47 protein-coding genes and 2 pseudogenes (1 of these 49 cut by a window edge) are annotated in these 56,656 nt (G+C 73.0%); 26 read left to right on the top strand and 23 right to left on the bottom strand.

Features of this window, described 5'->3' with window-relative positions; genetic code table 11:
- On the top strand, positions 1–728 hold the 3' portion of the coding sequence (locus AB0B40_RS22845; protein WP_345048979.1) for a GntR family transcriptional regulator. The gene continues 19 nt to the left of window position 1, outside the view; only the last 728 of its 747 coding nucleotides appear in the window; its start codon lies off the left edge, out of view; it ends in the stop codon at positions 726–728.
- Positions 729–1,015: 287 nt separating this feature from the next.
- Positions 1,016–2,170, top strand: coding sequence for a type ISP restriction/modification enzyme (locus AB0B40_RS22840; RefSeq protein WP_362265260.1), 1,155 nt, complete (start codon positions 1,016–1,018; stop codon positions 2,168–2,170).
- Here the strand turns inward: AB0B40_RS22840 and AB0B40_RS22835 are convergent.
- Both AB0B40_RS22835 and AB0B40_RS22830 read right to left on the bottom strand, forming a co-directional pair.
- The gene (locus tag AB0B40_RS22835) at positions 2,167–2,703 is read right to left on the bottom strand and encodes an aminoglycoside adenylyltransferase (RefSeq protein WP_345048973.1); all 537 of its coding nucleotides are present in this window, start codon (positions 2,701–2,703) and stop codon (positions 2,167–2,169) included. The two genes, AB0B40_RS22840 and AB0B40_RS22835, sit on opposite strands and share 4 nt — an antisense overlap.
- Before the next feature lie 63 nt (positions 2,704–2,766).
- Positions 2,767–3,477 carry a TetR/AcrR family transcriptional regulator gene (locus AB0B40_RS22830; RefSeq protein ID WP_345048971.1) on the bottom strand — a complete coding sequence of 237 codons (711 nt, stop codon included), beginning with the start codon at positions 3,475–3,477 and terminating at the stop codon, positions 2,767–2,769.
- A gap of 63 nt (positions 3,478–3,540) precedes the next feature.
- Between AB0B40_RS22830 and AB0B40_RS22825 the strand changes: the two genes are divergently transcribed.
- The 3 genes from AB0B40_RS22825 to AB0B40_RS22815 all read left to right on the top strand — a co-directional run bounded on the left by AB0B40_RS22825 (position 3,541) and on the right by AB0B40_RS22815 (position 6,602).
- Positions 3,541–4,500 carry an ATP-binding cassette domain-containing protein gene (locus AB0B40_RS22825; RefSeq protein WP_345048968.1) on the top strand — a complete coding sequence of 320 codons (960 nt, stop codon included), beginning with the start codon at positions 3,541–3,543 and terminating at the stop codon, positions 4,498–4,500.
- Positions 4,497–5,276 (top strand): ABC transporter permease, encoded by a 780-nt coding sequence (locus tag AB0B40_RS22820; RefSeq protein WP_345048964.1) that lies wholly within the window; start codon positions 4,497–4,499, stop codon positions 5,274–5,276. The genes AB0B40_RS22825 and AB0B40_RS22820 overlap by 4 nt, the downstream gene beginning before the upstream one ends.
- A gap of 90 nt (positions 5,277–5,366) precedes the next feature.
- Positions 5,367–6,602, top strand: coding sequence for a CaiB/BaiF CoA-transferase family protein (locus tag AB0B40_RS22815; RefSeq protein WP_362265257.1), 1,236 nt, complete (start codon positions 5,367–5,369; stop codon positions 6,600–6,602).
- 66 nt (positions 6,603–6,668) lie between these two features.
- Here AB0B40_RS22815 and AB0B40_RS22810 read toward each other — a convergent pair whose 3' ends face one another.
- From AB0B40_RS22810 to AB0B40_RS22800, 3 genes are all read right to left on the bottom strand, one after another.
- Positions 6,669–6,938 (bottom strand): hypothetical protein, encoded by a 270-nt coding sequence (locus tag AB0B40_RS22810; protein ID WP_345048959.1) that lies wholly within the window; start codon positions 6,936–6,938, stop codon positions 6,669–6,671.
- 125 nt (positions 6,939–7,063) lie between these two features.
- Positions 7,064–7,912 carry an anti-sigma factor gene (locus AB0B40_RS22805; protein WP_362265255.1) on the bottom strand — a complete coding sequence of 283 codons (849 nt, stop codon included), beginning with the start codon at positions 7,910–7,912 and terminating at the stop codon, positions 7,064–7,066.
- Entirely contained in the window at positions 7,909–8,502 is a 594-nt protein-coding gene (locus tag AB0B40_RS22800) for a sigma-70 family RNA polymerase sigma factor (protein WP_345048952.1), read from the bottom strand. Before AB0B40_RS22800 ends, AB0B40_RS22805 begins: the two co-directional genes overlap by 4 nt.
- A 158-nt stretch (positions 8,503–8,660) precedes the next feature.
- Between AB0B40_RS22800 and AB0B40_RS22795 the strand changes: the two genes are divergently transcribed.
- The 3 genes from AB0B40_RS22795 to AB0B40_RS22785 all read left to right on the top strand — a co-directional run bounded on the left by AB0B40_RS22795 (position 8,661) and on the right by AB0B40_RS22785 (position 13,577).
- Entirely contained in the window at positions 8,661–10,202 is a 1,542-nt protein-coding gene (locus AB0B40_RS22795) for a DUF4331 domain-containing protein (RefSeq protein WP_345048948.1), read from the top strand.
- A gap of 88 nt (positions 10,203–10,290) precedes the next feature.
- The gene (locus AB0B40_RS22790) at positions 10,291–11,970 is read left to right on the top strand and encodes a hypothetical protein (RefSeq protein ID WP_362265253.1); all 1,680 of its coding nucleotides are present in this window, start codon (positions 10,291–10,293) and stop codon (positions 11,968–11,970) included.
- Complete coding sequence (locus AB0B40_RS22785) at positions 11,967–13,577, top strand: nickel transporter (RefSeq protein WP_362265251.1); 1,611 nt, start codon at positions 11,967–11,969, stop codon at positions 13,575–13,577. The genes AB0B40_RS22790 and AB0B40_RS22785 overlap by 4 nt, the downstream gene beginning before the upstream one ends.
- Positions 13,578–13,731: 154 nt before the next feature.
- Here the strand turns inward: AB0B40_RS22785 and AB0B40_RS22780 are convergent, their stop codons facing one another.
- Positions 13,732–14,538, bottom strand: coding sequence for an SGNH/GDSL hydrolase family protein (locus tag AB0B40_RS22780; RefSeq protein ID WP_345048937.1), 807 nt, complete (start codon positions 14,536–14,538; stop codon positions 13,732–13,734).
- Positions 14,539–14,834: 296 nt separating this feature from the next.
- Here AB0B40_RS22780 and AB0B40_RS22775 point away from each other — a divergent pair, with 296 nt between their 5' ends.
- The 5 genes from AB0B40_RS22775 to AB0B40_RS22755 all read left to right on the top strand — a co-directional run bounded on the left by AB0B40_RS22775 (position 14,835) and on the right by AB0B40_RS22755 (position 22,188).
- Positions 14,835–15,266, top strand: coding sequence for a hypothetical protein (locus AB0B40_RS22775; protein WP_362265249.1), 432 nt, complete (start codon positions 14,835–14,837; stop codon positions 15,264–15,266).
- Positions 15,267–15,679: 413 nt separating this feature from the next.
- Positions 15,680–16,501, top strand: coding sequence for a glycosyltransferase family 2 protein (locus tag AB0B40_RS22770; RefSeq protein WP_362265247.1), 822 nt, complete (start codon positions 15,680–15,682; stop codon positions 16,499–16,501).
- Positions 16,498–17,526, top strand: a complete 1,029-nt coding sequence (locus AB0B40_RS22765; RefSeq protein WP_362265245.1) for a glycosyltransferase family 2 protein — start codon at positions 16,498–16,500, stop codon at positions 17,524–17,526. Before AB0B40_RS22770 ends, AB0B40_RS22765 begins: the two co-directional genes overlap by 4 nt.
- Positions 17,523–18,323, top strand: coding sequence for a polysaccharide deacetylase family protein (locus AB0B40_RS22760; RefSeq protein ID WP_362265243.1), 801 nt, complete (start codon positions 17,523–17,525; stop codon positions 18,321–18,323). The genes AB0B40_RS22765 and AB0B40_RS22760 overlap by 4 nt, the downstream gene beginning before the upstream one ends.
- Complete coding sequence (locus AB0B40_RS22755) at positions 18,316–22,188, top strand: lipopolysaccharide biosynthesis protein (protein WP_362265242.1); 3,873 nt, start codon at positions 18,316–18,318, stop codon at positions 22,186–22,188. The genes AB0B40_RS22760 and AB0B40_RS22755 overlap by 8 nt, the downstream gene beginning before the upstream one ends.
- 10 nt (positions 22,189–22,198) lie before the next feature.
- On the opposite strand, the gene AB0B40_RS22750 is transcribed toward AB0B40_RS22755, so the two are convergent.
- Positions 22,199–23,617, bottom strand: a complete 1,419-nt coding sequence (locus AB0B40_RS22750; RefSeq protein WP_362265240.1) for a xylan 1,4-beta-xylosidase — start codon at positions 23,615–23,617, stop codon at positions 22,199–22,201.
- A 193-nt stretch (positions 23,618–23,810) separates the two neighbouring features.
- Here AB0B40_RS22750 and AB0B40_RS22745 point away from each other — a divergent pair, with 193 nt between their 5' ends.
- Positions 23,811–24,905 (top strand): DUF5925 domain-containing protein, encoded by a 1,095-nt coding sequence (locus tag AB0B40_RS22745; protein ID WP_345048916.1) that lies wholly within the window; start codon positions 23,811–23,813, stop codon positions 24,903–24,905.
- 15 nt (positions 24,906–24,920) lie between these two features.
- Positions 24,921–25,745: a DUF72 domain-containing protein gene (locus AB0B40_RS22740; RefSeq protein WP_345048911.1), complete on the top strand. Its 825-nt coding sequence runs from the start codon at positions 24,921–24,923 to the stop codon at positions 25,743–25,745.
- Positions 25,746–25,987: 242 nt separating this feature from the next.
- On the opposite strand, the gene AB0B40_RS22735 is transcribed toward AB0B40_RS22740, so the two are convergent.
- Complete coding sequence (locus tag AB0B40_RS22735) at positions 25,988–26,356, bottom strand: GntR family transcriptional regulator (protein WP_345048908.1); 369 nt, start codon at positions 26,354–26,356, stop codon at positions 25,988–25,990.
- Positions 26,357–26,428: 72 nt separating this feature from the next.
- On the opposite strand from AB0B40_RS22735, the gene AB0B40_RS22730 reads away from it, so the two are divergent.
- Both AB0B40_RS22730 and AB0B40_RS22725 read left to right on the top strand, forming a co-directional pair.
- A complete protein-coding gene (locus tag AB0B40_RS22730) occupies positions 26,429–27,358 on the top strand; it encodes a GNAT family N-acetyltransferase (RefSeq protein WP_345048905.1) in 930 nt (309 codons plus the stop codon).
- Positions 27,339–27,842, top strand: a complete 504-nt coding sequence (locus tag AB0B40_RS22725) for a DUF402 domain-containing protein (RefSeq protein ID WP_345048903.1) — start codon at positions 27,339–27,341, stop codon at positions 27,840–27,842. Before AB0B40_RS22730 ends, AB0B40_RS22725 begins: the two co-directional genes overlap by 20 nt.
- Before the next feature lie 21 nt (positions 27,843–27,863).
- Here AB0B40_RS22725 and AB0B40_RS22720 read toward each other — a convergent pair whose 3' ends face one another.
- Positions 27,864–28,484 (bottom strand): class I SAM-dependent methyltransferase, encoded by a 621-nt coding sequence (locus AB0B40_RS22720; RefSeq protein ID WP_362265237.1) that lies wholly within the window; start codon positions 28,482–28,484, stop codon positions 27,864–27,866.
- A 138-nt stretch (positions 28,485–28,622) separates the two neighbouring features.
- Here AB0B40_RS22720 and AB0B40_RS22715 point away from each other — a divergent pair, with 138 nt between their 5' ends.
- Positions 28,623–28,760, top strand: coding sequence for a hypothetical protein (locus AB0B40_RS22715; protein WP_345048895.1), 138 nt, complete (start codon positions 28,623–28,625; stop codon positions 28,758–28,760).
- Between the two features lie 268 nt (positions 28,761–29,028).
- Positions 29,029–29,997 (top strand): lytic polysaccharide monooxygenase, encoded by a 969-nt coding sequence (locus AB0B40_RS22710; RefSeq protein ID WP_362265235.1) that lies wholly within the window; start codon positions 29,029–29,031, stop codon positions 29,995–29,997.
- Between the two features lie 51 nt (positions 29,998–30,048).
- Here the strand turns inward: AB0B40_RS22710 and AB0B40_RS22705 are convergent, their stop codons facing one another.
- The 10 genes and pseudogenes from AB0B40_RS22705 to AB0B40_RS22660 form a co-directional block, all read right to left on the bottom strand.
- Positions 30,049–30,942 carry an alpha/beta fold hydrolase gene (locus AB0B40_RS22705; RefSeq protein ID WP_345048888.1) on the bottom strand — a complete coding sequence of 298 codons (894 nt, stop codon included), beginning with the start codon at positions 30,940–30,942 and terminating at the stop codon, positions 30,049–30,051.
- A gap of 190 nt (positions 30,943–31,132) precedes the next feature.
- Positions 31,133–31,273, bottom strand: a pseudogene (locus AB0B40_RS22700) (MarR family transcriptional regulator); the annotation flags it as partial.
- Complete coding sequence (locus tag AB0B40_RS22695; protein ID WP_362265233.1) at positions 31,274–32,248, bottom strand: hypothetical protein; 975 nt, start codon at positions 32,246–32,248, stop codon at positions 31,274–31,276.
- The gene (locus tag AB0B40_RS22690; protein WP_362265231.1) at positions 32,245–35,760 is read right to left on the bottom strand and encodes a DNA polymerase III subunit alpha; all 3,516 of its coding nucleotides are present in this window, start codon (positions 35,758–35,760) and stop codon (positions 32,245–32,247) included. The genes AB0B40_RS22695 and AB0B40_RS22690 overlap by 4 nt, the downstream gene beginning before the upstream one ends.
- Positions 35,761–36,045: 285 nt before the next feature.
- The gene (locus AB0B40_RS22685; RefSeq protein ID WP_345048883.1) at positions 36,046–36,945 is read right to left on the bottom strand and encodes a S1 family peptidase; all 900 of its coding nucleotides are present in this window, start codon (positions 36,943–36,945) and stop codon (positions 36,046–36,048) included.
- A 253-nt stretch (positions 36,946–37,198) separates the two neighbouring features.
- Positions 37,199–38,014 carry a DUF1684 domain-containing protein gene (locus tag AB0B40_RS22680; protein ID WP_362265295.1) on the bottom strand — a complete coding sequence of 272 codons (816 nt, stop codon included), beginning with the start codon at positions 38,012–38,014 and terminating at the stop codon, positions 37,199–37,201.
- Between the two features lie 66 nt (positions 38,015–38,080).
- Positions 38,081–39,178 (bottom strand): annotated as a pseudogene (locus tag AB0B40_RS22675) (LLM class flavin-dependent oxidoreductase); the annotation flags it as partial.
- Between the two features lie 85 nt (positions 39,179–39,263).
- Complete coding sequence (locus AB0B40_RS22670) at positions 39,264–40,025, bottom strand: amino acid ABC transporter ATP-binding protein (RefSeq protein ID WP_345048881.1); 762 nt, start codon at positions 40,023–40,025, stop codon at positions 39,264–39,266.
- Entirely contained in the window at positions 40,022–41,782 is a 1,761-nt protein-coding gene (locus AB0B40_RS22665; protein WP_345048879.1) for an FAD/NAD(P)-binding protein, read from the bottom strand. Before AB0B40_RS22665 ends, AB0B40_RS22670 begins: the two co-directional genes overlap by 4 nt.
- The gene (locus AB0B40_RS22660) at positions 41,779–42,636 is read right to left on the bottom strand and encodes an amino acid ABC transporter permease (RefSeq protein ID WP_345048877.1); all 858 of its coding nucleotides are present in this window, start codon (positions 42,634–42,636) and stop codon (positions 41,779–41,781) included. Before AB0B40_RS22660 ends, AB0B40_RS22665 begins: the two co-directional genes overlap by 4 nt.
- A gap of 433 nt (positions 42,637–43,069) precedes the next feature.
- On the opposite strand from AB0B40_RS22660, the gene AB0B40_RS22655 reads away from it, so the two are divergent.
- Both AB0B40_RS22655 and AB0B40_RS22650 read left to right on the top strand, forming a co-directional pair.
- Positions 43,070–43,987 (top strand): ABC transporter substrate-binding protein, encoded by a 918-nt coding sequence (locus tag AB0B40_RS22655; RefSeq protein WP_345048876.1) that lies wholly within the window; start codon positions 43,070–43,072, stop codon positions 43,985–43,987.
- Positions 43,988–45,429: 1,442 nt separating this feature from the next.
- A complete protein-coding gene (locus tag AB0B40_RS22650; RefSeq protein ID WP_161291769.1) occupies positions 45,430–45,867 on the top strand; it encodes a cell division protein SepF in 438 nt (145 codons plus the stop codon).
- 36 nt (positions 45,868–45,903) lie between these two features.
- On the opposite strand, the gene AB0B40_RS22645 is transcribed toward AB0B40_RS22650, so the two are convergent.
- Both AB0B40_RS22645 and AB0B40_RS22640 read right to left on the bottom strand, forming a co-directional pair.
- On the bottom strand, positions 45,904–47,094 hold the full coding sequence (locus AB0B40_RS22645) for an acyl-CoA dehydrogenase family protein (RefSeq protein ID WP_345048872.1): 1,191 nt from the start codon (positions 47,092–47,094) through the stop codon (positions 45,904–45,906).
- A 100-nt stretch (positions 47,095–47,194) separates the two neighbouring features.
- Positions 47,195–48,832, bottom strand: coding sequence for an MFS transporter (locus AB0B40_RS22640; protein ID WP_362265226.1), 1,638 nt, complete (start codon positions 48,830–48,832; stop codon positions 47,195–47,197).
- A 260-nt stretch (positions 48,833–49,092) separates the two neighbouring features.
- Between AB0B40_RS22640 and AB0B40_RS22635 the strand changes: the two genes are divergently transcribed.
- Together AB0B40_RS22635 and AB0B40_RS22630 are read left to right on the top strand one after the other, a co-directional pair.
- Complete coding sequence (locus AB0B40_RS22635) at positions 49,093–50,277, top strand: glycosyltransferase family 39 protein (protein WP_345048868.1); 1,185 nt, start codon at positions 49,093–49,095, stop codon at positions 50,275–50,277.
- A gap of 237 nt (positions 50,278–50,514) precedes the next feature.
- Positions 50,515–51,537: a phosphatase PAP2 family protein gene (locus AB0B40_RS22630; RefSeq protein WP_345048866.1), complete on the top strand. Its 1,023-nt coding sequence runs from the start codon at positions 50,515–50,517 to the stop codon at positions 51,535–51,537.
- Between the two features lie 109 nt (positions 51,538–51,646).
- Here AB0B40_RS22630 and AB0B40_RS22625 read toward each other — a convergent pair whose 3' ends face one another.
- Positions 51,647–51,862, bottom strand: a complete 216-nt coding sequence (locus AB0B40_RS22625; protein ID WP_345048864.1) for an I78 family peptidase inhibitor — start codon at positions 51,860–51,862, stop codon at positions 51,647–51,649.
- 429 nt (positions 51,863–52,291) lie between these two features.
- Between AB0B40_RS22625 and ctaD the strand changes: the two genes are divergently transcribed.
- Complete coding sequence (gene ctaD, locus AB0B40_RS22620) at positions 52,292–53,977, top strand: cytochrome c oxidase subunit I (protein WP_345048863.1); 1,686 nt, start codon at positions 52,292–52,294, stop codon at positions 53,975–53,977.
- A 74-nt stretch (positions 53,978–54,051) separates the two neighbouring features.
- On the opposite strand, the gene AB0B40_RS22615 is transcribed toward ctaD, so the two are convergent.
- Positions 54,052–54,777, bottom strand: coding sequence for a transglycosylase family protein (locus tag AB0B40_RS22615; RefSeq protein ID WP_362265224.1), 726 nt, complete (start codon positions 54,775–54,777; stop codon positions 54,052–54,054).
- A gap of 550 nt (positions 54,778–55,327) precedes the next feature.
- On the opposite strand from AB0B40_RS22615, the gene AB0B40_RS22610 reads away from it, so the two are divergent.
- The gene (locus AB0B40_RS22610) at positions 55,328–56,119 is read left to right on the top strand and encodes a hypothetical protein (RefSeq protein ID WP_345048860.1); all 792 of its coding nucleotides are present in this window, start codon (positions 55,328–55,330) and stop codon (positions 56,117–56,119) included.
- A 55-nt stretch (positions 56,120–56,174) separates the two neighbouring features.
- A complete protein-coding gene (locus AB0B40_RS22605) occupies positions 56,175–56,573 on the top strand; it encodes a hypothetical protein (RefSeq protein ID WP_345048859.1) in 399 nt (132 codons plus the stop codon).
- Positions 56,574–56,656: the final 83 nt, after the last annotated feature.

Here is a 56,656-nt window from a genome sequence, read left to right as displayed (position 1 = left end):
ATTCGATCGTCCTGAACCGCAAGCTGCCGCTGTGGTACCAGGTGTCGCAGTCGCTGCGCGCCTCGATACTGGGCCGCTCCGCCGAGGACCCGCTGCGGCTGCCGACCGAGGAGCGGCTGGCGGAGCACTACGGCGTGAGCGTGCTGACCATGCGGCAGGCACTGAAGGAGCTGGAGGACGAGGGGCTGATCAGCCGGCACCGGCGGCGCGGCACCTTCATCGAGCCGGGGGCCCGGCGCGGGGCACCGGTGCGGCTGCTGGGCTCGGTGGACGCGATCGTGGCCCAGCAGTCCGGGATGACGACCGAGCTGCTGGACCACGGCCGGGTGCCGGTGCCGGCCGGACTCGCCGAGTACTTCCCCGGCCTCGCGGAGGTGACGGCGTACCACCGCCTGCGCAGCGACGAGAAGACCGGCGAGCCGACCAACCACGCCGTCAACCACGTCCGTTCCGACCTGGCCGAGCGCATCGATCCGGACGAGCTGGTCCGCTGGCCGATGACGAAGGTGCTGCGGGACGTGGTGAAAGCGGACATCAGCCGGATCACGGACACCGTGCAGGCGCGGCTCGCCGATCCGGAGACGGCCCGGCTGCTGGAGGTCCCGTTGCTCAGCCCGATCCTGCACTACACGGGCGTGACGTACGACAGTGAGGGGCGGGTGCTGGACGTGGCGGTCATTCAGTACCGGGGGGACCGGTTCTCGTTCACGGTGACACTGGACGCGTGAGCGCTCCGCTGGGTTTGGCCGTGATGCCCGGGCTCCGTTCCCGGCTGCGGCGCCGTCGTGGCTTGTCGCGCAGTTCCCCGCGCCCCTCCCGGGGCGCACCACCAGGCCGAACAATCCGCCGGCCTCGCCGTGATGCCCGGGCTCCGTTCTCGGCTGCCGCGCCGTCGTGGCCTGTCGCGCAGTTCCCCGCGCCCCTTCCGGGGCGCACCACCAGGCCGAACGCTCTGGCCTTCGGGGGCGTTGAGGGGTGGGCTCAGGGCCGCGGGGGGTTGGGGCGCTGCCGTACCATGCCCTGCGTGACGCACGATGACGCTCCGCTGCTGGCGGACCTCATGCCGTGGGCCGTCGCACCTCTGCGGCTGGGCCGCGCCTGGCCGGCGGCGCCCGATCCCGCCTCGCCGAAGGCTCGCTGGGACGCCCTGCTGAAAGCCGAAGGGCCGGAGCGGGAGGCCCTGTTCGAGCCGACCCGCGGCCGTACGCTCCAGTCGGCGGTGGGCCAGCTGCCCGGCCAGTCCACCGGCACGCGGCGGCTCGCACGTGCCGAGGGTCCCTGTGCGGAGCCGGTCCGGGTCCTGGCCGCCCCGTTCGACGAGCAGTGGCTGATCCCGGACCACCGGCTCATCGACACGGCCCGCCCGGAGCTGTGGCGGGTGGCGGACGCCCGTCAGGTCTTCACGGTGGAGACGGGGGACGCCGGCCTGCCGCTGCTGGCCACCGCGCTCCTGCCCACCCTGCGCACCGGCCGGGTCCGCCCGCTGTACCGCCGCCCCGGCGGCCGGGAACCGAACCTGGCCCCGGGCCTGCTGGACCATCTGTCGGTCCGCCTGGGCACCCGCCCCACGGCGCCGGACACGCTGGCCTGGATCCTGGCGACGGCCCGCCCGGACCTCACCGTCCCGCTCACCCACGACCCCGGACTGTGGGCTTCCGGCGTGCGGCTGGGCCGCCGGGCACTGTGGCTGATGCTTCGCGACGGAGAACGCCCCAAGCTGCCGGGCGGTCGACGGCCTTACGTCCGCGCGCCCCTGCCGAACCGTCCGCTCGCCCTGCACTACGACCGCGACGAGGAGGCCCTGCACCTGGAAGAGGGCCGCGTCTCCCCCGTCCCGCCCGAGGCGTGGGACTACGAGGTGGCCGGTGCCCGGGTGCTGGAGACCTGGTTCACGGCCCGCACCGCGCCGGCCGAACCGGGCTCGCTCGCCGCGATCCGCCCGGCATCCTGGCCGCAGACCTGGACGTCGGAACTGCTGGAACTCATCACGGTCCTGACCCTGCTGGCCGAAGTACGCTCGGCGCGGGCGGACTTGACGGTGACGTCGTCGGTCACGGCGGCCGAGCTGCGGCAGGCGGGCGTGCTGCCCGCGCCGGAGTCGGCCCGCCGTCCCGCCTCGGTCCTGGACCACCACGAGGAGGGCCCGGACGGGCAGTTCGCCCTGCTCTAGCCCGCCGTCCGCCGACGCAGGGCGGCCTCCAGGCGGACGATGTCCTCGGCGTCCTTGGCCCGGCGCGGCCGGGAGGGGTCCCAGACGGGCATCATGCGCTTGATCTCGATCTGGACGCGTGGATCCACGATCGGCGCCTCCAGCCCCCCGATCCGGCCGGGCTCGGTCCCGAGCACTCCGTCCGGCCAGGGGGTACCGGCCCACGGCCCGCCCGCGACCGTCACCCGTCCCGCCGCGTCCCTGTCGACCAGGGTGAAGCTGCTCTCCAGACCGTCCTTCACGAAGTCGAGCTGGAGACCGGCGGGCGGCCCGGGTACCGGCGTGTGGCCGAGGGGGGCGAGGACGTCCGTGAGGACCGGGGCGTCCTTCGCCCAGGCGAACCAGTCGATGTCCCCGTGCTCCCGGGTGACCTCGCCGAGGAAGAAGTCCATGGCCCAGCCACCGCGCAGCCAGAGCGGCACGCCGCTGCCGCGGAACGCCTCCAGGACGTCCGCGATCAGGCCGAGTTGACGACCGGTACGTTCCTGGTCCACTGCCTCTCCCCTGGTATGCCGATACGGGTCCCCCGGTCGGCGGGGCCCCGCCGGCCTGCTCGGCTAGCGCGGCGCGAACGCGTCGAGGACCCGTTCCACCGCTCGCTCGAACACCGCCTCCAGATCGATCGGCCCGGCGTCCTCCTGAAAGGCCGCCGCCATGCGCGGGTACGCGCCGGAGGCGAGCCGGCCGCCCAGGTAGGCGATGCGCACCGCGTGCTCGTCCGCCTCCGACCAGGGCAGGGAACGGGCGCGCTCGGCGGTGTCGAGTTCGTTGCGGACGTACGTCGTCACGACACCGTTCAGCATGGCGATGAGCTCGAACTTCGTGCCGTACGGTCCGCCGAGCGGGTCCAGGCAGGCCAGGCAGTGCTCCAGGAAGCGCAGGGCGTGCGGGCTGAAGCCGTAGACCGGGGACATCAGGCGCGGCACCCACGGGTGGCGGCCCATCAGCGCGCGGGTCTGGTACGCGACCCGGCGCAGATCGGCCCGCCAGTCGCCGCTCGGCTCCCACAGCTCGTGTTCCGCGCTGACCGCGTCCACCATCAGCTCGTACAGGTCCTCCTTGCGGGGGACGTAGTTGTACAGCGACATGGTGCCGCAGCCCAGCTCCGCCGCGACATGCCGCATCGACACCGCGTCGAGCCCCTGCGCGTCGGCGATCCGGACGGCGGCGGCGGCGATGTCGTCGCGCGTGTACGCCGGCCTGGGCCCCCGGCCGGCGCGCTCGGGGCGCGCCCAGATCACCTCGGGGACGGCCCCTCGGACTGCCATCGGTCATCACCTCGCCCACCATCCTAGTTACGTACGCCGTACGTAGTGCGGTATGGTCCCGGCATGACTACTACGTACGCCGTACTTAGTGAAGGTCTCGAGAAGCGCTTCGGCGCTGTGCACGCCCTGCGCGGGCTGGACCTGGCCGTCGCCGAGGGCACGGTCTGCGGGCTGATGGGGCCCAACGGGGCGGGAAAGACGACGGCGGTGCGGCTGCTGACCACGCTGCTGCGCCCGGACGGGGGGTCGGCCCGGGTCGCCGGGCACGATCTCGTCCGGGAGGCGGCGGCCGTGCGGCGCCGCATCGGGGTCACCGGGCAGTACGCCTCGGTCGACGGGGACCTCACCGGCCGGGAGAACCTGCGGCTGTTCGCCCGGCTGCACCGGGTGCGCGGGCCGGCCGCCCGCGCCGAGGAGCTGCTGGAGCGCTTCGGCCTGACCGAGGCCGCGGACCGGAGGGCGTCGACGTACTCGGGCGGTATGCGGCGCCGGCTGGACCTCGCCGCGAGCCTGATCCGCCGCCCCGACGTGCTCTTCCTGGACGAGCCGACCACCGGACTGGACCCGGCCAGCCGCGCCCGCATCTGGCAGGCGGTGAGCGAGCTGAAGGCGGACGGCACGACCGTGCTGCTGACCACCCAGTATCTGGAGGAGGCCGACCGACTGGCCGACGACATCGTCCTGGTGGACCGGGGCCGGGTCGCCCGCACCGGTTCACCCGCCGAACTCAAGGCGCTCGTCGGCTCGCACGTGGAGGCGGTGGTCGCGGACGCCGGCGCGCTGCCCAGGGCGGCCGCCGTGCTCGACCGTCTGACGGGCAGGGAGCCCGTGTTCGACCGCGAGCGCAACGCCGTCGGCGCGGTCACCACCGACGCCACGCTGACCCTGCCCCGCCTGGTGCGCGAACTCGACGCGTCCGGCGTGCCCCTGCTGGACGCGGGCATCCGGCCGCCCACCCTCGACGACGTCTTCCTGCGGCTCACCGGGGAGACCACCGACTGCAGCAAGGAGCCCGTGACATGAGCGCGTTGGCGTACGACGGACTGGCGATGACCGGCCGGCAGCTGCGGCGGGTCCGCAACAATCCCGGGCTGGCGGTCCTCACCCAGATGATGCCGGTCAACATGCTGCTGTTCTTCGGCTATGTGTTCGGCAGCGCCCTGGCGATGCCCGGCCGCGAGTACCGGTCCTTCCTGGTGCCCGGGCTGCTCGTCGCGACCGCGGCCGGCGGGCTGATGACCGGCATGTTCCAGGCCGCCCAGGACACCCACCGGGGGGTGACGGACCGGTTCCGCGCCATGCCGGTGAGCCGGGCCGCCGTACCGCTCGGGCAGGCCGTCGCGGACCTCGTCGTGACGACCGTGGGGACCGTGCCGCTGCTGCTGGTCGGGCTCGCGGTGGGCTGGCGGATCGAGGGGTCCGCGGCCGGGGCGGCCGGTGCCGTGGGACTGCTGCTGCTCTTCCGGTTCGCCTGCACCTGCGCCGGTGTCTTCCTGGGCCTGCTGACCCGCAGTGAGGACGCCGCCGGACAGCTCGGCGCCTCCTCCTTCGTGCTGCCGCTGCTGTCGAACGCGTACATCCCGACGGACAACCTGCCGGGCTGGCTGCGCACACTCGCCGAGTGGAACCCGATCAGCGCGGTGACCACCGCCCTGCGGGACCTGTTCGGCAACGCGCCCGTCCCGGAGGGCGCCGCCTGGCCGGTGGCCCATCCGGTCGCCGGGTCGCTCGGCTGGTGCCTCGTCCTGACCGCGGTGTTCCTGCCGCTGGCGGTGGGCCGGTACACCCGGACCGAGTGAGCTCGCGCCCGCCGCCGACCGCCCGTGCGCCGACCGCCCGCCACCGGCGCACCGCTGACAAACCCGCCGCCGAAGGGTCATGATCCGGTCATGGATCAGCCGATGGATCAGCCCGTGCGCCGGGAGCCCGTGCCTCTCCAGCCCCTGCCCCTGGAGGGCATCACCGTCGTCGCCGTCGAACAGGCCGTGTCCGCGCCCTTCGCGACCCGGCAGCTCGCCGACCTGGGCGCCCGGGTCATCAAGGTGGAGCGGGTCGACGGCGGCGACTTCGCGCGCGGGTACGACACCGCGGCCCGCGGTCTCGCCTCGCACTTCGTGTGGTGCAACCGCGGCAAGGAGTCCCTGGCGCTGGACCTGAAGGACCCGCGCGGGCTGGACGTCGTACGGCGGCTGGTGGCGGACGCGGACGTGTTCGTGCAGAACCTCGCGCACGGCGCGGCGGCCCGGCTGGGCCTGGACGCGGCCACGCTGTGCGCCGCGCACCCGCGGCTGATCGCCGTGGACATCTCGGGCTACGGCGGCTCGGGGCCGTACACGGACAAGCGGGCCTACGACATGCTCGTGCAGTGCGAGGCGGGGCTGGTGTCCGTGACCGGGACGCCGGAGCAGCCGGTGAAGGCGGGCATCCCGGCGGCGGACATCGCGGCGGCCATGTACGCGTTCTCCGGTGTGCTGGCCGCGCTCGTACGGCGCGGGACGACCGGGCGGGGCGGCCCGGTGGAGGTGTCCATGCTGGAGGCGCTCGCCGAGTGGCTGGGCCATCCGCTGCACCACGCGATGCACGGGGGCGAGCCGCCGGCCCGGACCGGGCTCGCGCACGCCGTGATCGCGCCGTACGACGCCTATCCGACGGCGGACGGCGGGCGGGTGCTGCTGTCCGTGCAGAACGACCGGGAGTGGCGGCGGCTGGCCGAACAGGTCATAGGCCGCCCCGCGTTGGCCACGGACCCGGCGTACGCGACCAATGCCGCGCGGGTGGCGCACCGGGAGCGGACCGACGCCCTGGTGGCGGGGGCGCTGCGGGCGCTGGGCACCGAGGAGGCGCTGGCCCGGCTGGAGCGGGCGGGCATCGCCTGTGCCCGGCTGCGGGATCTGCACGAGCTGGCGGAGCATCCGCAGCTGGCGGCCCGGGGGCGGTGGCGTGAGGTGGGATCGCCGGCCGGGCCGCTGAAGGCGCTGCTGCCCCCCATCACGCTGCCGGGCGGGGGCGAGGCACGGATGGGTGACGTGCCCGCGCTCGGGCAGCACACCGAAGCGCTGCTGCGTGCCGTGGGAATGACAGACGACGAGATCGCAGCGCTACGCCGGGACGGTGTGGCAGCCTGAGCGCGGGCATCCCCGCGCTGTGGCCGTGCGGTGGCCGGTCGGTGACCCTGTACGGCGGAGAGCCGGTCAGTGACCGCCGAAGAGCGAGCGGCGCAGCCGGCGCAGTGGCGCGAACAGGGAGACGCGGCTGACCCGCCTGCCCCGGTCGCTGCGCTCGTGCACGGAGTCACGTGCCGTCAGCTCACGCATCAGCGATGTCGCCTCGATCGTCTCCCGCTGCGGTATGGCGGGACCCGCCAGCACCGACAGGTGGCGGTCGAGGCGCGAACTGGTCGCACTGCTCCCGCAGGTGATCGCAGGGACCCTGGCCCTGCTGCGCACTGTTATCTGTTCCATGTCACTCCCCACCCGTACGAGTCACCCGGCCCGGGCAGGGTAACCCTATCGCCCCATGGGGGCACGCGTGTATCTCGGCCACAGGATTCACCTTCCCCGTAAGGGTGTTGACCATCCTCGTTCGACTACTCTCCGAATCCAACCGATTTCAGGGTGAGTTGGACAATCGGCTGGCTGGTGGGCTGCGCCGAGCCGCCGCCGGGCTCGACGGTTACGGCGAGTGACGTCGAGGAGGTGTCGAGGCCCTTCGCGACGAAGGGCGTGTCGCCCGCGAGGAGGCCCAGGGAGCGCGGTTGCGCACGGGAGCGCATGAGCCAGAGCTGGTGGACGCGCCCGCCGGGCGGGGTGCCGTATCCGCTCAGGGTGACGACGGCCTCCCGGGCAGAGGCGGAAGCGATCACTCCGATACTTCGGCCGCGTCCGTCCTCGCCGTTCGCCGCCCGGGCGTCGGGGGCGGCCAGAACGTGGGCGATCTCACGTGCCCGGGCCTGCTCGGCGGTGAGCCGGTCCTCGGTGCGGTGTGCCTGGACCGCGAAGAGGGAGGCGACGACGAGGGCCGCGGCGGCGGTGGCCGTGGCGAAGGGAGCGAACAGGGGGCGCGTCCGAGGCGAACGGGCGCGTCCCGGCGGGGGCTGGGTGCCCCAGACGTGCGGCGGCAGCCGGCGCGCGCCCTCCCGGGCCGGCGCCGGATCCCCCGGGGCGGCGCGGTTGCCGGCGGGCGTCCGCTCCTGCGGGGTGGCGCGTACGGCGGCCAGTACCCGGTCGCGCAGGGCCGCGGGCGCGGGAGCCGCGGCGGACCAGGCGAGGCGGACCGCGTCCTCGGCCAGGTCGCGCACCTCGGCGGCACAGCGGTCACAGCGTGCGAGGTGCTTCTCGAAGCGGCGCCGCTCATCCGGTTCGAGGGCGTCGAGCGCGTAGGGCGCGGCGAGGGAGTGCGGCCCCTCCCGGCGCGACAGTCCGCCGAGGATGCTCATGCGGCGCCTCCCAGGCACTGGCGCAGCCGGGTGAGTCCGTCGCGCATCCGCGTCTTGACCGTACCGAGCGGCAGCGAGAGCCGTTCGGCCACCTCACGGTAGGTGTAGCCGTCGTAGTAGGCCAGGGTCACCGACTGGCGCTGGAGGGTGGTGAGCCGGTTCAGGCAGCGGCGCACCCACTCCCGTTCCAGACCGGCCTCGACCTCCTCGGCGACCTGGTCGAACGCGGGTTCCCCGGCGCGCAGGGCCTCCCGCTGCTCGCGTTCCCCGGCAGCGCGGGCGCTGCGCACCCGGTCGACGGCGCGGCGGTGGGCGAGGGTGAGGATCCAGGACAGGGCGCTGCCCCGGCCGGGGTCGAACCGGGCGGCGCAGCGCCACAGTTCGAGCAGCACCTCCTGGGTGACCTCCTCGGACTGGGCGGGGTCGCGCACCACGCGGCGCACCAGCCCGTACACCGGCCCGGACACCAGTCCGTACAGTTCCTCGAACGCCCTCTGGTCGCCGTCCGCCACGAGTACCAGCAGTTCGTCCGCCTGTCTGCCGGTCCCCCCTCCGTGGCCGCAGCCGGCTCTTCCCCGCGTACCGCGCATCCGCACCGCACACACCTCCCCGAGGGGTTACGGATCAGCGGGCCGAAAACGCGGGTCCGGGAGGAGGGAAAAATTTCTTTCCGTCCGACCAAACCGATCGGCCCGGTCGCTCCGTATACCCGTCCGTCAAAGGCAAGTCGGCACTGAGGACGGACGGCATGACACCTGTTTTCTCCAGGAGCGGCACGAGGCGCGCGGGCCTGGTCACGCTCATCTGCGGCGCGCTGGCCGCCGGCGGGCTCACGGCCGCCGGCGTCGCCACGCTGGCACCCGGGGCGGCCTCCGCCTCCTCCCACCGCGAGGCTCCGCTGATCTCGGGCACCCCGCAGTACGACAACACCGACCTGTACGCGTTCGTCAGTCCGGACAAGCCCGACACGACGACGATCGTGGCGAACTGGATCCCCTTCGAGGAGCCGGCCGGCGGACCGAACTTCTACACGTTCGCCGACGACGCCCAGTACGACCTGCACATCGACAACAACGGTGACGCGCAAGGCGAACTGGTCTTCCGGTACACCTTCAAGACCCACACGAAGAAAGGGGACACGTTTCTCTACAACACCGGCCCCGTCACCAACCTCGCCGACCCCGACCTCAACATCACACAGACCTACGACCTCGACCTGATCCGCCTGCGGAACGGGCACGAGATGTCGAGGACGAAACTCGCCGACGACGTGCCGGCGGCGCCGTCGAACGTGGGCAAGGCGTCCATGCCGGACTACGGCAAGCTCCGCTCGCAGGCCGTCTACAAGACGGCGGGCGGCACGACGACCTTCGCCGGGCAGGCGGACGACCCGTTCTTCCTGGACCTTCGGGTGTTCGACCTGCTGTACGGCGGAAACCTCAGCGAGGTCGGCCGGGACACCCTCAAGGGCTACAACGTCAACACCATCGCCCTGCAGGTGCCGAACGACCTGATCCGCGAGTCGGCCCACCAGCCGGTCGTCGGCATCTGGTCGACCACCCAGCGCCGCAATGCGCAGGGCTACTACAGCCAGGTCTCTCGCCTGGGCAATCCGCTGGTCAACGAGGTCGTCAACCCGCAGCAGGACAAGGACCGGTTCAACGCCTCGCAGCCCGCGTACGACGCGCAGTTCCTGAAGAACGTGACCAACCCCGAGCTGCCGAAGCTCATCGAGTCCATCTACAAGATCAAGGCACCCGCCGAGCCGCGCAACGACCTGGTCGACGTCTTCCTCAAGGGCGTCAAGGGCCTCAACCAGCCGCCGAACGTGAAGGCTGCGGAGGAGCTGCGGCTGAACACCTCGGTCAAGCCGAGCATGCACCCCAAGCGGCTGGGTGTGCTGGACGGCGACAACGCGGGCTTCCCGAACGGCCGTCGGCTCACCGACGACGTGGTCGACGAGGCGCTCCAGGTCGTCGAGGGCGAACTGGTCGGCTCCAAGAACGACTTGGGTGACGCGGTCGACAAGAACGACAAGAAGTTCGAGACGTACTTCCCCTACGTCGCCGAGCCCACGGCCGGCTCGCGCGGCCGGCTCGCCAAGGGTACGACGGCGGGCGCGGACGTGCGCAGCCAGCTCGGGGACGCCCTCCAGCCGGCCGGCTCGTCGTCCGGCGGCTCCGGCGACACCGTGCTGATCGCCGCCTCCGCGGCCTCCGGCGCGGCCGGGATCCTGCTCATCGGCAGCGCCTTCGCATGGTGGCGCCGGCGCATGCAGCGTGCGTACTGACCCCCGCACCCACCGAGACCGGCGCGGCCCGCTTCCCCTCTCCCCCACGACGGGCCGCGCCTCCCACACGACCGACGGAGGAGCTGGCATGGGCCCGCGCGGGCAGGACGACGAGCAGGACGGACGGACGGCGCGCACGACCGGGGACGCTCCCCCGGCACCGCCCCCGACCCGGAGCACCCGCGAACACCCGGGCGGTGACCAGGGCAGGGACGGCCGGGAGCACACGACGGACGGCGGGACCAAGGGCGACCGGGAGCGTGCGACGGCCGACGAGGGCGAGTGCGCTGCCGGTGACAGTCCATCTGCCGTCGGTGAAGGCGAGCGTGCCGTCGATGACAGTCCATCTGCCGTCGGTCAAGGCGAGCCTGCGGTCGTCGAAGGTGGCGGGGCCGGGGGCGAGGAGCGCGTCGCCGCGGTCCGCCGGGCCGGTGCCGTCGCGCGCCGCCGACAGGGAACGCGGCAACTGTTCGCCGCCGCACTGCTGTTGGCGGTCGCCATGACCGGTGGCGCCCTCGCGCTCGGCGCCGACCGGGTACCGGCGACGACCCAGCCGGTGGCCGCCGGCGCGGTCGACCCCGGTGTGCTGGGCGGCGCGAACCTGGACGCGAGCATCACCGCGCTCCAGGCCCATCTGCGCGCCCAGCCGAAGGACTCCGGCGGCTGGGCCACCCTCGGTCTGGCCTACGTCGAGCAGGCACGCACCAAGGGCGATCCGGCCCGCTACCCGCAGGCGGAGCAGGCGCTGCGGCGTTCCCTGTCGCTGACTGCGGACAACGACCAGGCGCTGGCCGGCCGCGCCGCCCTCGCCGCCGCCCGGCACGATTTCAGGAACGCCCTGACCTTCGCGGACGCGGCCCTGCGGCGGAACCCGTACAGCGAACGCGCGCTGTCCTCCCGGATCGACGCCCTGGTCGAACTCGGCCGGTACGCCGACGCGTCGAGGGCCGCGAAGACCGCCGACGCGCGCAGGCCGGGCGTGCCGGTGTTCACCCGGTACGCCTATGTGCACGAGCTGGCCGGGGACGTGACCACGGCACGCCGCGTCCTCGGGCAGGCGCTGGCCGCCGCCACCTCGCCGGGCGACACCGCGTACGTGGCCGCCCAGCTCGGCCAACTCGCCTGGAACCAGGGCGAGCGCACGACGGCACTCGCCTACTACGCCCGCGCCCTGGCCGCCGACGACGGTTACCTCCCGGCGCTGGAGGGCCGGGCCCGCGCCCGGGCGGCCGGCGGCGACCGGGCAGCGGCGATCAGGGACATGGAGGCGGTGGTGGCCCGCTCGCCGCTGCCCGGTCCGCTGGTCGAGCTGGGCGAGCTGTACGAGGCGCGGGGCGCGGCCGGCGACGGGGCCCGGGCCCGACGGCAGTACGCCCTGGTCGACGCCTGGATCGCGCTGGCCCGCGCCAACGGCGTCGACGCCGATCTGGACACCGCGCTGGCCGCCGCCGACCACGGCGACAGGCGGGCCGCCCTGCGCGCGGCCCGCGCCGAGTGGGCCCGCCGGCACACCGTGCACACCGCGGACGCCCTCGCCTGGGCCCTGCACGTGGGCGGCCAGGACCAGGAAGCCCTCTCCTACGCGCGCCGGGCCACGGCCACCGGTTACCGCAACGCCGCGTTCCGCTACCACCTGGGGATGATCGAGCTGGCCACGGGCCACCGGGCGGCCGGCCGGGCCTCGCTCGCCGCCGCGCTGAAGCTGAACCCCGGTTTCTCCACCCTGGGCGCCGCGCGGGCCCGTGAGGCACTGGAGGGGTCCGCGTGAAGCCACGTTCGCTGTGCGTCCTCCTCGCCGTGTGCGCCCTGGTCTCGCTGCCCGCAGGCACTGCGAGCGCACACCCCCTGGGCAACTTCACCGTCAACCGCTACGACGGCCTGGTCGCCGCTCCCGGACAGCTCCGCGTGGACCACGTGGAGGACCTCGCCGAGATCCCGGCGACGCAGGCCGGACCCGAGGTGGAGCGCCTGGGGCTGGGGGCGTGGGCCCGGCAGCGGTGCGCACGGGCCGCGACCGGCAGCAGGCTCAGCGTGGACGGGCGTACGGCCCCCCTGACAGCGGCCCGCAGCAGTGCGCGCCTGCGCCCCGGCCAGGCCGGTCTCCACACCCTGCGCGTGGAGTGCCGGCTGACGGCGCCGCTCCCTCGCGGTGCCACCGTCACCCTCGGCTTCCACAGCGCGGGCGCCACCGGCGGGCCGGGTTGGCGGGAGGTCACGGCGCGGGGCGATCGTATGACGCTCACCGCGACGGATGTGCCGAGGGCGTCGGTCTCCCGTGAACTCACCGTCTATCCGAAGGACTTGCTTTCCTCCCCCGCCGACACCGGCACTGCCTCGCTGCGGGTGCGGCCCGGCGGACCGGCGCTCGCGGCGGACTCGGAGCGGCAGGCGGCCCCGGGCGCCGGCGTGCTCCCGCGGGGTGCCGACCGCTGGACCCGCGCCCTGGACGACCTGGTGGCCCGGCAGGACCTCACCGTCGGCTTCGCCGCGCTGGCCCTGCTCATCGCGGTCGCCCTGGGCGCGCTGCACGCCCTCGCGCCGGGCCACGGCAAGACGCTGATGGCCGCCACGGCGGCGGCGCGCGGAGGCCGGGCCCGGCCGCGGGACGTGCTGCCGCTGGCCGCTTCGGTGACCGTGACCCACACCCTGGGCGTGGTGGCCCTGGGCCTCCTCGTCACGGCCGGCTCCGCCGCGACGCCCACGGTGATCTCCTGGCTGGGCATCGCCGGCGGCGCCCTGGTGCTGGCGGCGGGCGTGACGCTCGTACGCCGCGCTTGGCGCGACCGCGCGCTCGCCCCGGCCACGCCCCGGGCCACGGCCGCGCGGAGGGAGCCGGCGACGGTGGGCGCCGGCCACGGCACCACGCACCACCGGCACCGCCACGACGGGGAGCACAGCCACGATGAGGAACACACCCACGTGCACGACACCCACGTGCACGACACCCATGGGGAGCACACCCACGTGCCGCACACCCATGGGGAGCACACCCACACCCACGGCGGTCACACCCACACGCACCCCACCGCCCCGACCGTGCGCGGCACGATCCTGCTCGGGTTCGCCGGCGGCCTGGTGCCCAGCCCCTCCGCCGTCGTCGTGCTGGTCGGCGCCGCGGCTCTGGGCAAGGCATGGTTCGGGCTGCTGCTCGTCGTGGCGTACGGGGCTGGTCTCGCGCTGACCCTCACCGCCGCCGGTTTCGCCGTCGTCCGGCTGGGCGCGGGGGCCGCCCGGATGCTGGAGCGGCGCCCGCGCCGGACCGGCCGTCCGCTGACCGCCCTGGTGCGCCGGACCCTGCCGCTCGGGTCGGCGCTGGTCGTGCTGGCGCTGGGTACGGGATTGGTACTCAAGGGGGCCGTATCCGCGCTCGGCTGAGCTACGGCCGGAAGACGCTGTCGTTCCCGGCGGAGGCGGAGGCCCCGACGAACGGGGCCTCCGCCTCACCGTCGGGCTCGCCCTGAGGGATCACCGGGGCCGGACCGGAGGAAACGGTCCGGAAGGTTCACCCGGAGGAGCGAGCACGTACGGGTCATGCCGCGTTCGTGAGCACCGGCAGGTAGCCACCGGACTGACCGGACGCGGTCGGGTGGTACGACTCGCCGATGTTGAGCCAGTTGACGCTGTGCAGCCAGGAGTCACTGGAGCAGATCTCGTGGCCGGAGAAGGTGGTGCGGACGTCACCGAAGACGAAGTTGTGGGCGCTGACGCGGGCCTTGATGGTGGTGTCGATGTAGTCGGCGGCGCCGTTGATCGCGGACCGCTTGGTCTCCGAGAGGCCGAGGCACGACTGGCCGAGCAGGTAGAAGCGGGGGTAGCCGATGACGACGACCCGGGCGGACGGGGCTTTGGCGCTGATCGCGTTGTAGACGGTGTCCAGCTTGCCGGGGAGCGTGTTGGCGACGTACGCCCTGGCAGTGTCGATCTTGGACAGGCAGGCGCTGTCGGACTGGAGCACACAGGTCGTCATGACGTCCGAGAAACCGGCGTCGTTGCCGCCGATGCTGATGGACACCAGTGAGGTGGAGGAGTTCAGCGAGCCGAGCTGGCCGGACAGCACGTCGTCCGTCGTCGCGCCGGAGCAGGCGTTGAAGGCGAACGAGGAGGGGTTGTGGGCGGCGTTCCACAGGTAGGGGTACGCCTTCGTGCTCCGGTTGCAGCTGCCGCTTGAGCTGATGTAGCTGCCGGACCCCACTCCGGAGGAGTAGGAGTCGCCGAGTGCCACGTAGCCGCCGGTCACGGCGGTCGGGGACGCCTGCGCCGAAGCGGCCCCGGTGAGACCGAGGCCGGCGGCGAGGAGGAGCGAGGTAACGAATCCGGTAAGTCGGGAACGTCTCATGGAACCTCCCTTTAGCAGGATCTCTGCCGAGACTTTCTTAGCGCCTACGCGTGTTGACGGGAAGTGTCCATGTCAAAACTATTACTGTCTCAACAGGACCGACCCAAGACGTTCACGGCTCATCTATTGCCCGTGCATGCCATGTCGGCAGACCACCGGTCAACTCCCGTGCCATGCACGGCAGTCGGCGGACCGCCGGGGAACATCTGTCCCCGCACGGACGTCGTCTTGACGGCCGCCGACGGCTGCGCCACATTGAAGCCCGGCATCCGGCGCGTCGGGGGGCAAAGTCGCCCATGCAGTCCATACGTATCGAGACACCTTCACCAGACGGCGCCGAGGCGGACGCCGACGGCACGCGGCCAGGGCCGGGGAGGGGCCTGCCACCGCTGCTCGCCGGAGCCGCCACCGCCGTCTCGGCGGCCGGTGCGCTGCTCGCGTCCACCGACTCCGGTTCACCGCTGCGCGCCCCGTGCGCGCTGCTGTTCCTGCTCGTGGCGCCGGCCGTGGCGATCGCGGTGGCGCTGCGCGGGCTGGATCCCCTGGGCCGGGCGGTCACCGCTCTCGCCGGAGCGGTCGTCGCCGACATGCTGATCGCCCAGGGCATGCTGGCCGTGCACCGCTGGTCGCCCCGGGGCGGGGTGGTCGCGGTGACCGTACTGAGCCTGCTGATCCTGTTGCCGGCTCTGTTCCGGACACGAAAATCCGGAAATCGCACACAGGACTGAACAAGACGGGCCAACATCGGGCAATGACCAAATTATCGGGAAAGTGAGGCAGTCCTCCCGCCCTTGCGCTTAAGGTGCAATCGTCAATAACGTCTACATCTCACCCGCACGGGTGCGTCGCATCAGGCTCCGGGGAGGGGCTCAGGGGCCGTGGCGTTTCCGGGGCGGGGCGCGGTAGGGGGGTGCCGTGCTCGGTGACCACACCGGTGTCCGAGCCGTGCCGCGCGACCGGCTGCCTTCTTTTCCCGGCGGTCCGGCCAGCTTTGTCAGCTCGTCAGCGGAAACGGAGATCTCCGCGGGCTCCGGTCCGGGGGCCGGTCTGCCGCGCCCAGGACGAGTACCCCCCTTTCGAACCGGACACAGACCCGGGCCGCCCGGGCGGGCGGCCCACCGGACGAGAGGGAAAAAGACGCATGAGTTCCGTTCTGCATCCGCCTGGTTCGGGTCGGGATCCTCTGATCGCCACCCGTTACCAGCCCATCTCCTCTCACCTGGCGATCACTCCGCCGGTGAGCGTGGTGATTCCCGCGATGAACGAGGCGGAGAATCTGCCCTACGTCTTCAAGAGCCTGCCGGGCTGGGTACACGAAGTGGTCCTGGTGGACGGCAACTCCACGGACGACACCGTCGAAGTGGCGCGTTCCCTGTGGCCGGACGTCAAGGTCGTCGGACAGCGGGGCAAGGGCAAGGGGGATGCCCTCATCACCGGCTTCGAGTCATGCACCGGTGACATCATCGTGATGGTCGACGCGGACGGCTCGGCCGACGGCGGCGAGATCGTCTCCTACGTCTCCGCCCTGGTCTCCGGGGCCGACTTCGCCAAGGGCTCGCGGTTCGCCAACGGCGGCGGCACGGACGACATGACCCTCATCCGCAAACTCGGCAACTGGGCGCTGTGCACCGTCGTCAACCGCAAGTTCGGCGCCCGCTACACCGACCTGTGCTACGGGTACAACGCCTTCTGGCGGCACTGCCTGGACAAGATCGACCTGGACTGCACCGGCTTCGAGGTCGAGACGCTGATGAACATCAGAGTGGTCAAGGCGGGGCTGAAGGTGCAGGAGATCCCGAGCCACGAGTACCTCCGCATCCACGGCACCAGCAACCTGCGGGCCGTCCGGGACGGGCTGAGAGTGCTGAAGGTGATCCTGCAGGAGCGGTCCAACCGGCGTGACCTGCGCCGCCGCACCCACCGCTCCCCGCTGCTGCGCACCGGGCAGGGAGAGCTCTCTTGACGGATCCCGGCATCTCCGTCGTGATCTGCGTGTACACCGAGGACCGCTGGGAGGACATCCTCGCGGCGGTCTCCTCGGTGGGCGCGCAGTCGTATCCGGCGCTGGAGACACTCCTCGTCGTCGACCACAACCCGGCCCTGCTCGACCGGCTGGCCCGCGCGTACCAGGAGGGCGACCGCGTCCGGGTGCTGCCCAACGCCGGGCCGCGCGGCCTGTCCTCCGGGCGCAACACCGGCATCGCCGCCTCCCGCGGCGAGGTGATCGCCTTCCTGGACGACGACGCCGTGGCCGAGCGGGACTGGCTGCGCCACTTCGCCGCGGGGTACGCCGACCCGCGCGTGCTGGCGGTCGGCGGCCGTACGGTCCCCAACTGGGCGTCGGGCCGGCGGCCGGCCTGGTTCCCCGAGGAGTTCGACTGGGTCGTGGGCTGCACCTACCGGGGGCTCCCGCCCGGCCGGGTCCCGGTACGCAACGTCCTCGGCGGCAACGCCTCCTTCCGGCGCGCGGCGTTCGAGGCGGCGGGCGGCTTCGCCACCGGCATCGGCCGCGACGGCGACCGGCGCCCGCTGGGCTGTGAGGAGACGGAGCTGTGCATCCGCCTCACCCGCGCCCGCCCCGACGCCGTCCTGCTCATCGACGACCGGGCGGTGATCCACCACCGGGTGCCCCCGCTCCGGGAGCGCTTCGCCTACTTCCGCACCCGCACCTACGCCGAGGGCCTGTCCAAGGCCCTGGTGGCACGCAGCGTCGGCGCGGCCAAGGGCCTGGAGTCCGAACGCCGTTACGCCACGCGCGTGCTGCCCGCAGGAGTCGCCCGGGGCCTCAGGGACGCCCTGCTCGGCCGGCCGGGCGGCGCGGGGCGCGCGGGCGCCATCGTCGCCGGGGTGCTGAGCGCCGCCGGCGGCTACGCGGCGGGCAGCCTGCGGGCGCGGCGCGGCGGTACGGCGTTCTCCCCGGCCCCGCTCCGGACGCCGCTCACGGCACCCGGTCAGGGCCCGACGCCGGGACCGGGGGGACGCCCATGACTGACACGCCCGTACCCGTCCTCATGTACCACTCCGTCACGGCCTGCCCCAGCGACGCCACCCGCGCCCTGTCGGTCACGCCGGAGGCCTTCGCCGAACAGATGGCGCTCATCGGCCGCCTGGGCCTGACCCCGCTCACCACCGCGGACCTCGCGGCCCGCTGGCGGTCCGCCCGCCCGCTGCCCGCCCGGCCGGTGCTGATCACCTTCGACGACGGTTACGAAGGTGTGCACCGGCACGCCCTGCCCGTGCTCGCCCGGCACGGCTTCCCGGCCACGCTGTTCGTCTGCACCGGCTGGCTCAGGGGCCACCACGACACCGGGGGCGGCCTGGACACCATGCTCGACTGGCGGCAGGTGCGCGAACTGGCCGCGGCCGGGGTCGAGATCGGCGGCCACAGCCACACCCACCCGCAGCTCGACCAGCTGGACGACGCCGGACTGCGCGCGGAGCTGGACGGCTGCACACGGATCGTCAGCGCCGAACTCGGCGCGAGACCGGCGTCGTTCGCCTACCCGTACGGCTACTCGAGCCGCCGGGTCCGCCAGGCCGTGCGCGCGGCCGGGTACGCCCAGGCACTCGCCGTCGGCAACGCCCTCGCCCGCCGCCGCCAGGGCCCGTACGCCCTGAAGCGGGTCACGGTCCGCCGGAGCACCGGCGCCGAGGAGTTCGAGCGACTGCTCCTCGGCCGCGCCGTAGCCCGCGCCTTCGCCCGGGACCGTGCCCTCACCAAGGGGCACGCCCTCGTCCGCAGAGCCCGCCAGGTCCGCCGGAAGGCCATCCGATCCCGTGTCTGACACGACCACCACGACCGAGACCGAGACGCCCGGCGCCGGGCCGGCGGCGAGCACCGGGCGCCGGCTGCGGCTGCCCGGCAGGGGCCGGTCCGACGGCAGCCCACTGTTCCGCAACGCCTATGCGCTGATGCTCAACACCGGCATCTCCGCCGTCCTCGGGCTCGGCTTCTGGCTGGCCGCGGCACGCTACTACTCCGACTCGGCGGTCGGTCAGGGGTCGGCCGCCATCGCCGCGATGAAGTTCCTCGCCGGGCTGACCGCGGTGACCCTGACCGGCGCCCTGGCCCGCTTCATCCCGGTGGCCGGACACCGCACCGGCCGGCTCATCTTCCGTACGTACGCGGGCAGTTCACTGATCGTGGCGCTGGCCGCCGGTGTCTTCCTGATGACCCTGGACTCATGGGGGCCGTCGTACCGCTTCCTGCACGGGACGCTCAAAGGGCTCGGTTTCCTGGCGGCCGTCGCCGCCTGGAACCTGCTCACGCTGCAGGACGGTGTGCTGACCGGGCTGCGCAGAGCGCCCTGGGTGCCGGTCGGCAACACCGCTTTCTCGGCGGTGAAGCTGGCGCTGCTGGCCGCGTTCGCCGTGGCCCTGCCGACCAGCGGTGTCTTCGTGTCCTGGGTGGCCGCCATCGCCGCCTCGGTGGTGCCGCTGGGCTGGCTGGTCTTCCGGCGGCTGGTGCCCCGGCACGTCAAGGCGACCGAGGACCGGGCCAGGCCGCCGACGCTCAAGGAGATGGGCCGGTTCCTGGCCGGGGACTACACCGGGTCGCTGTTCTCGCTCGCCGTGGTCTACCTCGTGCCGGTGATCATCGCGGCGCAGGTCAGCTCCGCGGAGAACGCCTACTTCTACATCGCCACCACCATCGGCGGTACGACCGACCTGCTGGCCGTCAACATGGGCGCCTCGCTCACGGTCGAGGGGGCGCACGACCCGGCGCGGCTGGCCGTCAACACCCGTGCCGCGCTGGGGCGGATGGCCCGGATCATGCTGCCGGTCGCGGCTGTGCTCTTCGTCGGCGCGCCCTGGATCCTCGGCGTCTTCGGTGTGGGCTACGCCCAGGCCGCGACCCCGCTGCTGCGCTGGTTCGCGGTCGGCTCGGTGCTGCGGGTCGTGATCGAGACGTACTTCGCGGTGCTGCGCGCACAGAGCCGCACCGCGGGACTCGCCTGGCTCCAGGGCCTGTTGTGCGTCCTGGTGCTCGGCCTGACCGTGCTGCTCCTGCCCCGCACGGGGCTGACCGGGGCGGGTGTCGCCGAGGCGGCCAGTATCGCCGTGGTCGCGGCGATCGCCGCGCCGAGACTGTGGCGGACGGTCCGGGCCGCACCGGCCAAGGTGCCCGAGACGGCGGCGCCGGACGGGGACCTGGCCGACCTCGGGACGCTCCCCCGCTCCCGGCTCCTCTCCCGCTCCCGGCTCCGCCCGGGCGGGGGGAGCCCCGTCAGTGAGGCGGCCCCCGTCGTCGCGGCCTCCTCCCCCGCGCACCGGCAGGTTCCCGGCTGGGCCCTGGACGCCGACACCCTGGCCCTCGGCCTCCCGGCGGACTTCGACCACGCCGAACGCCGGCCGCCTGTCCTCCCGGCGGACTTCGACCACGCCGAACGCCGGCCGCCTGTCCTCCCGGGTACGGGCACACCGCTCGCGGGCCGCGCCGTACCGCGGCCGACGGTATGGCCGGACCCGGCGGCCGAGCCCGAGGACGCCGTACCCGAGGACGCCGTACCCGCGGACACCCTGCCGGAGGACGCCGTACCCGCGGACACCCTGCCGGAGGACGCGCTGCCGGAGGACGCCGTACCTGGGGATTGCGTCCAGGACTCCGTGCCGGAGGGGGCGCCGCCAGGCCGGCCTCGCCGATGGCTGCCCACCCGTGCGGGAACCGGCCTCGGCTGTCTGCTGGTCGCCGCGCTGCTGCTGTACTGGGTGCCGGCGCTGCGGCTCGGCGAGACCGGTCTCGACCGGATGGGCGGGCTCGGGCTGGTCTCCGTGCTGCCGCCGGCGACGGCGGCCGGAGCGGCCCTGCTGATCGCCGTCTTCGCCGCGCTGCTCCGGCTGCGCCACGAGCACCGGGCACTGTTGCTGGTCACGCTGCTGGCGACCGTGGTGTCCCTGCACGCGCTGCCCGCGCTGATCGAGCCCGAGCCGCGGTTCCCGACAGCCTGGCAGCACCTGGGGTTCCTCGACTACATCGACCGCACCGGCTCCGCCGTCCCGGACCTGGACGCCCGCTGGAGCTGGCCGGGCTTCTTCGCGGTGGCCGCGTTCGCCGGCCGGGTCTGCGGCATCACCGACTTCACCGAGGTCATCCGCTGGTGGCCGACGGTCATCCAACTGGCCTATCTCGCGCCGGTGTTGCTGCTCACCCGCGCGCTGCGGGCGGGCTGGCGGGCGAAGTGGACGGGTGTCTGGCTCTTCGTGCTGAGCGGCTGGGTCGGCCAGGACTACTTCTCCCCGCAGGGCTTCACCTACCTGCTCTACCTGGTGTTCGTGGCGGTCCTGCTGGTCTGGTTCCGCCCGCCACGGGTGATCTGGACGCGGCTGCGTCCCGGCGAGGCCGAGGTGGAGCCGGTCGACCGGCGCCAACGGGCCGTGCTGCTCCTGCTGTTGATCGGTCTGTACGCGGCGACCGTGCCCGCGCACCAGCTCACTCCGTTCATGATGCTGGGGGTGCTCACGGCCCTGGTCCTGCTCCGCCGGTGCGAAGCGCGCGGCCTGCCATTGCTGTTCGCGGTGCTGGTCGCGGTCTGGGTCGGCTTCATGGCGGAGCCGTACTGGTCCGGGCACTTCGACGAGCTGTTCGGCGGGGTCGGCGGGGTCGGCGGCAATGTGTCCACCTCGGTCTCCGGCCGTATCCAGGGCGGGAGTTCGGTGCACAAGCTGGTGCTGTACGCCCGGGTGCTGCTGGCCGGGTCGGTGCTGGCCCTGGCCTGCTGGGGCTGGTGGCGGCGCCGCTCGCACCGGTACCGCGAACGGTCCCTGCTGGTCCTGACCTTCGTACCGTTCCTGGGCTTCGGCATGCAGTCGTACGGCGGTGAGATGGCGTTGCGCGTCTTCATGTTCGCCGTCCCCGGCGCGGCCCTGCTCGGCGGGCTCGCGATCTTCCCGCGTGCCGGTGGCCCCGCGACAGCGCGCCGGCCGCTGCTCGCGCCGGTGGCCGCGCTGCTCGTCGGGCTGCTGCTGATGGGCGGCTTCCTGGTGGCCCGCTGGGGCAACGAGCCGTTCGAGCGGACCCGGCCCGGTGAGGTCGCGGCCATGGACTGGGTGTACGCCCACGACAGGCCGACGGTCCGGCTGCTGTGGCTGACCCAGGACCCGGTCAACGACGTCACCCCGGCGCTGCCGTGGGGTGCGCGGGACATGGAGCGGGTGAACTACGTGCCGACGCAGGCGCCGACGGACCCGGTGCTGGTGTCCGGGCTGGTCAAGGCGCTCAAGGACGCCGGCCCGAACTCGTACCTGATGATCAACCGGAGTCAGGTGACGTACCTGGAGCTGGACGCGGGCTACCCGGCGACCTGGGAGCCCCGGCTGACCGGGCACCTGGACGGCCGGCCGGAGCTGACGAAGGTCCTGGTCAACGCGGACGTGACGGTGTACGCGCTGCGCACGGCGCCGACGGGGCCGGTACCGCGGCCGCATCCCGGGCCGATCGGGCCGCAGGTGACCTGGACGCCGTGGTCGGTGGTCGGCGCGCTGGCCGCCGTGGTCCTGGTCCTGCTGCTGTCCGCCCGTGAGCTGGTGCGGGCGGCGGCCCGGCCGAGCGTACGCCGGCTACGGCTGCTCCAGGGCAGTTTCTGGTTCTCGCTGCCGCTGCTGGCGGTGGTGCTGGCCTCACTGGTGCAGCGGTTCTCGACCATGAAGTGACCGTGGTGGCTCAGCGGTCGAGCCACTTCACCTCGTACGCGGCCATCGGGAACCGCTTGCCGTCGACCTGGGCGCTGATCGCCCGGTCGAGGGTGTTGACGACGAGGACGGTCTTCGCGGTGGCCAGTACGCGGACGTTGGGCACGTCGTCGGGGGCGACGGACACGGTCTCGTACCGTGTGCCCGGCGGGAACGCCCGGCCGAAGCGGGACAGCAGGCCGTACATGGGCAGTGTCCTGCCGCCCTGGGCGCTGTCGGTCGGGGACCACAGGCAGCCGGGGCAGCGGCCGGTCTTCTCCTCGGGGTTCCAGTAGAAGCCGGAGTCGGCGCCGCCCCTGGCCATGGCGATCAGTCCGGCCGCGTGGACGGCCAGGCGGCGGGCCTCGGACCAGCCCTTGCGGTCGTCTCTGGCGTCGGCGGGCTCGACGTAGTACTCGGCCCACCACAGGGGCAGGCCGTGCGTGCGCCGGCGTACCCACTGGCCGACGGCGGTGAGCTTGTCGGTGGCGCCGAACTCGTCGGGCAGCAGCTCGTCGGTGTCGGTGTAGCTGGAGCCGTCGACGACGACGAAGTCGGCGCCGGCCTTGTGGCGGTTCCAGTAGTCGAAGGCGTCCAGCACCCGCTGGTCCATGGCGCCCCAGGGGCCGCGGAACGTGGCCGAGGCGTTCTCCTTCTGCCGCGGGTCGACGCTGTCCATCCCGAGGTAGGGGCCGCCGACCATGATGTCCTTGCCGACCTTCTTCAACGCCTTGTAGACGAGGTTGTACATCGCCGTGTAGCCCTCGTAGTCCCAGCGGCCCTCGGCGTTGTTCCAGAAGCCCTTGAACTCGTTCCACACGATGAAGTGCCGTACGTCGGGGTAGCGCCTGGCGACGGTGGCGGCGAGGTCGGCGAAGTCCTGGTAGTGGTCGGGATTGGGCGCGGTCTCCAGCGCGGTCCGGCTCCAGTCGGTGTTGCCCGCACCGGGCCGGCCGCCCTTCATCCAGTCCGGGGAGCAGCACAGCGTGACCACGGGGGTGCCGCCCGAGCCGCGGACGAAGTCGATCCGGCGGTCCATCGCACCGAAGTCGTAACGGCCCTTCACCGGTTCGGGGTTGTCGGCGCCCCAGCCCATCAGGGCCTGGACCTGGGGCAGGCCGCCGTCCCGCGCCAGCGACCGCTCGACCCGCTGGGTGGCGGTGCCGCTGCCCACGTCGGCGCTGTACTGCGTGTGGGTGAAGCCCCAGCCCAGGGACGGCTCCGGGCGTCCGGACGGGACGCTGGGCGTGCCGTGCACCTTGTCACCGTCGCGCGAGGTGCCGGCGGTGCTCGCCCCGTCGCCGGACAGGTGGGTCAGGGCCACGACCAGGGCCAGAGCGGTCGCGGCCACCCCGAGCAGGGCGGTGAGCCGCCATCGCCCTGCCCCCGTATACCACCCATGACGTCGCATCATGGACACAGTAGTGGCGGAGACCGCCCGGGGGGCGGGACTTGAGGACACCCGTGCGCGGCGGGGAATCCCGGGGAAGCGGCCGACCGGGCGGGGCCGCCGTCGGGCCGCCGGTGAAGAACCGCTCCTCCGGCGGAGCGTCCGGCGTCGGAAATACCGTGCGCGGAGGGCATCGGTGCCGGATCATGGCGGCATGTCTGCCAACCCGCACGACGCTCTGCCGATCCGGCTCCACGTCGACGACTCCGACTCGCCGTCCGACGTCGTCGACGCGCTGTTCCTCGGCCGCTTCGCGACGGGCGAGCAGCCGTACTCGCACGCGGCGAACATCGACCGCGTGCGCTCCGGCGTGACCCTGCTGCCGGACGGTGCCCGCGTGCTGCGGGTCGCCCGCGACGACGACCGCAGCGCCACCCTCGCCGAGGGCGACGGCTGGACCCTGCTGGTCTCCCGCTGGAACCGGGGCGCGGACGTCACGGTCACCGCCACCAGTGCCGAACTGGCCAAGCGGATCCTCGACCAGGCCACGGACGGCGCGTCCGACGAGCCGGAACCGCAGCCGGAGAACGTGACGATGGGGTTCTGGTACGTCTCCCCCCGGCGCGGCCCGCACCGCACCACCCGGCAGATCTCCGCGGGCACCTGGGACGAGATCCGCGCCAACTACACGGCACCGGTGGCCGGCGCGATGGACCGTCTGATGGGGACGACCCCCGACGACATCGCGGGCCGGCTGCTCCTGCTGCACGGCCCGCCGGGCACCGGCAAGACCTCCGCCCTGCGCACGCTGGCCCGTTCCTGGCGGGACTGGTGCCAGGTGGACTGCGTCCTGGACCCCGAGCGGCTCTTCTCCGACGTCGGCTATCTGATGGACATCGCCATCGGCGAGGACGACGGCGCGGGCAAGGGCCGCTGGCGCCTGCTGCTGCTGGAGGACTGCGACGAGCTGATCCGCGGCGAGGCCCGGCACACGGCGGGCCAGGCCCTGTCCCGGCTGCTGAACCTCACCGACGGCCTGCTCGGCCAGGGCCGCAACGTCCTGGTCGGTGTCACCACCAACGAGGACCTGGAGCGTCTGCACCCGGCCGTGGTCCGGCCCGGCCGCTGCCTCGCCCGCATCGAGGTGGGCCCGCTGACCCGCGCCGAGTCGGTGGACTGGCTCGGCACCGAAGAGGGCGTCGGCCGGGAGGGAGCGACCCTGGCCGAGCTGTACGCGCTGCGCCGGGGCACCACGCCGACGTCGGTGCCGGGGGCCCGGGAGGGCGCGGACGCGGGGCTGTACCTGTAGTGCTTTCATGAGGGTATGACCCTGTATGTCGGCACGTCGGGGTGGCAGTACAAGGACTGGCGGGAGCACGTCTACCCGGCCGGGGTGCCGACGCGGCTGTGGCTGGAGGAGTACACCCGGCTGTTCGAGACCGTGGAGATCAACAACGCGTTCTACCGGCTGCCGTCGTACGACACCTTCGCCGCCTGGCGCGACCGCGTCCCGCCGGACTTCGTCGTCGCGGTCAAGGCCAGCCGGTACCTCACCCACATCAAGCGCCTCAAGGACCCCGAGGAGCCGGTGCACCGCCTGATGACGCACGCGGCGGGCCTCGGCGGCCGTCTGGGGCCGGTGCTCCTGCAACTCCCGCCCACGCTGCGGGCCGACCCGCCCCTGCTGGACGCCTGCCTGGCCTGTTTCCCGGCCGGTACGAGAGTCGCCGTGGAACCCCGGCACGACTCCTGGTGGACTCCGGAACTACGGCGGGTCCTGGAATCCCGGGGCGCGGCCCTGTGCTGGGCTGACGTCCTGGCCCGCCCGGCCGCCCCGCTGTGGCGCACCGCCGGCTGGGGCTACGTCCGCTTCCACCAGGGCCGGGCCCGGCCCTGGCCGCGCTACGGCAGGCGTTCGCTGGAGACCTGGGTGGACCGCGTCGCCACGACGTGGTCCGGCGGCGAGGACGTGTACGCCTACTTCAACAACGACCCCGGGGGCGCGGCGGTGCGGGACGCGGCGGTGTTCGGGCGGGCGGCGAGGAGAGCGGGCCTGACGGTGACCCGGACACCGGAGCCGGCGCGTGACCACGCCGGGTCCCCGCCCGGGAAACCGCTCGCCGGAGCGGGGCCCGCGAGCCGGGACTGAGGGCTCGTCCCCGTGGAAGGCCCGGAGCGGGCGAGCGGCGGCACGCGATCCTCCCTGGGACGGGGACGGGGACGGGGAGGCCCGGCCCGGTCCGCGTCCTGGCGCGCGAGGGTGTCGTCCTTCCGCAGGCCGCAGGCCGCAGGCCGGCCCGCTCCGGGTAACCCGTTACGCGGACGGCCCGGCGGGCGTCGCCGGGCCGACGACGCCCGCCGGCGGGCCGGACCGGCGTCGGCGCGGGGTGCTCAGCCTTCGTAGGCCGCCCGCAGGGCGTCGCGGACAGCGGCGAGCGCCGCGTCCTCGTCCAGGCCGAGCCGCCGGACACGCTCGGCGTAGGCCTGGGCGGCGGACGCTGCTTCGCGTGCCGCCGCCGAGCCGGCGGCAGCCACGAACGTGCCGTTGCGCCCGCGCGTCTCGATCACCCCGTCGCCCTCCAGCGCTTTGTACGCCTTGGCCACCGTGTTGACCGCGAGCCCCAGGGATTCGGCCAGTCCCCGCACGGTCGGCAGCCGGTACCCCACCGGGAGGGCGCCGGACCGTGCCTGCTCGGAGATCTGCGCCCGTACCTGCTCGTACGGGGGCGCGCTGTCATCGATGCGGATCTTCAGGCTCACAGGCCCGATTGTCGCGCACCGGGCGGAAAATGGGAGGCAGCCCGGCCTCCCCGCCCCGTACGGTGCCTCCCCATGACAGTCCTCGTGCGCGCCCTGCGCCCCGATGTCCCCGCGGACGCCGAGGGTTTCGCCCGTGTCCGCCGCCTCGCGCTGCCGTACATCCTGTTCACCCCGGAGTCGGTCCGGCACACGGCCGCCCACACGCAGCCCGAGGCCCGCTTCCGGCCGCTCGTCGCGGTGGAGGACGGCGAGGTGATCGGCACGGCACAGGTCCATCTGGTCCCGGACAGCCGCGAGCCGGGTCAGGCCTGCCTGAACGTCTACGTCCGGCCGGACCGGACCCGCCGCGGCGCCGGCCGGCTGCTGGTGGCGGCCGCCGAGGAGTACCTGGCCTCCCTGGGCGCGACCAAGCTGTTCGCCTGGGCCCTGGACGAGCCGGCCAACCGGGCGTTCGCCGAGCGACGCGGGTACCGCGTCGGCCGCTCCGCCCACTTCCTCCGGCTCGGCCTGGCGAACGGCACCCTCCCGCCGCTGACGCCGGTCCCGGCCGGCGTCGAACTGCGTACGGCCGCCGACTTCGCGGACGATCCCCGGCCCCTGTTCGAGCTGGACGCGGAGACGCTGTGCGACGAACCGGGCGACGTGGGGTACGAGTTCACCGACTACGACGCGTGGACCGAGGAGACCTGGAAGCACCCGCTGCTGAACCGGGAGCTGACGACGGCCGCCTGCGTCGACGGCCGGCCGGTCGCCTTCACCGTGGCCCGCACCGACGGCGACGGCCGCTACTCCACCGCGATGACCGGCACCGCCCGCGCGTACCGCGGCCGCGGTCTGGCCAAGCTCGCCAAGGTCCACTCGCTGCACCGGGCCAGGGCCGCCGGCCTGACCGAGGCCTTCACGGGCAACGACGTCGGCAACGATCCCATGATCGCCATCAACAGGTGGCTCGGGTACGAGGTCTGCGCGACGGAGGTGCGCTATGTCCGTGAACTCGGCTGAGCCGGCGGGCCGGCTGGAGGTGGTCCTGGTCAAGGCGGGCCGTACGAAGATCCGCTATCCGGCGGAGCTGCTCCGGGACGACGGCAGCCGGATCACCGTGCGGGCCCCGTGGGCGGGCTCCGGGGTGCGTGACTTCGGCTTCGTGCGCTTCGAGCCGGGTGATGTGTTCACCGAGTACTACTGGCGGGACCGGTGGTACTCGGTGAAGGAGGTCCGGGCCGCGGACGGCTCCCTCAAGGGCTGGTACTGCGACATCACGCGACCGGCCGTCCGCACCGGCGCGGAGCTGGTCGTGGAGGACCTGGACCTCGACCTGTGGCGCTCCGCCGACGGGCGGGACGTACGGCGGCTGGACGAGGACGAGTTCGCCGAGAGCGGGCTGACGGAGACGGACCCGCAGGCCGCGTCCGCCGCGGTCGCCGCACTCGACGCGCTGGAGGCGCTGGCGGTCGGCGAGCGCGGCTTCGGCGAACTGCTGGTCTGACCCGGCCGGGGCGGCGCGGTGTCACACGGTCGCGACCACCGCGTACCGCTCGTCGTCCACCTCCTTCCCCCACAGCCGGGAGTGGCCGGACAGCTGCTCCACGCGCACCTGCCGGACAAGCGGTTCCAGGAGGGCGACGAGCCGCCCGGAGGGTATGCCGACCGGGGAGACGGTCCCCCAGACGCCCTCGACCAGCACGAACCGGCCTCCCGGCCGCAGCAGGGTCCGCCAGTGCCGCAGCGCCGCGGCCGGGTCCGGCAGGGCCCACAGCACATGCCGTACCAGGACCGCGTCGAAGCGTTCCTCCCCCACCGGCGGGGCCGCGGCGTCCCCGCACAGGATCGTCGCGGTATGCCCGGCGAGTTTCGTCCGGGCCCGCTCGGCCATCGCCGGGGACCGGTCGACGCCCGTCACGCGGTGCCCCTGTCCGACGGCGAGCAGTGACAGGCTGCCGGTCCCGCAGCCGAGGTCGAGGACGTCGGCCGGACGTTCGGGGAGCCAGGCGCGGAGCCGGTCCGCCCAGGCCGCGCGGACCTCGGGGTCGCGCAGGCCGTGGTCGGGTTCGTCGTCGAAGGCGGCGGCCCGCGCATCCCAGTCCTCCTGCGCGGTGGCCGCAACCGTGTGCGTGTTCTCCCTCGTCATGCCCGGAGAGTGCCACACGCCACTGACAGTGCGGGCGTGACGGCCGCCACTGACATCCCGGCGCCGATGAGGAACTCTCCCCGAAAGCGTCTACCTCCGTGACAACACGGAACTCGGCAGGCACTGAAGGAGGCAGCCGTGCGCCGCATGACCGTGCAGAAGCCGCTGAAGAGGACGGACAGCCGCCGGATCCGCGAGGAGGCGGGGGACCACCGCCCGGCGGGACGTCCCGAGGTGCGCAAGGACATCGCGCGCACCTGGTGGCCCGACGGCTGACACCGGGACGCCTCAGCCCAGCCGCTTGCGGTAGTGGACGCGGTCGTAGAGGCTCCAGGATCCCGGACGGCGGGCCGAACCCGTTCCGTGTCGCTGTCGGTCATGCGCGCACGCCCGTACCTGAGCGCAGTCTGAGCACCCCCTTAAGCGCACCATAAGGATCTCCTCCGCCCACTGCCGGCGGGCGGTTTCACGGTTCCCCGGGGCTAGGTTCGGATCACCCCCACGGGATCCAGCCCGCCCCGAGGACCGTTCCGAGGAGTTCTCCATGCCCGCACGCCGCAAGGCCGCCGCCGTCGCCGCCGCCCTCGGCATCGGCGCACTCGCCCTGCCCGCCGCCCCCGCCTCCGCGCACGGCTCGATGGGGGACCCGGTCAGCCGCGTCTCGCAGTGCTACGCGGAGGGTCCGGAGAGCCCGAAGTCGGCCGCGTGCAAGGCGGCCGTGGCGGCCGGCGGCGCACAGGCCCTGTACGACTGGAACGGCATCCGGATCGGCGACGCGGCCGGGCACCACCGGCAGCTGATCCCGGACGGCAAGCTGTGCAGCGCGAACAGCGAGGAGTTCAAGGGGCTCGACCTGGCCCGCGCCGACTGGCCGGCGACGAGCGTCCGGGGCGGGTCGTACACCTTCAAGTACCGGGTGACCGCGCCGCACAAGGGCACCTTCAAGGTCTACCTCACCAAGCCCGGCTACGATCCGGCGAAGCCGCTGGCCTGGTCCGGGCTGGACCTGGAGCACCCGGTGGCGACGGTCACCGACCCGGTCCCGGCGGGCGGCTTCTACGTCTTCTCCGGGACCCTGCCCGAGCGGACCGGCAGGCAGCTGCTGTACGCGGTCTGGCAGCGGTCGGACAGCCCGGAGGCGTTCTACTCCTGCTCCGACGTCGACTTCGGCGGCGGTACGGGAGGTGGCGGGGCCACTCCGGCTCCGTCCGCCTCCGCGCCCTCCGACGAGCAGGTCGCGGCCGGTGCCGACAAGTCGACGATCGAGCACCACGGGCACGGGGACGACGACGCGAGCACCTCGGCGGAGCCCGCCGCCGCTCCGGCACGGTCCGCCGCCGTTCGGGCCGCCCGGGCCGGGTCGGCCGGGGCTCCGGCCGACCTCGCGGAGACGGGCGCGTCCACGGGCACCTCGTACCTCGCGATCGGCGGCGCGGCGGCGCTGGCGCTGGGCTCTGCCGCGCTGTTCCTGTCGGTGCGACGGCGCGCGGCGGGCGGCGGCCACCGCCGGTGAGGGTTCCGGGGCCTGTCCGGCGGCTCAGGCCGGACGGGCCCCGGCGGCAGCTCAGCTGAACACCGACGCGCAGGTGGTGGCGGTGGCGTGGGCCGGGTCGAGCGCGTTGGCCACCTCGTGGAAGGCGATCCGGTCCAGCAGGCCGATCGCCACGTGTTCGGAGAGGTCGACCGGGCACAGGTCCTGGAGCAGGACGTTGTGGACGTCGGAGCCGTTCAGGTACTGGGTGCGCCAGGGGGTGACCACCTCGTCGTGCCGGGTGGCGATGACCGTGTAGCGCACTCCGGGGACGGTGTCGCCGCCCGCGTTGAGCTTGGTGAGGAAGGCGGAGCCGGTCATCTGGTCGGCGAGGCCGGGGGTGGTGGCCTTGAGCAGGTCCTCGGCGCCGGGGAAGTACGGCAGCAGGTGGGTGAGGCCGTCCAGGTCGGTGCCGTGGTTGTCGGGGGCGATGCCGACGAGGGCGTTGACCTTGGCGGCTCCGCCGAGGAACTTCAGGTAGTAGCGGGGCATCATGCCGCCCTGGGAGTGTCCGACCAGGTCGGCCTCGGCGGCTCCGGTCGCGGCGAGCACGTTGTCGACGAAGGCGGACAGCTGCTCGGCCGACTTGTCGATGGGGCCGAGGCCGTGGAAGAGGGGGACGCCGGGGAGCTGGCCGTAGTCGAGGGAGTAGACGCAGTAGCCGCGGCTCGTCAGGTAGGGGGCGAGGCCGAGCCAGTTGTCGACGGAGTTGCCCAGGGTGCCGTGGACGAGGACCACGGGGCGGGGGTGGGCGGCGGAGGGCTTGCAGGAGTAGTCGTTCCAGCCGCTGCTGTGAGCGGAGGCGCCGGCGGTGGGGGCGTCGGTGGGGGCGTCGGAGGCGCTGGCGGTGGCGGCGGGTACGGCGGCGACGGCGGCGGTGAGGAGCAGCGCGGCGAAGGGTCTGAGCAGTCGCTTCCAGGGCAGCATCGTGTGATCTCCTTGCGGCTCAAGGGAGGGGCACGGCCTAACCCTGTGATCCGGATCACGGGATGCTGTTCATCCGTCAAGTTACGGTCGAGTAGTGAAAGTGTGAAGTTACGCGTCAGTAAAAACTTTCAGTGATAACCGGCGCCTCACGGGGCCACTGACGAACCGCCACCGGAGCACTGGCGAACCGTCACCAGGCAGGCCTGATCGGACCATAGGGGGCGATCCGCGCCGGACGCTCACGCAACGCCCGCGCCTCGTCCTCGCCGAGCAGTTCGACCCATCCCCCGACCGCGTCGGCGGCCGCCTCCTCCGCCGCCCGCGTGCAGGATCACGCCGCCAGCGCGCCCGGCATCACCGCGCGCGGGCCGAACCTGGCCCGCGCGCGGTCCGCGACCTCCTCGATGCGGCGGGCCTTCTCGTCCACGGGGTCGAAGGTGAGCTGGTGGGCGGCCTGGTCGGCGGGGGTCAGGCTCTCCGCGCGCAGGGCGAAGCCGCGGACCCGGGCCCGTTGCAGGCCGAGCGCCTCGTACATGCCGTAGGCGGCCCGGGTCAGGGCCGCCGAGTGCGCGGTCGGCTCCTTCAGGGTGCGGCTGCGGGTGGTCGAGGAGCGGTCGGCGTAGCGCACGGTCAGGGTCAGGGTGCGGCAGACCTTCTCCACCGCGCGCAGCCGGGCACCGATCTCCTCGGCGGCCGACAGCAGCGCCTTGCGGTGCCGTCCGGCATCCAACTCGTCGATGTCGAAGGTCTGTTCACTCATCAGTGACCGCGAGACGGCGTTCGGCACGACCCGGCCGCGGTCGATGCCGCTCGCCTTCTCGCGCAGCTCGCGGCCGGCCCTCGCGCCGATCAGCCGCTGGAGCGTGGAGAGCGGCGCGGCGGCGACCAGGCCCAGGGTGTCCAGGCCGTACTCGCCCAGGGTGCGGGCGGTCGCCGCGCCGATGCCGGGCAGCGCGGACACCGGCCGCCCGGCGAGGAACTCCGCGATGCCGTCCGGGTCCCCGGGCACCGCGCGGGTGACCCCCGGCCGGGCGTCACGCAGCGCCACGCGGGCCAGCATCGGACCCGGACCGGCGCCGATCACGCAGTCGACCCCGTACCGCGCGAGAGCCCGCACCCGGATCACCGAGGCCAGCTCCACCGCGCTGCGGCCGAAGTACCGCTCGGCGCCGCGCAGATCGGCCAGCGCCCCGTCCGGCGGCAGCGCCTCCACGACCGGGGTGAACTCCTCCAGCAGTCCGAGCAGCCCCGGCAGGGCCGCCTCGTACACCGGCGGCAGCTGGAAACGTACGCAGAGGATGGTCATCCCGCACTCCCCGGACTCTGGTGCCACAACTTCCTCATCGCCGCGGGCCCTTGTGAGGCGTCCTGGCCCGCGGGCCGCAGATCGGCCCAGGGGTGCATCTCGTACCCCGTGGGCATGCGGATCGTCCGGCCCTCCATCGGGTCACGGGCCGCGGAGCCGGCCGGCGCGGGCAGCCCGTCGGAACCGGCGAGCCGGGCCCGGGACGGACCGCCGTCGCCGTCCGCCGGGGGCCCGTCCCCGGCCGCGCCGGCCGGTTCGGCCAGCCGGGCCGCGACCCCGTCGAGCCCCTCCGCCTCCCGCACCTCGACCAGTTCGGCGAGGTTCCAGGCGGCGGAGCCCACCACGCTGAGGCTGCGCGGACCGCGCCGCTGCACCACTCCGCGCACCAGCAGCAGCCAGGAGTGGAAGACGGTGTGGGCGCAGGCGTCGTGCGAGTCGTCGAAGAACGCGAGGTCGACCAGGCCCGATCCGTCGTCCAGGGTGGAGAAGATGACCCGCTTGCCGGACCGGATCGGCGGGGTCTGGGTGGCCGCCTTGGCACCCGCGACCAGCACGGTCTCCCCGTGCCGGGCCTCGCGCAGCCGGCGCGCGGAGACCACGCCCAGCTCCTCCAGGAACTCCCGGTGGTCGTCCATCAGGTTGCGCGAGGCGTCCATGGACAGCACACCCAGCTCGGCGCTGAGCCGCTCCGCCGACGTCAGGTCCGGCAGGCCGGCCGGTGCCGTCCCGCGGCCGCCGGCCAACGGGAGCTGGCCGCCCCCGCCGCCCCGGGCGCCCCGGTGCAGCTCGGTCAGATGCAGTTGCAGATCACGCCGGTTGGCGCCGAACGCGTCCAGCGCGCCCACCTGGGCGAGCCGTCCCGCCAGCGGCCTGCTGGGCCGGGCCCGCTCCCAGAAGTCCAGCAGGGAGGCGTACGGCTGCCCGTCCGCGATCCGCCCCGCCTCGGCCTCGCTGATGCCGTGCACGTCGGAGAGGGCGAGCCGCAGCCCCCACACCTTCGGCGATTCAGACACCAGTTCGATCCTGTGTGCGACTCCGGACAGGTTGACGTCCAGCGGCAGGATCGGCACCCCGCGCCGCCGGGCGTCGGCCAGCAGCAGCCGCTTGGGGTACATCCCGGGGTCGTGTGTGAGCAGCCCGGCGTAGAAGGCGGCCGGGTGGTGCGCCTTCAGCCACGCCGACTGGTAGGTGGGCACGGCGAAGGCGACGGCGTGCGCCTTGCAGAAGCCGTACGAGCCGAAGGCCGCCACGATCTCCCAGGTCCGCTCGATCGTCTCCGCGCCGTATCCCCGGGCCGCCGCCTGCTGGGCGAACCACACCCTGATCCGGCCCTGCGACTCCGGGTCGGACAGCCCGCGCCGCACCCGGTCGGCCTCGCCCCGGCCGCAGCCGGTCATGATGGCGACGATGTCGATGACCTGCTCGTGGAAGACCACGACCCCGTACGTTCCGCGCAGCGGCTCCTCCAGGTCCGGGTGCGGATAGCGCACCGGCGACCGCCCGTGCCGGGCCTCGATGAAGGGCCGCACCATGTCGGCGGCGACCGGCCCGGGCCGGAAGAGGGAGATGTCGACGACCAGGTCGTGGAAGCCGTCCGGCTGGAGACGTCCCACCAGGTCCCGCTGGCCCGGCGACTCGATCTGGAAGCAGCCCAGCGTCTCGGCGGACCGGATCAGCCGGTACGTCTCCGGATCCCCCGGCGCGACCGCGTCCAGGTCGACCCGCTCCCCGGTCGCCCGCTCCACCTCGGCGACCGCGTGCGCCATCGCCGACTGCATCCGCACCCCCAGCACATCCAGCTTGAGCAGCCCGAGGTCCTCCACGTCCTCCTTGTCGAACTGCGCCATGGGCAGCCCCTCACCACTGGTCGGGACCACCGGCGTACGGGCGAGCAGGGAGGCGTCGGACAGGAGCACCCCGCACGGATGCATGGCGATCCCGCGCGGCAGGGCGTCGAGGGCCTCCACCAGCTCCCACAGCCTGCCGTACCTCTCCTTCTCCCCCGCGAGCCGCTTCAGCTCGGGCAGCTCCTCCAGCGCCGCCCGGGCGTCGCGGGCCCGGATGTGCGGGAAGGACTTGGCCACCCGGTCGATCTCGGCGGGGTCCATGGACAGAGCGGCACCCACGTCACGGATCGCGTGCCGCACCCGATAGGTCTCCGGCATGGAGACCGTCGCCACCCGCTCCGTACCGAACCGGTCGATGATCGCCCGGTACACCTCCAGCCGGCGCGCCGACTCCACGTCGATGTCGATGTCGGGCAGCACCACGCGCTCCTTGGACAGGAAGCGCTCCATCAGCAGTCCGTGCTCGACCGGATCGGCGTGCGCGATCCCGAGCAGATGGTTGACGAGCGATCCGGCACCGGACCCGCGTGCCGCCACCCGGATACCCATCTCCCGTACGTCGTCCACCACTTGGGCGACCGTCAGGAAGTAGGAGCCGAAACCGTGATGGCCGATGATGTCCAGCTCCTGGTGCATCCGCTCCCAGTACGCGCGCCGGTCGCCGTAGCCGAGCCGCAGCATCCCGGCGGTCGCCCGCGAGGCGAGCGCCCGCTGCGCGGTGCGCCGGCCGGCGCCGACGAGGTGCGGCTCGGGAAAGTGGACGGTGCCGATGCCGAGGTCGTCCTCGGGGTCGACCCGGCACTCGGCGGCGGTGGCCCGGGTCTGCTCCAGCAGCCGGTGGGCGGTGTCCCGCCGGTATCCGGCGGCCTCCACCACCCGCTCGGCGACCTGGAGCATGGTCTGCGCGTCCTTCAGCCATGCCTCACCGGAGTCCAGTTCCCCACGGGGGTCGACCGGCACCAGGCGGCGCGCGGCGTCCAGCACGTCGGCGACCGGGCCCTGGCCGGGATCGGCGTACCGGACGGCGTTGCTGAGCACCGGGCGCACCCCCTGCTCGGCGGCGAATCCGACGGTACGGGCGGCCAGCCGCAGGGAGCCGGCCCCCGTGCCCGTCCGGCCGTGCCAGACGGCCTCCAGCCGCAGCGCGTCCCCGTAGACCTCTCGCCAGGGGGTGAGCAGCCGCGCCGCCCGGTCGGGCCGCCCGGTGGCGAGCGCGCGCCCGACGTCCGACCCCGGTCCGAGCAGGACCAGCAGGCCGTCGCCGTGGTTGCCGGCCCAGGGCAGCAGCGGGGGCGAGCCGGCCGCGTGGGCCGCCGTGACGAGCCGGCACAGGTCGGCCCACCCGCGGGCGCCGTCCCGGGCGAGGAAGGTCACCCGGGGGGCCGACTCGTCCACGAAGGCGCCGCCGCGCACGGGGGCACGGCGCCTCTCCCGCGGCAGGGCCTCCTCGGCCGCCACCGCCAGGTTCACCCCGAACAGCGGACGGACGCCCGCCCCGGCGCACGCCTTGGCGAAGCGCACCGTGCCGGCGAGGGTGTCGCGGTCGGTCAGGGCGAGGGCGTCCATGCCCCGCTCGAAGGCGCGCTCGGCCAGCCGCTCCGGATGGGACGCCCCGTACCGCAGGGAGAACCCGGAGACGGTGTGCAGATGCGCGAAGCCCGGCACACACACCTCCCGCAGTCGTGAGCCCCGAACGGCTCTCGAACATCAGTTCCCAACTTCCTCCTCCACCATACCCCCATTCTCGAACGTGTGTACGACATCGGTTCGAGCGCCTCCGACCTGCGCAAACGTCCCCGTGACCGGACGGCGAAGCCCCGCCCCGGTGACCGGCTGGAAGAAGGTCTCCCCGCCGGAGGTCAGGCCGATGGCCTTGTCACCCAAGCGCCATGACGAAGCCCCCGCACGCGGGTCGCGTGCGGGGGCTCGGTGGTGCCGGCTCCGGACCCGTCAGGGCAGGGTGACGCCGTAGTAGCTCAGCGCCTCGGTCACCGGCTGGAAGAAGGTCGTACCGCCGGAGCTGCAGTCGCCGCTGCCACCGGAGGTCAGACCGTAGGCCACGCTGCCACCGTAGAGCGGGCCGCCGCTGTCGCCGCCCTCGGCGCAGACCGTGGTCTGGATCAGGCCGTAGACGACGTCACCGCTGCCGTAGTTGACGGTGGCGTTGAGCGCGGTGACCCGGCCGCTGTGCGTGCCGGTGGTCGAGCCGCGCCGGTAGACGGTCGTCCCCACGGACGGGGTGGCCGCACTGCTGATGGTCTGGCTGCCCACCGCGCTCGGGTGCGCGATCGAGGAGTTGGTGTAGCGGACCAGCGCGAAGTCGTTGCCCGGGAAGCTGTAGCCGACGTTCGTGCCGAGCACCGTGGTCTTGCTGGAGTTGCTGTACCACGTGGAGGCGACCTGGCCGCAGTGGCCCGCGGTCAGGAAGTAGTACGTGCTGCCGCTGTGCACGTTGAAGCCGAGCGAGCAGCGGTAGGCGCCGCCGTAGATGGCGTCGCCGCCGGTGATCAGCTTGTTGAACTTGCCGGGGGTGTGCTTGATGGTGAGCGCGCCCGCGTCGCTGCCGGCCTGCTGCTTGATCTTGGCGATCTCGGCCTTGGACACCGTGCTGTCGACGGTGACCAGGACACGGTTGGTCTTGCTGTCCACCGCCCAGGCCGTACCGGGGATGTCGGCCTTGAGGACGGAGTCGCTCGCCTTGGTGAGCTGGGTGGCGCTGAACGAGGGGGCGTCACTGGCGTTCGCGGTGGGGGCGGCGAACGCGGCCGCGGCCAGGAAGCCGGTGGCCACGGCCGTCAGCCTGGTCCGTCTCGCGGTGCCGCAGCGGGGAGTGGTGCGCTTGATCCTCACTTGTCGTTCCCTCCAAGGGAAGTCGGGGGCCCGCGTGGGGTCGGGGCCCGTGAGGCGCAGCCAGGGGCCCCGACCGGGAATTCGAATACGCATGCCCCTGACAAGCGCTGGGGGGAGTATTCGGCCGAACGGCCGGTCGGCACAAGGGTGCCTTTCGGCCGTCGGCCCGGAAGCACCCGAACGCACCAACGTGCGCCGGCGCCGGCCCCGGCCGCCTCGGCCCAGGCCGGCGCGCCCCGGGGGGCAGGCCGGCTCAGACGGGCTCAGCCGTGCTCAGCGCGCTCAGGTGGCGCTCCCCCGCCTCGACCGGCACGTCCAGCGTGTTGCCGGGGGCCGGGAAGGGGCAGAGGAAGTGGTCGGCGAAGGCGCACGGCGGGAGCTGGGCGCGGTTGAAGTCGACGGTCGTCCGCCCCTCGGCGTCCGGGGCGGGCGGGAAGAGGAAGCGGAACCGGAAGCTCGTGTCACCGCTGGTGGCGTCGGCGAACACCGCCCACAGCGACCCGTCCCGCTGCCGCGCCACTTTCAGCGTGCGTTCCCGGCCGGCCAGCGAGAAGGCGAGTTCGCCCGCGAGCTCGAACCCGCGCTCGCGGCCGTCCGCGTTGCCGAGCCGTACGGTGCGCGTGCCGTCGTACGGTGTGAACCGCCCCGGCACCGACCAGCGGGGGTCGTAGGAGTCCGCCTCGATGCCCCGGAAGGCGCGCCGGGCGGCGGACTCGGGGTCGTACACCCGTACTCCCCAGACTCCCTCGCGCACCAGAACGACCAGCCGCTTCGCGCCCAGCGCGACCCGCGCCCCGGCCTCCGGACCGGTGTCCGCGGCCAGCCGTGTCTCACCCGAGAAGGGCCGGCCGGCCACGGTCAGTCCGTCGGCGTCGGTGGCGGTGAGCACCACCCCCTCCTTATCGGCCACCCAGTTCCCGGGAATGTCTGGAAGTCGACCCTCTGGATGGTCCTCGATCCAGTGCGTCGCGGTCAGCGCGAGCGGCCCGTAGGGGGCCGAGACCGTCTCCACCCGCTTCTCGTGCCACTGCTTCCAGGCGTCCGGGGCGTCCGGGGCGTCCGTCGTCATGAAATCGGTTCCCTTCCTCTGTGGTCGGCTTTCCCGGGCCGGGCGGGCCCGGGAGGGGAGCGTTGCCCCGCTCACCGCGTACTGGTCGACGGGCCGGGGCAGGCCCAGGTGCTCGCGCAGCGTGCTGCCCGGGTAGAAGGTGCGGAACAGACCGCGGTGCTGGAGCAGGGCCACCGTGCCGTTGACCAGCCGCTCCAGGTCGCGGCGCGGTTCGACGGGCACGAGATGGAAGCCGTCGGTGACGCCGTCGGCGTGCCAGGCGGCCACCAGCTCCGCGAGGTCGACCGGGCCGCCCCGGTACAGCGGACCCCGCCCGGTGGGCCGCGGACCGCCGCCGCCGTGGCCGGGCCGGGCCGCCCGCTCCCCGTCGCCGAGATCCACCAGCAGGCTCACCAGAACCCGTAAGGAGCCCGGGCCTCGCCCGAACGAGCCTGCCCGCTCCAGCAGTCGGTCCCGTACACCGGCGGCCTCGACGGGGGTGGTGGCGCGCACCAGCGCCACGTCCGCGTACCGGGCGGCGACCGTACAGGCGTGCTCGTCGGTGGCGTCGACCACGCGGACGGGACGACCCTGCGGCGGCCGGGGCACGGCCGCCGGACCCCGGGCCGGGAAGGCGCCGCCGGTGGGGCCGACGCGGTGCGGGCGGTCCCGGCCGGGCAGCCGCCCGGTGGCCGCGTCCGGCATCTCGCCGTACCCCCGGGCGGTCTCCGGCCCCGCGGCCGGACCCGTGGCTTCCCCCGCCTCCCGCCCGGGCGACCCGGCGGACGGGGGTGCTCCCCGCTCCGGCGAGCGCTCGCCAGAAGCGCGCCGCCGGCGGGGCATCCGGGCCTCCCCCTCGATGCCGGACAGGTCGATCCGCCAGCCGGCCCGGCCCCGGCTGACCCGGTCCAGGGTGGCCACGGCGCCCTGCTCCCGGAAGGGCTCGGGGTGGGCGGTGGTGACCGTCGGCACCAGACCGATCCGCCGGGTCGCGGGCGCCACCCGGCACAGCATGCCGAGCGCGTCGGGCCCGGGCCGGGTGAAGGAGTCGTCCAGCGTCACGAAGTCCAGCCCGCCGTGCTCGGCGAGCCGGGCCAGCTCGACACAGGACTCGGCGTCGTGGGCCCCCGGTTGGTCGAGAGCGGCGGCGAGGTGCAGCAGCCCGCCGCCGTACCGCGGGCTCACGTCGGCACCCCGGCCCGCTCCGCTCCGCCACCCGGCCGTCCCGGGCACCGCTTCCCCTCGCGCCCCGCGATCACGGTCCGCACCCTCACAGCACCTTCGCCAGGAACGCCCGGGTCCGCTCCTCCCGCGGAGCGCCCAGCACCTCCTGCGGCGTCCCCCGTTCCACGATCCGCCCGTCGGCCATGAACACCACGGTGTCGGCGACCTCCCGGGCGAACGCGATCTCGTGCGTGACGACGATCATCGTCGTGCCCGTCGCCGCCAGGTCGCGGATGACGTCCAGGACCTCCCCCACCAGCTCGGGATCGAGCGCGGACGTCGGCTCGTCGAACAACAGAAGCTTCGGTTCCAGCGCGAGCGCCCGCGCGATGGCGACCCGCTGCTGCTGCCCGCCGGACAGCTGCCGCGGATAGGCGTGCGCCTTGTCACCGAGCCCGACCCGCTCCAGCAGCCGCTGTGCGCTCTCCACGGCCTTGGCCCGGGGCCGCTTCAGCGCGGACACCGGTGCCTCGACGACGTTGTCGAGGACGGTGAGGTGGGGGAAGAGGTTGAAGTTCTGGAAGACGAACCCGATCCGGGTGCGCTGCCGGAGCACCTCGCGCTCGGGCAGTTCGTACAGCCTGTCCCCGGCCCGTCGGTATCCCATCAGCGCGCCGTCCACGCTGATCTCGCCGCGGTCCACCTTCTCCAGGTGGTTGACGGTGCGCAGCAGCGTGGACTTGCCGGAGCCGGAGGGGCCGAGTACGACGGTGACCTCCCCGGCGGCCACCTGGAGGTCGATGCCCCTGAGGACGTCGAGCGAGCCGAAGCTCTTGTGCACGGACCGGATGTCGACCATGACGCTCATCGAGCGGGTTCCTTTACATGTGAGTCGGTCAGGAAGGACAGCACCGCCCGGGCGGTCGCGTCGTTCTGCCGGAACGCGGGACCGCCGGTGCGCGGGCGGGTGAACGCGCCGGGGGTCCGCGCGTCGGTGTACGGGCCCAGGGCGAAGCGCCGCGGGTGCGGGCGCCCCGTGCGGCCGAGGATCCGGCCGTCGCCGGGGTCGACCCGGAGCAGCCCGTCGGGGGTCTCGGCGGCGCCGTCGGCGTGCAGTTCGCGCAGCAGGCTGTCGCGGGCCCGCCGCACGGTGGGCTCGGGCAGCCGGGCCTCCACCAGCGCGCGGGACTCGACGCCGAAGCCCGGCACGGTGGGGCTGGTGGCCCGGAACACTCCGTTCTCGGCGGTGACGGCCATGCCGGCCCCGACGAAGCGGAGCACACCGGCCCGGGACAGCGCGAGCATCTGCCGCAGCCGGGGCCCGGGCGGGCCGGACGCCAGGTAGCTGAAGAACCCGTGCCACCAGGGCCCGATGTCCCCGAGGCGCACCAACTGCCCGTAGACGGAGAGCAGCCCGAGGAAGACGGCCAGGTCGGGGCTGTGCGAGGGATCGTGCCTGCGCTCGAGGTCCGCCTCGATGTAGTCCCCGAGCGCTCTTTGGAAGTCGTCGTGGGAGGCGTACCGCACGGCGTCCAGCGGGCGGTCGAGCGCGGCGAGGTCGAGCCGGTCGGCCGGGTCCGGCACGGCGCCGGCGGCCAGCGCCAGGGCTTCCGCCGGGTCGTCGGCCGCCGCGTACTTCTCCTCGAAGTCGGCCCAGGCCATCGTCGTACGCCCCGGGTGGGCGGTGAAGAGCCGGTGGTAGTGGGCGAAGCCCAGCTCCTTCTCGACCAGGGGCCACACATCGCGCCGGAAGTCGAAGCCGCCGGGTCTGGCCAGCAGTTCGTCCACCTCGGCGGGGCCGAGGAAGCGCGGCAGCGGCGGGCGGTCGCCGGTCCAGTCGTAACCGATCTTCGAGTGGTACGGCACTCCGCGCCGCGACCCGACGTACAGCACGGGCTCCCGCCCCGAGGGGAGGTACCTCTCCCCCTCGTACCGCCCGCCGCGCCCCTCGGTGAGCAGCACCATCAGATCGACGAAGGCCAGTCCGAAGCCGCGGACGAGGACGGGTTCGCCGGCCTTCAGCACGGAGAGGTCACTGTCGGCGGTGAAGTCGGGCGGCAGGTGCACCAGGCCGTGCTCCCGGGCGTAGGCGGCCAGGCGGGCCTGCTCGGCGTCGAGTTCGCCGTCCAGGTGGCCCACGGCGAGGATCACCAGGTCGGCGAGGAGCGGGCGCGGGCGGCCCTCCAGCCACACCTGCTGACGGCCCTCGTCCGGGCCGCCGATCCGCAGGGCGCGCCGCGGGTGGTGGTGGACGGTGACGTCCGGGGGCAGTTCGGCCAGGGCCCGTTCGTACACCCAGGCCAGATAGCGGCCCTGGAGCTGCCGGTCGGCGAAGGTACGGCCGTGCAGCTCGGCCCACTCGTGCAGGGTGGGGCCCTCGCGCACCGGGCCGGCCATGGCCACCGTCTCGTCGGTGAACATGGTGACGTCCTCGGCGTGCGAGTTCATCCACAGCAGCGGCGACTGCTCCTGCCGCCAGATGCGTCCGCCGCCCGGTGGATGGGGGTCGACGAGGTGGATGTCGAGGCCCGGACCGCTGTACAGCGCGGGCGCGTTGGCGGCGAGGCGTTCGAGGATGCCGGTCCCCCGCGGTCCGGCACCCACGATCACCAGCTGCTGCCTCATCGGGCGTGCTCCGTGCCGCGCGCGTAGTGCTTCTCGACGTAGTGCTGGCCGATGCCGAGCAGCGAGGTGATCACGGCGTACCAGAGGGTGGCGACCATCAGCAGCGGGATCACCTGGTACGTGCGGTGGTAGATCAACTGGGCGGAGAACAGCAGGTCGTTGACGGCGATGACGCTGACGATCGAGGTGCCTTTGAGGGTGCCGATCAGCATGTTGCCGGCGGGCGGCACGATGGCGCGCATCGCCTGCGGCAGCACGATCCGCCACCAGCGCCGCCACCGGCTCAGACCGAGCGCCTGGGCGGCCTCGATCTGCCCGTGGTCGACGGAGAGGATGCCGCCCCGGACGACCTCTGCGGCGTAGGCGGCCTCGTGCAGGGTGAGGCCGACGACGGCGACGGCGACCGGGCTGAGCAGGTTGACGGTCTTCACGCCGAGCACCTGCGGGTACAGCGCGCCGATGTTGAACCACAGCAGCAGCTGCACCAGGATCGGGATGGACCGGAACAGCCACACGTACCCCCAGCCGACCGCCCGCAGCACGGGGTTGGCGGACAGCCGGAAGGCCGCGAGCAGGGTGCCGAGCGCGAAGCCGAGGACCATCACCACCGCGGTCAGCCACAGGGTGAGCCACAGTCCGCGCAGGACGGAGTCCGAGGTGAAGTAATCGGCGACGACGCCCCATTGGAACGCCTCGTTGCGCAGGACGGAGTTGACGGCGAACCCGAGCAGCGCGAGGACGACGACGGCCGCCGTCCACTGGCCGTAGCGGCGCTGCGGGACGATCCGCGGGGCGTCCGCCGGCTCGGGTATCTCCGGTGCGGCGGGAACTTTGGCGAGGGTGTCGGATGACATGCGAAGGCTCCGTGACGCGAGTCGTCGGTACGGGTGGTGCCTTCACACGGGCGCGCCGTACGGCGCGGACACGGCCGAGCCCCTCAGCAGGGCCGTGCCTCGAGAGTACGGGGGCGTTTCGGTCCGCTGTCAAGGCTGTCCGTACTGTGAGCCGCAGATCTCAAGTCGGTTGACGCGGAACCGAATGCCTGTTCCACTTGCCCCATGCATCCGCAGCAGTGGCTGGTCACCCGCTCCCACATCGACTTCGGTCGCGTGTGGTCCTGTTCCTGTTGAGCTGACCCCCTGCGTGCGCCTGCCCCAGCGGCGGGCCTGCTCGCGTTCTCTTCGCTGTTCTCCGCCTTCACACGCGCACCCCTCCCCTCGCGTTTCCGTACATCCTTCCGCTTCAGGAGACCGCTGACCGATGCGTACGCCCTTTTATCGGCATTTCATGCCCTTTGCCACCATTACATCGGCCGCTCTGCTGCTCACCGCCTGCGGCTCCGGGTCCGGGGGGCCGGGCGGTACGGACGCCTCCGGAGCGGCGGCCCAGAACGGGGTGCCGACCACGGATGTCGTCTCCGCCGTACGCAAGGACGAGGCCGCGGCGCGGCTGCTGCCCGCCGGCACCACTGCTCTCACCGTCGCGGTCAGCGTCGGCGGCACCCCGCCCGGCACCACCTACCTCGGCGACGGCACCACCCTGACCGGCCAGGACGTCGACTTCACCAAGGCGGTCGGCCGGGTGCTCGGGGTCAAACTGAAGGTGGAGCAGGCGAGTTTCGAGGCGATCCTGCCCGCCCTGGACAGCGGCAAGTACGACTTCGGCGCGAGCAACTTCGGTGTCACGGACGAGCGCCGCAGGACCATCGACTTCGTCACCTACATCAACGACGGCCAGGGCTTCGCGACCCGCAAGGACAGCAAGCTTTCCAAGGTCACCGATCTGAAGCAGCTGTGCGGCCTGAACGTCGCGACCAGCGCCGGAACGACGTTCGAGGCCACGCTGGAGCAGAACAAGCACGTGTGCACCGAGGCGGGCAAGAAGGCGTACCAGGTGCAGACGTACGCCGAGTCGAGCGCGGTCTGGTCCTCGCTCCAGCAGGGCCGCAGCGACATCGTGATGTCCACGATCAACGGGCTGCGCTACGCCGTCGCGCACCAGCAGGGGCTGAAGTTCCTCAACGAGTACCACCGTCTGGACGTCGGCTTCGCCTTCAAGAAGGGCACGAAACTGGCGCCCGCTTTCCAGGCGGCGGTCAACAAGCTGCTTTCCGACGGCACCTACGACCGGATTCTCGAGAAGTGGGGTACCTCGGGCTCGGCGATCAAGAAGTCCCGGATCAGCCCGCCGGAATTGAAGAACTAGCGGCGCCCGCCCGCCGTAGCGGGGCAGCAGCGGCAAGGATGTCCATGGGCCGGGGAATTGCACGAGCGGGGCCGGGCGTGCGGGGAGGGGTCCAGGTTTCCGACAGGGCGTCAGTCCGCCGCCCCCGCACGGCATCCGGCGCATGCGCGAGCCGTCCGGCCGGCGCCGGGGGCTAGGGGCACCCCGTCGGGACCGGGGTGCCGGGCCCGGCTGGGAATTCGATGCCGGGCTGCCGACCGACGGCGGCACCCGGGGGCGGCCGGTGCCGACCGAAGCGCCGGAGACGACCGAAGCGCCGGTGCCAACCAAGGCGCCGGTGCCAGCCAAGGCGCCGGAGACGACCAAGGCGCCGGAGACGACCAGGGCGCCTGGTGCCGGTCACGGCGCCGGAGCCGGAGCCGGACGTCGCCCCGCCGCGCCGCGCTCCCCGGCCCGACTCCGGCTCCCGGTCCTGGGCCCCGGGCCACGGCTCCGACCCCCGGTCCTGGGCTCCGACTCCCGGCCCTGGACCCCGGCTCCGGCTCCGGCTCCGGCTCCGGGCCACGGTTCCGACTCCCGGCTCCGACTCCCGGTCCTGGGCCCCGGGCCACGGCTCCGACTACCGGTCCTGGGCCCCGGGCCACGGCTCCGACTCCCGGTCCTGGGCTCCGACTTCCGGCCCTGGACCCCGGCTCCGGCCCCGGGCCCCGGCTCCGGCTCCCGGCTCCCGGTCCTGGGCCCCGGCTCCGGCTCCGGGCCGCGGTTCCGACTCCCGGCTCCGGCTCCCGGTCCTGGGCCCCGGGCCACGGCTCCGACTACCGGTCCTGGCCCCGGCTCCGGCCCCGGGCCGCGGCTCCGGCTCCCCGCTCCCCGCTCCCCGCTCCCGGGCATGTCACCGGCCCGTACCGACGCGTGCACTCGGCGGACGGCGGCGGCGAGCCGCGCGCCGTGACTCTGTGCGACGGGCGCGGTCCCCATGCAAGGCAGCGCGCACCGACCCGCCGTACGACCCGTGCCGCTCGCCGGGCGGTCCTGAGGCTCTGTCAGAACCGTGACCAGGAGCCCCTCGTGGTCACCGCCCGCGAACCTGGCGCGGCCCCGACGCAGCGCCGGAACAGCGCCCGCACATGGGCACCGGCCGCCCGCCTCGGACCTCTCGCCGAACCGGCGGGAGCAGGGTCTGACGAATCCGCACACAGCATCCCCCGTACTGTGATACGACGTTGTTATTCACCCGTACGCACCGCACATCACCCGTCCGCCGCTGACAATCATATTTCACTCTCAGTCAGCAGCCGTATGAGTCGCGACCCTTGGGGCACAAGGACTCTCGACGGATCGGCTGTGCACCAGTACCGTCACAAACCCCCCGCGCGGCGTCTATCCACTTGGCGCGCCGTCCGCATCATGGATGACCATAGGGATGCGGAAAGCAAGAAGGACTGCTGTGAGAGGAGGCGTCCATGGGATCGGTACGCAAGGCGAGTGCATGGCTCGGCCTCGTCGACGACAACGATGACGAGCGCTATTACGACGACGACTACTCCGAGGGCACCGAGCCCGGGGACGCCTGGGTCACCGACCCGCGGGTGAAGGTGGCCACGGACACGGCCGAGGAGAAGGGCCGCCGGATCGGCACGGTCACCCCGGACAGCTTCCGGGACGCCCGCGCCATCGGCGAACTGTTCCGGGACGGTGTCCCGGTCATCATGAACCTCACCAACATGGAGCCCGGCGACGCCAAGCGGGTCGTGGACTTCGCGGCGGGGCTCATCTTCGGTCTGCGCGGTTCGATCGACCGCGTGTCCAACCGCGTGTTCCTGCTGACCCCGGCCGACACCGAGATCATCAGCGGTGAGGCGTCCGCGCACCGCTCCGACGGCTTCTTCAACCAGAGCTGAGGCAGGGCCGTCCGCCGGCCCTGCCCCCGCCGGGGCTCACCGGAAGGCGTCGAGCCCGGTGAGCGCCTTGCCCAGCACGAGCTGGTGCATCTCCACGGTGCCCTCGTAGGTGAGCACCGATTCCAGGTTGGTCGCGTGCCGCATCACCGGGTACTCCAGGGAGATCCCGTTGGCACCGAGGATCGTCCGCGCCGTCCGGCAGATCTCGATGGCCTCGCGGACGTTGTTGAGCTTGCCGAAGCTGACCTGCTCGGGACGCAGGCGGCCGGCGTCCATCCGGCGCCCGAGGTGGTGGGCGAGCAGGATGCCCTTGTGCAGTTCCACCGCCATGTCGGCCAGCTTGGCCTGGGTGAGCTGGAACCCGCCGATGGGCCGCCCGAACTGTTCGCGCGACCTGGCGTAGCCGAGGGCCGCCTCGAAACTGCTGCGCGCGGCGCCCATCGCGCCCCAGACGATGCCGTAGCGGGCGTGCGAGAGACAGCTGAGCGGTCCGCGCAGCCCGGTGACCTCCGGCAGGACGGCCGTGCCCGGCAGCCGTACGTCGTCCATGACCAGTTCGCTGGTGACGGAGGCCCGCAGGGACCACTTGTGCTTGATCTCCGGCGCCGAGAAGCCGGGGCTGCCGGTGGGCACGACGAAGCCGCGGATGCCCTCCTCCGTCTGCGCCCAGACGACGGCCACCCCGGCGACCGAGCCGTTGGTGATCCACATCTTGCGGCCGTTCAGCACCCAGTCGTCGCCGTCCCGCTTGGCGTGGGTGCGCATGGCGGCGGGGTCGGAGCCGTGGTCGGGCTCGGTCAGCCCGAAGCAGCCGATCACCTCGCCGGCGGCCATGCGCGGCAGCCACTCCCGCTTCTGCTCCTCGCTGCCGAACCGGTGGACGGCGTACATCGCGAGGGAGCCCTGCACCGAGACCAGGGACCGGATGCCCGAGTCGGCCGCCTCCAGCTCCAGGCAGGCCAGTCCGTACTGCACGGCCGTCGCGCCCGCACAGCCGTATCCGGTCAGGGACATCCCGAGGGCACCGAGGGAGCCGAGTTCGCGCGCGAGGTCGCGGATCCCGGGCAGCTCGCCCTTCTCGTACCAGTCGGCGACGTACGGCAGGACGCGGTCGGCCGCCCAGCCGCGCACGGTGTCCCGGATGGCCAGGTCCTCCGGCTCCAGCAGGTCGTCGATGCCGAGCGGGTCGGCCGCATCGAACGGGGGCAGCTTGGCGGACGCGGACATGGGGCACCCTCCGGAACACGGGACATCGGCAAAACTAGCAGCGCTAGTTACGGCTCTCCGGCCGACGTTACGGTGCAGTGTCCCGCACGTCCAGAGGAGGTCAGGCCGAGACCCGCGACTTCCCGGCCGCCGCCTCGGCCCGGGCCTCCGCCTCCCGCGGCGCCGGCAGCTCCACCTCGCCCCCGGCCGGCTCCTCGCCGCACTGCATCACCCACGGCAGCCGCAGCGCCATCACCGCACCCAGCAGCAACAGCCCCGCGCTCACCAGCAGCGTCACGTGCAGCCCGTGCACGAAGGAGTCCCGCGCCGCGCGGCGCAGCGCGGCCCCGGCGGTGCCGCCGATCCGGCCGGCGACCTCGTACGCCTCCCCGAGCGAGTGGCCGGCCGCGGCCGACTCGTGCCGCGGCACGCCCGGCACCGAGCGCAGCCCCGGCGCGTAGGCCGCGTTCATCACGCTGCCCAGCAGCGCGATGCCGATGCCGGCGCCCAGCTGGTACGAGGTCTCGCCGATCGCCGCCGCCCCGCCGGCCCGGTCGGCGGGGGCCTCGCTGAGCATCGACTCGTACGCGCCGAAGAGCGTGGTCTCCAGGCCGAAGCCGAGCAGCACGAAGCCGGCCAGGAGCAGTGCCGTGTCGTCGGTGCCGCCCATCGCCGTCAGGGTCAGCACCGCGACCGCCGTCAGGCAGAAGCCGCAGCACACCATCCGGCGGGGGCCGAACCGGCGCAGCATGCGCGCGCCCGCCAGGCCGGCCGCCATGGCCGCGACGGTCAGGGGCAGCAGCCTGAGGCCGGTCTGCAGCGGGGACAGACCGAGCACCAGTTGGAGGTACTGGGCGGCGATCAGCTCCAGGCCGACCAGCGCGAGCATGGCCAGCACGATGCAGCCCACCGAGGTGCTGAACGCGGGCCGGCCGAACATCCGCAGGTCCACCAGCGGATGCGGGTGCCGTCGCTGGCGCCGGACGAAGAGGAAGAGGAGGGCCGCGCCGATCAGCAGCGGCAGCACGGTGAAGGGGCTGGCCACCGCCTCCCCGCCGCCGAGCCGCTTCACACCGAGGACGGTGCCGAAGAGCCCGGCCGCCGCCATCAGCGCGCCCGTCACGTCCCAGGGGCCCTTGCGCTCGCCCCTCGACTCGGGCAGCAGGATCCGGCCCACCGGGAGGCTGACCAGCATCAGCGGGATGTTGACCAGGAAGACGGAGCCCCACCAGAAGTGCTCCAGCAGGAAGCCGCCGAGCAGTGGCCCGACCGCCGCGCCGACCGCCGCGACCGCACTCCAGATGCCTATGGCGAGGGCGCGCTCACGCCGGTCGGGGAAGACCTGGCGGAGGATCGACAGGGTCGCCGGCATGATCATCGCGCCGCCGACGCCGAGCAGTGCGCGGGCGAGGATGAGCGTCTCGGCGCTCTGGGCGAACGCGGCCACGGCGGAGGCCACACCGAAGAGGCCGTAGCCGAGCAGCAGGACACGTCTGCGGCCGATCCGGTCGCCGAGGGTGCCGAAGAGGATCAGCAGCGAGGCGCAGACCAGCGGATAGACGTCGACGATCCACAGCAGTTCCATGGCGCCGGGCCTGAGGTCCTCGGTGACGGCGGGGACCGCCACGTGCAGCACGGTCGCGTCGAGTGCGACGAGCAGCAGGCTGGCGCAGAGGACGACGAGGACGAGCCAGCGGCTCGTACCGGTCTGGGCCGCCCGACGGCGCGGCCGTACGGCAGCCGTGGTCGTCCCGGACATCTACGTACCTCCCAGATGATCCCTCGCGGGGGGCGGACCGACGGGACGGGTACTCCCTGTCGTACGGCCGGAGCGAGCGGTGTCTCCGGCCCGCGCAAAGCCCTCGCGGGTGACTCGCCAGCGTACGCGAGTTCACCGCGCGGTCACGTGGCGGACCTCTCACACGCACGGCGGAACCCATGTGGCGTACACCACCTCACCCCCTCTTGACCGGGACCCCGCGACCGGTACCGTCCGCCGCGCCGTCGATAATCGAGCCCGTGACCGATCTTGAAACGCGCGTGGCCCCACCCCACGCCCCTCTTCTGCGCCGGGCCGTGCCGGCCCTCCTGGGCTACGCGGCGGTCCGCGCCCTGGGGCTGGCCGCGCTCGTCGCGTGGAGCGCCGCGCGCGGCAAGAGCGCGTACTCCCTGCTGACCGCGCGCTGGGACTCGCTCTGGTACACGCGGGTCGCCGAGCTGGGCTACGGCTACGAGGTGCGGCTGCCGAACGGTGACGTCCACTCCAACCTGGCGTTCTTCCCGCTGCTGCCGTGGCTGGAGCGGCTGCTGCACTCGGTCACCCCGTTGTCGTACGCGGACGCCGGGTTCGTGGTGAGCCTGCTGGCCTCGCTCGCCGCGGCGGCCGGGATCTACGCGGTCGCCGAGCGGGTGTACGGGTCCCGGACCGGGATCTGTGCCGTGCTGCTGTGGGCCGTGCTGCCGGTGGGGATCGTGCAGTCGATGGCGTACAGCGAGTCGCTGTTCACCGCACTCGCCGCCTGGTCCCTGTACGCGGTGCTGACCGGACGGTGGGTGAGCGCGGGCGCGCTGGCGGCGCTGGCGGGACTGACCCGGCCGGTGGGGGCGGCAGTGGTCGCCGCGGTGTGGACGGCGGGCGTGATCTCGTTCGGGCGAGAGCGCGGCGCGAAGCACACGCCGGGCGCGCTCCCGCCCCCGTACGCCCCCCGATGGCGCCGCGCGCTCGGCATGCTGCTCGCTCCGCTCGGTGCCGCCGGGTACGTCCTCTGGGTCGGCCACCGCACCGGCAAGGGCCCGCTCGGATACCTGGACGTTCAGGCCGGGTGGCGCAACGGCTTCGACGGCGGCTACGCCTTCGCGCGCTTCGTGGCCGACAAGTTCACGTCGTTTCCGTCCGCCCTGGCCGGCCTGGGCCTGATCACCGGGGTCGCCCTGCTGATCTGGCTGTACGTCACCGGTGTGCGCGGGCGTCAGCCGGTGGAGCTGCTGGTGTACACGGGCGTCGTACTCGCCCTGGCCCTGTGCGCGTCGAGCTACTTCGGCTCCAAGCCGCGGCTGTTGATGCCGGCCTTCCCGGTGCTGCTGCCGCTCGCCCGCGCCCTGGCCCGGCCGCGCACACGGCGATCGGCCCTGGTCACGGCCGCATTGGCCGTCGGGGCGGCGGCCTACGGGGCTTTCTGGCTGAACGGCTCCGGTCCCCCGTGACCGACACGACCATCCGATGACGCCCCGGAAAATTCCACGCCAGGACCGGGTTAACGCATTCATAAGCGCCATATAAACAACACCCGGCATGATCAAAGGAATTGACCTGAGCACTCTCACCGGATTGCGGAATCCAGGAAATTCGGCTCGCCCTTGAGACCTTTCCCACATCACATCGTCATCACAAAGCCGCTGTTTCGACCGGGAACACAGCTCACTCGCTGTAACGTCGATTGGGTGCGTACCGAACGAAACCTCACCCGGCGTCTGGACCGGGTGTTCGCCAGGCTGGACCGTGAGCCGGAACGACCGGCCCACATCGATGTGCCGAGGATGAGCCGGCACAGGGTCGTGCTGTTCTCCGCGACCCTGGCTTTCTATCTGGCGATCGTGTGGGCCGTGGTGACCACCTCCTGGCTCGTCCGGCTGGACTGGCAGGTCATGTTCTTCCGGCCGTACCAGCAGTGGCCCGAGATCCATGCCTTCCTCGACTACTACGTGGTGCTGGGCCAGCGCGGCCCCACCGCGGTGATGGTCGCGGCCTGGCTCGGCTGGCGCTCCTGGCGGCAGCACACCATCCGCCCGCTGCTGACGCTGGCCGCCTCCCTGCTGCTGCTGAACATCACGGTCGGCGCCGCCAAGCTCGGGATGGGGCGCCTCGGTCCGCACTACGCGACCATCATCGGCTCGAACGAGATGGGCCTCGGCGGCGATATATTTCCCAGCGGCCACACCGCCAACGCGGTCGTGACCTGGGGCATCCTGGCGTATCTGGCCTCCACCCCGAGAGCGCGCCGCTGGCTGTCGGCCCTCTCCGCGGTCACCTCGCTCGGCGTCGGCCTCACCACCGTCTACCTCGGTACGCACTGGCTGAGCGACGTGCTGCTGGGCTGGGCCGCGGGCCTGCTGATCCTGCTCGCCCTGCCCTGGTGCGAGCCACTGATCGCCCGGACGGAGCTGTGGCTCTTCGACCTGCGCGATCTCTGGCGCGCCCGGCGCAGCCGGCCCGTGTCCGAGCCCGCCGTCCCGGTCACGCCGGTCGCGCTCAGGCCGCTCGGCACCCACACGGAGCAGCCGGTGCCGGCCCGCGAGCCGGTCTCCTCGACCCGGGCCTCCCGGGGCGTGGCGCACCTGGCACCCGGAGCGCACACGGCCCGTTCGGAACGCCCGGTCACGCCGGCGGGCAGCCGTCGGCCGCCGCACGCCGACCGTCTCCCACGCGGCACGTCCCAGCCGGCCCGCCCCCTGACAGGCGGCTGACGGCGGGAACGGCAGCGGGTCCGGTACGCACCACCACCCCCGCGCCACGGCGAAGGCCCCGCTCCCTCCCCGGGAGGCGGGGCCTTCGCCGTGCAGTGCGGACGGGCCGTCAGCCCTTCCAGGCGCGGGCCACCCGGTCGTCCCGCACCTCGAAGTTCAGCCGTCCCGCGCGGTATTCCATGGTGATGATCGCGCCCGGCGGCAACGACCGTACCGTCGACCAGCCACGCTGCCGGGCGAGCCGCTCGGCGTGCGCGGCGTCGAGACCGACGTACCCGTCCGGGCTGTCCTGAGGCTCCGCTGGCGGAGTGGGAATCGGTGCCATGCGGTCACGCTAGTCGGGCACGGCCGCGTAAGAGAAGTATCCGGCCACCGTCACACTTCGGTCACAGCTTCCCGGACCGCGCATGCGCCGAACTCCGTCACACGTACGGGGGTTTCCGTACGCCTTACCGGGGTAATCGAACGAAATTCATGTGTGCCGACGGGCCTCCGCGAATTCCCCGTGGAAAGCATCGCGGCGCCCGTCGAGGGCGGCTCCGCGGCTCGATTCCCCCCACAATCGGATGGGATGACACCGCGACTGACGCCCCATGGGAATTTCACGGATTCACCACACAACCGCCGGACGCCCCCTGTCGGAGCCGCGGCCCGGCGAGCATCATGGCGTCGGCTCGCGGGTACGCGTGCCGCGGGCCGGGGTCGACCCCCTGGAGCGGGCCCGGGCGCGACGATGCGAAAGGGCGTGGGAGCGATGGGGACCGAGACCGTGAGGGCGACGGCGGGAGCGGTGCGGCGGCGCCGGGGCGGACGGCTGGTGGTGGACTGGCTCACCACCACCGACCACAAGAAGATCGGTCATCTGTACCTGATCACGGCGTTCGGGTTCTTCCTCGCCGGCGGTGTCATGGCACTGCTGATGCGCGCGGAACTCGCCCGGCCGGGGCTGCAGATCATGAACAACAACCAGTACAACCAGCTGTTCACGCTGCACGGCACGATCATGCTGCTGCTGTTCGCGACCCCGAGCTTCGCGGGCTTCGCCAACGAGCTGATGCCGTTGCAGATCGGCGCCCCGGACGTGGCCTTCCCCCGGCTGAACATGCTGTCGTACTGGCTCTTCGCGTTCGGCGGGCTGATCGTGCTGGGCTCGCTGCTGGTGCCGGACGGGCCGGCCGCCTTCGGCTGGTTCGCCTACGCGCCGCTGAACGACACCGCGCACTCCCCCGGCATCGGGCCCGACCTGTGGATCATGGGCCTGGCGCTGTCCGGCTTCGGCACGATCCTCGGCGCGGTCAACTTCGTCACCACCATCGTCGGCATGCGCGCGCCGGGCATGACGATGTTCCGGATGCCGATCTTCACCTGGAACACCCTGTTCACCTCGATCCTGATCCTGCTGGCGTTCCCCGTGCTGGCGGCGGCGCTGCTGGTGCTGGAGGCGGACCGGCGGTTCGGCTCGCAGGTGTTCGCGGCGGCCAACGGCGGCGCGCTGCTGTGGCAGCACCTGTTCTGGTTCTTCGGCCACCCCGAGGTCTACATCATCGCCCTGCCGTTCTTCGGGATCATCACGGAGATCATCCCGGTGTTCAGCCGCAAGCCGGTCTTCGGCTATCTGACGCTGGTCGGCGCGACCATGACGATCACGGGACTGTCCGTCGTGGTGTGGGCGCACCACATGTTCGCGACCGGGGCGGTGCTGCTGCCGTTCTTCTCCTTCATGTCGTTCCTGATCGCGGTGCCGACGGGGGTGAAGTTCTTCAACTGGACCGGCACGATGATCAAGGGCTCGCTGTCCTTCGAGACGCCGATGCTGTGGTCGGTGGGGTTCCTGGTGACGTTCCTGTTCGGCGGCCTGACCGGGGTGATCCTGGCGTCCCCGCCGATGGACTTCCACGTCACGGACTCGTACTTCGTCGTGGCGCACTTCCACTACGTCGTCTTCGGCACGGTCGTCTTCGCGGTGTTCGGCGGCTTCTACTTCTGGTGGCCGAAGTTCACCGGCAAGATGCTGGACGAGCGGCTCGGGAAGATCCAGTTCTGGACGCTGTTCGTCGGCTTCCACACCACGTTCCTGGTGCAGCACTGGCTGGGCGCCGAGGGGATGCCGCGCCGGTACGCGGACTACCTGGCGGCCGACGGCTTCACCACGCTCAACACGGTCTCGTCGATCGGCGCGTTCCTGCTGGGCCTGTCGACGCTGCCGTTCCTCTACAACGTCTGGAAGACCGCCCGGTACGGCGAGCGGGTGGACACCGACGACCCCTGGGGCTACGGCCGCTCCCTGGAGTGGGCGACGTCCTGCCCGCCGCCCCGGCACAACTTCGTCACCCTGCCCCGGATCCGTTCGGAGTCCCCGGCGTTCGACCTGCACCACCCGGAGTACGCGGCACGAACTCCGCAGCCCGAACCGAAGAAGCACCAGGCCGGCCCCTCCTGACCGCCGGCCGGGCGACGCGGGCAGCCGCCGTCCTCCCGGGGACGGCGGCTGCCCGTCGGCGGCGTGTCCGGCGCTCAGAGCGCGAGGCGCTGGCCGGGCACGATCAGATCGGGGTCGTCGCCGATGACGGCCTCGTTGGCGGCGTAGACCCGCTGCCAGGTGGTCCCGTGGCGGGCGGCGATGGTGCTCAGGGTGTCGCCCTCGCGGACGGTGTAGTCACCGCGGGAGGCGCTGCGTCCGGTGGCGGCCGCCGGGCGTTGCCGCGTCCTCGCCGGGGCGGAGCCCGTCGAGGCGGACTCCTGCGGGGCGGACTTCGGTGTCACGGACCTCGGCGTCACCGACGTCGGCGTCGTGCTGCCCGTCGAGGCCGACGTACCGGAGGAGCCGGTGCGGGCCGCCGCGGGAGCGGCGCCCGAGGCTCCGGCCCGGACCGAGCAGACCGGCCAGGCGCCCCATCCCTGGGCCTGCTGGACCTGGGTGGCGACGGCGATCTGGGCGCTCCTGCCGGCCTGGTCGGCGGTCGGGGCGTAGGCGGTGCCGCCGTACGCGCGCCAGGTCGAGGCGGAGAACTGGAGCCCGCCGTAGTAGCCGTTGCCGGTGTTGATGTGCCAGTTGCCGCCGCTCTCGCACTGGGCGATGCGGTCCCACACTCCGTTGTCCGCCGCGGCTGCGTTGCCGGTCGCGGCCAGCAGGCCCAACGGGGCCAGCAGGGCGGCTCCGGCGAGCGCGGCCGTGGCGCGGCCCTTGCGGGCGCCGTCGGGACGGGCGGTGTTGCGGGTGGTATCGGCACACTCGGACATGTAGTTCCCTCTCCACGTACCCGGGCTCCCCCAAGGCGGAGCGCGCCTGACCGCGTATGGCCGCGGTTCCGCGCGCCCGCCCCGTCCGCCGCGGCCGGCACAGGCGGTCGTGCTTTGCCTGGTGCCGGCCGGCCGGCGGACGTACCCGAGCGGTGCTCGTTGCACACGGCGGAGGAATGTAAGGAGGACGGGCAGCCGGAATCAACCAACTCGCCTTCAGTCCAGGCCAGTTGGACGTTACCGCAGGTATCGGCGATTTCAGGACACCCACTACATCCTCTGATGTAATGATTTTTCGACCACCCACTGAAGCGATCTGTGACCCACTTCACCTGTTCAAGTTCCCTGGCGATGCGCGAAGTTGACGGTGTGTGGCCGAATCCGCACCAAAGGTGACCCTGCGCGGCGGAAGGTTCGAACCGGTCCGCCTCGGGGCGTGACTCCCACCACAGGACGCCCGTTGTCTTCTTCATGAGCCCGCGACCCCGGGGGCTCATCGGCCGGGAGCCACCCGGCCGACCCCCAGCACCGCATCCCGAGGGAGCCACCCGTGCCGCGCATGCTCGACGTTAGCGACGCCGTACGCGCCGAGATCGGCGACGAAGAAGCCGACCGGCTGCTCGCCGGAGAGAACGCCCCGGGCAGTTACGACTGCACGTCCTGTCGCACCCCGGGCGACTCCGAACAGGAGCGCACCAGCACCGTCCTGTTCGTCGGTGACGAGACCGCCGTCCTCGCCTTCGCCCACGCCGGCTGCCTGCCCTCCCAGGTCGTCCAGGTCACGGAGGAGCAGTTGCAGGGCGCCGTCCGGTCCATCGGCACCGCCGCCGGTGACGTCGCCGGCGGTGTACCGCACAAGGCCGTGCCCGAGCAGGCGGTGCTCGGCGTGACCAGCGGGCTCGTCCTGATCGACGGCGAGCTGCACCCCGCGCTCGTCGTCGAGCCGACCTCGCCGATCGTCCGCCCGGGCACCGTCGGGGCCGGCGACGACTTCCTTCCGCTGCTCGTCGAACAGGGCTTCACCCCGGCGACCGAGCTGACCTCCGTCCCTCCGGTGCTGCACGGCTGGTCCGTCCTGCTGGCCATGGGGCAGCTGCACGCGGTGCTCCAGCCGGGGAACAACGGCGGGCAGCCGGTCGCCTGGTGGCAGGCGCACCAGCCGCTCCAGGTCACGGACAGCTGGCGGGCGGCGGCCAACAAGCACCAGCAGGTGCTGATGTTCGCGGCACCGGTGGGGTCCATCGGCCGGCAGCCGCGCGAGGACCTGCTGCGGGACGCCCTGGACAGGGCCGCGGCGGGCGGGCAGCTGGTCGCCGCGGCGCTGCCGCTCGCCGGCACCTGAGCCCCGGCCACGCCTGCGACCGCATCCCTTTGGATTCCCGGTCGTTTGGACATACGTGCACGCATACGACACTTCTCCCCGCCGGTCGTCCTTCTCCGCCGTCCCCTCCGCGAGGACGGCGCAGGAGCCCTCCGGCGGCCCGTCGGCCACACCGATCTACGACACGCTCTACGCGGAGTGGGTCAGGAGCTTTCGCACACTGCCGGGGGACCGCAGCGGTGAGGAGGAGCTGAGGTTCAGCGCCTTCGGGGAGTTCCCCGACGGTACGGGCGGGTACGGCGGCCACCGGGCGGGGTCGTTCAGCAGTTCGTACAGCGCCTACAGCGCGGGGGCCTACAGCGCCCGGCAGCAGTCGCAGTGGCAGCGGGTCGGCACACTCGGACGGCAGCAGGACACCGGGATGATCTACGTCCCGGCCACCGGCCTGCCGCCGGGACCGCGCCGTGGCATGTGACGGGCGCGCGTACGACGTGAGGGGCGGTCTCCACCGCACCCAGGGCGCCGGACCTGGTCGACCGCGACTTCGTCGCCGACACA

Source organism: Streptomyces sp. NPDC042638, from assembly GCF_040647235.1.
Taxonomy (GTDB): Bacteria; Actinomycetota; Actinomycetes; order Streptomycetales; family Streptomycetaceae; genus Streptomyces; species Streptomyces rameus.
The sequence above is the reverse complement of the archived record's forward strand: the minus strand, read 5'-3'. Positions and strand labels throughout refer to the sequence as shown.

What these genes read in the sequence shown, in the direction of transcription:
- AB0B40_RS22795 (WP_345048948.1), top strand. Translation starts at nt 8,661, where the DNA reads ATGACACCTGTTTTCTCCAGGAGCGGCACGAGGCGCGCGGGCCTGGTC.
- AB0B40_RS22775 (WP_362265249.1), top strand. Translation starts at nt 14,835, where the DNA reads ATGCAGTCCATACGTATCGAGACACCTTCACCAGACGGCGCCGAGGCG.
- AB0B40_RS22745 (WP_345048916.1), top strand. Translation starts at nt 23,811, where the DNA reads ATGTCTGCCAACCCGCACGACGCTCTGCCGATCCGGCTCCACGTCGAC.
- AB0B40_RS22805 (WP_362265255.1), bottom strand. Translation starts at nt 7,912, where the DNA reads ATGAGCATCCTCGGCGGACTGTCGCGCCGGGAGGGGCCGCACTCCCTC.
- AB0B40_RS22625 (WP_345048864.1), bottom strand. Translation starts at nt 51,862, where the DNA reads ATGGCACCGATTCCCACTCCGCCAGCGGAGCCTCAGGACAGCCCGGAC.
- AB0B40_RS22760 (WP_362265243.1), top strand. Translation starts at nt 17,523, where the DNA reads ATGACTGACACGCCCGTACCCGTCCTCATGTACCACTCCGTCACGGCC.
- AB0B40_RS22770 (WP_362265247.1), top strand. Translation starts at nt 15,680, where the DNA reads ATGAGTTCCGTTCTGCATCCGCCTGGTTCGGGTCGGGATCCTCTGATC.
- ctaD (WP_345048863.1), top strand. Translation starts at nt 52,292, where the DNA reads ATGGGGACCGAGACCGTGAGGGCGACGGCGGGAGCGGTGCGGCGGCGC.
- AB0B40_RS22815 (WP_362265257.1), top strand. Translation starts at nt 5,367, where the DNA reads ATGGATCAGCCGATGGATCAGCCCGTGCGCCGGGAGCCCGTGCCTCTC.
- AB0B40_RS22660 (WP_345048877.1), bottom strand. Translation starts at nt 42,636, where the DNA reads ATGTCATCCGACACCCTCGCCAAAGTTCCCGCCGCACCGGAGATACCC.
- AB0B40_RS22710 (WP_362265235.1), top strand. Translation starts at nt 29,029, where the DNA reads ATGCCCGCACGCCGCAAGGCCGCCGCCGTCGCCGCCGCCCTCGGCATC.
- AB0B40_RS22670 (WP_345048881.1), bottom strand. Translation starts at nt 40,025, where the DNA reads ATGAGCGTCATGGTCGACATCCGGTCCGTGCACAAGAGCTTCGGCTCG.
- AB0B40_RS22840 (WP_362265260.1), top strand. Translation starts at nt 1,016, where the DNA reads ATGCCCTGCGTGACGCACGATGACGCTCCGCTGCTGGCGGACCTCATG.
- AB0B40_RS22615 (WP_362265224.1), bottom strand. Translation starts at nt 54,777, where the DNA reads ATGTCCGAGTGTGCCGATACCACCCGCAACACCGCCCGTCCCGACGGC.
- AB0B40_RS22820 (WP_345048964.1), top strand. Translation starts at nt 4,497, where the DNA reads ATGAGCGCGTTGGCGTACGACGGACTGGCGATGACCGGCCGGCAGCTG.
- AB0B40_RS22725 (WP_345048903.1), top strand. Translation starts at nt 27,339, where the DNA reads ATGTCCGTGAACTCGGCTGAGCCGGCGGGCCGGCTGGAGGTGGTCCTG.
- AB0B40_RS22655 (WP_345048876.1), top strand. Translation starts at nt 43,070, where the DNA reads ATGCCCTTTGCCACCATTACATCGGCCGCTCTGCTGCTCACCGCCTGC.
- AB0B40_RS22800 (WP_345048952.1), bottom strand. Translation starts at nt 8,502, where the DNA reads ATGCGCGGTACGCGGGGAAGAGCCGGCTGCGGCCACGGAGGGGGGACC.
- AB0B40_RS22680 (WP_362265295.1), bottom strand. Translation starts at nt 38,014, where the DNA reads ATGACGACGGACGCCCCGGACGCCCCGGACGCCTGGAAGCAGTGGCAC.
- AB0B40_RS22650 (WP_161291769.1), top strand. Translation starts at nt 45,430, where the DNA reads ATGGGATCGGTACGCAAGGCGAGTGCATGGCTCGGCCTCGTCGACGAC.
- AB0B40_RS22640 (WP_362265226.1), bottom strand. Translation starts at nt 48,832, where the DNA reads ATGTCCGGGACGACCACGGCTGCCGTACGGCCGCGCCGTCGGGCGGCC.
- AB0B40_RS22825 (WP_345048968.1), top strand. Translation starts at nt 3,541, where the DNA reads ATGACTACTACGTACGCCGTACTTAGTGAAGGTCTCGAGAAGCGCTTC.
- AB0B40_RS22780 (WP_345048937.1), bottom strand. Translation starts at nt 14,538, where the DNA reads ATGAGACGTTCCCGACTTACCGGATTCGTTACCTCGCTCCTCCTCGCC.
- AB0B40_RS22645 (WP_345048872.1), bottom strand. Translation starts at nt 47,094, where the DNA reads ATGTCCGCGTCCGCCAAGCTGCCCCCGTTCGATGCGGCCGACCCGCTC.
- AB0B40_RS22750 (WP_362265240.1), bottom strand. Translation starts at nt 23,617, where the DNA reads ATGCGACGTCATGGGTGGTATACGGGGGCAGGGCGATGGCGGCTCACC.
- AB0B40_RS22830 (WP_345048971.1), bottom strand. Translation starts at nt 3,477, where the DNA reads ATGGCAGTCCGAGGGGCCGTCCCCGAGGTGATCTGGGCGCGCCCCGAG.
- AB0B40_RS22720 (WP_362265237.1), bottom strand. Translation starts at nt 28,484, where the DNA reads ATGACGAGGGAGAACACGCACACGGTTGCGGCCACCGCGCAGGAGGAC.
- AB0B40_RS22790 (WP_362265253.1), top strand. Translation starts at nt 10,291, where the DNA reads ATGGGCCCGCGCGGGCAGGACGACGAGCAGGACGGACGGACGGCGCGC.
- AB0B40_RS22730 (WP_345048905.1), top strand. Translation starts at nt 26,429, where the DNA reads ATGACAGTCCTCGTGCGCGCCCTGCGCCCCGATGTCCCCGCGGACGCC.
- AB0B40_RS22810 (WP_345048959.1), bottom strand. Translation starts at nt 6,938, where the DNA reads ATGGAACAGATAACAGTGCGCAGCAGGGCCAGGGTCCCTGCGATCACC.
- AB0B40_RS22665 (WP_345048879.1), bottom strand. Translation starts at nt 41,782, where the DNA reads ATGAGGCAGCAGCTGGTGATCGTGGGTGCCGGACCGCGGGGGACCGGC.
- AB0B40_RS22740 (WP_345048911.1), top strand. Translation starts at nt 24,921, where the DNA reads ATGACCCTGTATGTCGGCACGTCGGGGTGGCAGTACAAGGACTGGCGG.
- AB0B40_RS22695 (WP_362265233.1), bottom strand. Translation starts at nt 32,248, where the DNA reads ATGACCATCCTCTGCGTACGTTTCCAGCTGCCGCCGGTGTACGAGGCG.
- AB0B40_RS22705 (WP_345048888.1), bottom strand. Translation starts at nt 30,942, where the DNA reads ATGCTGCCCTGGAAGCGACTGCTCAGACCCTTCGCCGCGCTGCTCCTC.